The 57,671-nt window shown below is 36.6% G+C and carries 55 protein-coding genes, 2 riboswitches and 1 other annotated feature (1 of these 58 only partly in view); of the genes, 44 read left to right on the top strand and 11 right to left on the bottom strand.

Features of this window, described 5'->3' with window-relative positions; all coding sequences use genetic code 11:
- Positions 1–94 precede the first annotated feature (94 nt).
- On the top strand, positions 95–1,225 hold the full coding sequence (locus IGJ27_RS10660; RefSeq protein ID WP_063627518.1) for a cysteine desulfurase family protein: 1,131 nt from the start codon (positions 95–97) through the stop codon (positions 1,223–1,225).
- A 75-nt stretch (positions 1,226–1,300) separates the two neighbouring features.
- Positions 1,301–1,642: a DUF1831 domain-containing protein gene (locus IGJ27_RS10655; RefSeq protein ID WP_010720816.1), complete on the top strand. Its 342-nt coding sequence runs from the start codon at positions 1,301–1,303 to the stop codon at positions 1,640–1,642.
- 124 nt (positions 1,643–1,766) lie between these two features.
- On the opposite strand, the gene IGJ27_RS10650 is transcribed toward IGJ27_RS10655, so the two are convergent.
- Entirely contained in the window at positions 1,767–2,543 is a 777-nt protein-coding gene (locus tag IGJ27_RS10650) for a hypothetical protein (protein WP_178305716.1), read from the bottom strand.
- 206 nt (positions 2,544–2,749) lie between these two features.
- Between IGJ27_RS10650 and IGJ27_RS10645 the strand changes: the two genes are divergently transcribed.
- Positions 2,750–3,361 carry a metallophosphoesterase gene (locus tag IGJ27_RS10645; protein ID WP_088745620.1) on the top strand — a complete coding sequence of 204 codons (612 nt, stop codon included), beginning with the start codon at positions 2,750–2,752 and terminating at the stop codon, positions 3,359–3,361.
- A gap of 155 nt (positions 3,362–3,516) precedes the next feature.
- Here the strand turns inward: IGJ27_RS10645 and IGJ27_RS10640 are convergent, their stop codons facing one another.
- On the bottom strand, positions 3,517–3,810 hold the full coding sequence (locus IGJ27_RS10640; RefSeq protein ID WP_178305717.1) for a hypothetical protein: 294 nt from the start codon (positions 3,808–3,810) through the stop codon (positions 3,517–3,519).
- Between the two features lie 570 nt (positions 3,811–4,380).
- Between IGJ27_RS10640 and IGJ27_RS10635 the strand changes: the two genes are divergently transcribed.
- The 9 genes from IGJ27_RS10635 (at position 4,381) to IGJ27_RS10595 (ending at position 13,889) form a co-directional block, all read left to right on the top strand.
- On the top strand, positions 4,381–5,019 hold the full coding sequence (locus IGJ27_RS10635) for a hypothetical protein (RefSeq protein ID WP_178305718.1): 639 nt from the start codon (positions 4,381–4,383) through the stop codon (positions 5,017–5,019).
- Positions 5,020–5,451: 432 nt separating this feature from the next.
- Positions 5,452–6,072, top strand: a complete 621-nt coding sequence (locus IGJ27_RS10630) for a hypothetical protein (protein WP_178305719.1) — start codon at positions 5,452–5,454, stop codon at positions 6,070–6,072.
- A gap of 230 nt (positions 6,073–6,302) precedes the next feature.
- On the top strand, positions 6,303–7,082 hold the full coding sequence (locus tag IGJ27_RS10625) for a hypothetical protein (RefSeq protein WP_256733904.1): 780 nt from the start codon (positions 6,303–6,305) through the stop codon (positions 7,080–7,082).
- A gap of 98 nt (positions 7,083–7,180) precedes the next feature.
- Positions 7,181–7,465, top strand: coding sequence for a hypothetical protein (locus IGJ27_RS10620; protein WP_178305721.1), 285 nt, complete (start codon positions 7,181–7,183; stop codon positions 7,463–7,465).
- Between the two features lie 38 nt (positions 7,466–7,503).
- Positions 7,504–7,815: a hypothetical protein gene (locus tag IGJ27_RS10615; protein ID WP_240273605.1), complete on the top strand. Its 312-nt coding sequence runs from the start codon at positions 7,504–7,506 to the stop codon at positions 7,813–7,815.
- Between the two features lie 78 nt (positions 7,816–7,893).
- Complete coding sequence (locus tag IGJ27_RS10610; protein ID WP_178305722.1) at positions 7,894–8,505, top strand: hypothetical protein; 612 nt, start codon at positions 7,894–7,896, stop codon at positions 8,503–8,505.
- Between the two features lie 1,614 nt (positions 8,506–10,119).
- On the top strand, positions 10,120–11,241 hold the full coding sequence (mnmA, locus tag IGJ27_RS10605) for a tRNA 2-thiouridine(34) synthase MnmA (RefSeq protein ID WP_010720804.1): 1,122 nt from the start codon (positions 10,120–10,122) through the stop codon (positions 11,239–11,241).
- Positions 11,242–11,679: 438 nt separating this feature from the next.
- Positions 11,680–12,807, top strand: a complete 1,128-nt coding sequence (locus IGJ27_RS10600; protein ID WP_034700652.1) for an aminotransferase — start codon at positions 11,680–11,682, stop codon at positions 12,805–12,807.
- Between the two features lie 380 nt (positions 12,808–13,187).
- Entirely contained in the window at positions 13,188–13,889 is a 702-nt protein-coding gene (locus tag IGJ27_RS10595; protein WP_225792577.1) for a hypothetical protein, read from the top strand.
- A gap of 301 nt (positions 13,890–14,190) precedes the next feature.
- Here IGJ27_RS10595 and IGJ27_RS10590 read toward each other — a convergent pair whose 3' ends face one another.
- Entirely contained in the window at positions 14,191–15,492 is a 1,302-nt protein-coding gene (locus tag IGJ27_RS10590; protein WP_081128488.1) for a multidrug efflux MFS transporter, read from the bottom strand.
- A 149-nt stretch (positions 15,493–15,641) separates the two neighbouring features.
- Between IGJ27_RS10590 and IGJ27_RS10585 the strand changes: the two genes are divergently transcribed.
- From IGJ27_RS10585 to IGJ27_RS10575, 3 genes are all read left to right on the top strand, one after another.
- Positions 15,642–16,208, top strand: a complete 567-nt coding sequence (locus IGJ27_RS10585; RefSeq protein ID WP_010720801.1) for a TetR/AcrR family transcriptional regulator — start codon at positions 15,642–15,644, stop codon at positions 16,206–16,208.
- Between the two features lie 123 nt (positions 16,209–16,331).
- A complete protein-coding gene (locus tag IGJ27_RS10580) occupies positions 16,332–16,709 on the top strand; it encodes a DUF1033 family protein (protein ID WP_010720800.1) in 378 nt (125 codons plus the stop codon).
- Entirely contained in the window at positions 16,642–18,714 is a 2,073-nt protein-coding gene (locus IGJ27_RS10575; RefSeq protein ID WP_178305723.1) for a DNA topoisomerase III, read from the top strand. The genes IGJ27_RS10580 and IGJ27_RS10575 overlap by 68 nt, the downstream gene beginning before the upstream one ends.
- A gap of 230 nt (positions 18,715–18,944) precedes the next feature.
- Here IGJ27_RS10575 and IGJ27_RS10570 read toward each other — a convergent pair whose 3' ends face one another.
- Positions 18,945–19,430 (bottom strand): prolyl-tRNA synthetase associated domain-containing protein, encoded by a 486-nt coding sequence (locus IGJ27_RS10570; protein ID WP_178305724.1) that lies wholly within the window; start codon positions 19,428–19,430, stop codon positions 18,945–18,947.
- 92 nt (positions 19,431–19,522) lie between these two features.
- Positions 19,523–19,753 (top strand) — a binding site (T-box leader).
- Between the two features lie 200 nt (positions 19,754–19,953).
- On the opposite strand from IGJ27_RS10570, the gene IGJ27_RS10565 reads away from it, so the two are divergent.
- The 6 genes from IGJ27_RS10565 to rlmN all read left to right on the top strand — a co-directional run bounded on the left by IGJ27_RS10565 (position 19,954) and on the right by rlmN (position 27,898).
- The gene (locus IGJ27_RS10565; protein WP_010720797.1) at positions 19,954–20,595 is read left to right on the top strand and encodes an amino acid ABC transporter permease; all 642 of its coding nucleotides are present in this window, start codon (positions 19,954–19,956) and stop codon (positions 20,593–20,595) included.
- 11 nt (positions 20,596–20,606) lie between these two features.
- The gene (locus tag IGJ27_RS10560) at positions 20,607–21,242 is read left to right on the top strand and encodes an amino acid ABC transporter ATP-binding protein (RefSeq protein ID WP_010720796.1); all 636 of its coding nucleotides are present in this window, start codon (positions 20,607–20,609) and stop codon (positions 21,240–21,242) included.
- Between the two features lie 16 nt (positions 21,243–21,258).
- A complete protein-coding gene (locus IGJ27_RS10555) occupies positions 21,259–22,077 on the top strand; it encodes an amino acid ABC transporter substrate-binding protein (protein WP_178305725.1) in 819 nt (272 codons plus the stop codon).
- 272 nt (positions 22,078–22,349) lie between these two features.
- Positions 22,350–23,786, top strand: a complete 1,437-nt coding sequence (locus IGJ27_RS10550) for a glycoside hydrolase family 1 protein (RefSeq protein ID WP_010720794.1) — start codon at positions 22,350–22,352, stop codon at positions 23,784–23,786.
- A gap of 346 nt (positions 23,787–24,132) precedes the next feature.
- A complete protein-coding gene (locus IGJ27_RS10545; RefSeq protein ID WP_034700630.1) occupies positions 24,133–26,574 on the top strand; it encodes a DNA translocase FtsK in 2,442 nt (813 codons plus the stop codon).
- A gap of 250 nt (positions 26,575–26,824) precedes the next feature.
- Positions 26,825–27,898, top strand: coding sequence for a 23S rRNA (adenine(2503)-C(2))-methyltransferase RlmN (rlmN, locus tag IGJ27_RS10540; RefSeq protein WP_010737151.1), 1,074 nt, complete (start codon positions 26,825–26,827; stop codon positions 27,896–27,898).
- A 251-nt stretch (positions 27,899–28,149) separates the two neighbouring features.
- Here rlmN and IGJ27_RS10535 read toward each other — a convergent pair whose 3' ends face one another.
- Entirely contained in the window at positions 28,150–28,761 is a 612-nt protein-coding gene (locus tag IGJ27_RS10535; protein ID WP_178305726.1) for a hypothetical protein, read from the bottom strand.
- A gap of 550 nt (positions 28,762–29,311) precedes the next feature.
- Here IGJ27_RS10535 and aac(6') point away from each other — a divergent pair.
- Complete coding sequence (aac(6'), locus tag IGJ27_RS10530; RefSeq protein WP_081128496.1) at positions 29,312–29,860, top strand: aminoglycoside N-acetyltransferase AAC(6')-Ii; 549 nt, start codon at positions 29,312–29,314, stop codon at positions 29,858–29,860.
- Between the two features lie 353 nt (positions 29,861–30,213).
- The gene (locus IGJ27_RS10525; RefSeq protein ID WP_010720789.1) at positions 30,214–31,878 is read left to right on the top strand and encodes a peptide ABC transporter substrate-binding protein; all 1,665 of its coding nucleotides are present in this window, start codon (positions 30,214–30,216) and stop codon (positions 31,876–31,878) included.
- 79 nt (positions 31,879–31,957) lie between these two features.
- Here IGJ27_RS10525 and IGJ27_RS10520 read toward each other — a convergent pair whose 3' ends face one another.
- The gene (locus IGJ27_RS10520) at positions 31,958–32,302 is read right to left on the bottom strand and encodes a DUF3899 domain-containing protein (RefSeq protein ID WP_010720788.1); all 345 of its coding nucleotides are present in this window, start codon (positions 32,300–32,302) and stop codon (positions 31,958–31,960) included.
- A gap of 83 nt (positions 32,303–32,385) precedes the next feature.
- On the opposite strand from IGJ27_RS10520, the gene opp3b reads away from it, so the two are divergent.
- Genes opp3b through IGJ27_RS10495 form a run of 5 tightly spaced genes read left to right on the top strand, consistent with a single transcriptional unit; the run spans position 32,386 to position 37,405 of the window.
- Positions 32,386–33,327 (top strand): oligopeptide ABC transporter permease, encoded by a 942-nt coding sequence (gene opp3b / locus IGJ27_RS10515; RefSeq protein ID WP_010720787.1) that lies wholly within the window; start codon positions 32,386–32,388, stop codon positions 33,325–33,327.
- Positions 33,328–34,371 (top strand): ABC transporter permease, encoded by a 1,044-nt coding sequence (locus tag IGJ27_RS10510; RefSeq protein ID WP_010737155.1) that lies wholly within the window; start codon positions 33,328–33,330, stop codon positions 34,369–34,371.
- A 5-nt stretch (positions 34,372–34,376) separates the two neighbouring features.
- Positions 34,377–35,453: an ABC transporter ATP-binding protein gene (locus IGJ27_RS10505; protein WP_010720785.1), complete on the top strand. Its 1,077-nt coding sequence runs from the start codon at positions 34,377–34,379 to the stop codon at positions 35,451–35,453.
- Positions 35,428–36,384 carry an ABC transporter ATP-binding protein gene (locus IGJ27_RS10500; protein ID WP_010720784.1) on the top strand — a complete coding sequence of 319 codons (957 nt, stop codon included), beginning with the start codon at positions 35,428–35,430 and terminating at the stop codon, positions 36,382–36,384. The genes IGJ27_RS10505 and IGJ27_RS10500 overlap by 26 nt, the downstream gene beginning before the upstream one ends.
- 13 nt (positions 36,385–36,397) lie before the next feature.
- On the top strand, positions 36,398–37,405 hold the full coding sequence (locus IGJ27_RS10495; RefSeq protein ID WP_178305727.1) for an RNA-guided endonuclease TnpB family protein: 1,008 nt from the start codon (positions 36,398–36,400) through the stop codon (positions 37,403–37,405).
- Positions 37,406–37,716: 311 nt separating this feature from the next.
- Here the strand turns inward: IGJ27_RS10495 and IGJ27_RS10490 are convergent, their stop codons facing one another.
- Both IGJ27_RS10490 and IGJ27_RS10485 read right to left on the bottom strand, forming a co-directional pair.
- Positions 37,717–38,538, bottom strand: a complete 822-nt coding sequence (locus tag IGJ27_RS10490) for an NUDIX domain-containing protein (protein ID WP_010737158.1) — start codon at positions 38,536–38,538, stop codon at positions 37,717–37,719.
- Between the two features lie 102 nt (positions 38,539–38,640).
- A complete protein-coding gene (locus IGJ27_RS10485; protein ID WP_081128502.1) occupies positions 38,641–38,919 on the bottom strand; it encodes a hypothetical protein in 279 nt (92 codons plus the stop codon).
- 431 nt (positions 38,920–39,350) lie between these two features.
- Here IGJ27_RS10485 and metG point away from each other — a divergent pair, with 431 nt between their 5' ends.
- The 4 genes from metG (at position 39,351) to IGJ27_RS10465 (ending at position 43,857) form a co-directional block, all read left to right on the top strand.
- Entirely contained in the window at positions 39,351–41,360 is a 2,010-nt protein-coding gene (metG, locus tag IGJ27_RS10480; protein ID WP_010720780.1) for a methionine--tRNA ligase, read from the top strand.
- Positions 41,361–41,932: 572 nt separating this feature from the next.
- Positions 41,933–42,526: a type IV toxin-antitoxin system AbiEi family antitoxin domain-containing protein gene (locus IGJ27_RS10475; RefSeq protein WP_010737159.1), complete on the top strand. Its 594-nt coding sequence runs from the start codon at positions 41,933–41,935 to the stop codon at positions 42,524–42,526.
- A gap of 12 nt (positions 42,527–42,538) precedes the next feature.
- A complete protein-coding gene (locus IGJ27_RS10470; protein WP_034700623.1) occupies positions 42,539–43,381 on the top strand; it encodes a nucleotidyl transferase AbiEii/AbiGii toxin family protein in 843 nt (280 codons plus the stop codon).
- 278 nt (positions 43,382–43,659) lie between these two features.
- Positions 43,660–43,857: a P-loop NTPase fold protein gene (locus IGJ27_RS10465; protein WP_025480301.1), complete on the top strand. Its 198-nt coding sequence runs from the start codon at positions 43,660–43,662 to the stop codon at positions 43,855–43,857.
- A 72-nt stretch (positions 43,858–43,929) separates the two neighbouring features.
- Here IGJ27_RS10465 and IGJ27_RS10460 read toward each other — a convergent pair whose 3' ends face one another.
- Complete coding sequence (locus IGJ27_RS10460) at positions 43,930–44,556, bottom strand: helix-turn-helix domain-containing protein (RefSeq protein WP_256733906.1); 627 nt, start codon at positions 44,554–44,556, stop codon at positions 43,930–43,932.
- 344 nt (positions 44,557–44,900) lie between these two features.
- Positions 44,901–45,034, top strand: a riboswitch (FMN riboswitch).
- 109 nt (positions 45,035–45,143) lie between these two features.
- Between IGJ27_RS10460 and ribD the strand changes: the two genes are divergently transcribed.
- From ribD to ribH, 4 genes are read left to right on the top strand one after another with little or no spacing between them, the layout of a single operon-like run.
- Complete coding sequence (gene ribD, locus IGJ27_RS10455) at positions 45,144–46,217, top strand: bifunctional diaminohydroxyphosphoribosylaminopyrimidine deaminase/5-amino-6-(5-phosphoribosylamino)uracil reductase RibD (protein ID WP_178305728.1); 1,074 nt, start codon at positions 45,144–45,146, stop codon at positions 46,215–46,217.
- Entirely contained in the window at positions 46,202–46,822 is a 621-nt protein-coding gene (gene ribE, locus IGJ27_RS10450) for a riboflavin synthase (protein WP_088762121.1), read from the top strand. The genes ribD and ribE overlap by 16 nt, the downstream gene beginning before the upstream one ends.
- A complete protein-coding gene (gene ribA / locus IGJ27_RS10445) occupies positions 46,819–47,994 on the top strand; it encodes a GTP cyclohydrolase II (protein ID WP_178305729.1) in 1,176 nt (391 codons plus the stop codon). Before ribE ends, ribA begins: the two co-directional genes overlap by 4 nt.
- A gap of 18 nt (positions 47,995–48,012) precedes the next feature.
- Positions 48,013–48,474 carry a 6,7-dimethyl-8-ribityllumazine synthase gene (gene ribH / locus IGJ27_RS10440; protein WP_010720773.1) on the top strand — a complete coding sequence of 154 codons (462 nt, stop codon included), beginning with the start codon at positions 48,013–48,015 and terminating at the stop codon, positions 48,472–48,474.
- 179 nt (positions 48,475–48,653) lie between these two features.
- Here the strand turns inward: ribH and IGJ27_RS10435 are convergent, their stop codons facing one another.
- A complete protein-coding gene (locus tag IGJ27_RS10435) occupies positions 48,654–49,241 on the bottom strand; it encodes a hypothetical protein (protein WP_178305730.1) in 588 nt (195 codons plus the stop codon).
- Between the two features lie 172 nt (positions 49,242–49,413).
- On the opposite strand from IGJ27_RS10435, the gene IGJ27_RS10430 reads away from it, so the two are divergent.
- From IGJ27_RS10430 to IGJ27_RS10405, 6 genes are all read left to right on the top strand, one after another.
- Positions 49,414–50,733 carry an APC family permease gene (locus IGJ27_RS10430; protein WP_178305731.1) on the top strand — a complete coding sequence of 440 codons (1,320 nt, stop codon included), beginning with the start codon at positions 49,414–49,416 and terminating at the stop codon, positions 50,731–50,733.
- Positions 50,734–51,205: 472 nt separating this feature from the next.
- A complete protein-coding gene (locus tag IGJ27_RS10425; RefSeq protein ID WP_010720770.1) occupies positions 51,206–51,982 on the top strand; it encodes a TatD family hydrolase in 777 nt (258 codons plus the stop codon).
- On the top strand, positions 51,975–52,541 hold the full coding sequence (gene rnmV / locus IGJ27_RS10420; protein ID WP_010720769.1) for a ribonuclease M5: 567 nt from the start codon (positions 51,975–51,977) through the stop codon (positions 52,539–52,541). Before IGJ27_RS10425 ends, rnmV begins: the two co-directional genes overlap by 8 nt.
- Positions 52,534–53,424 (top strand): 16S rRNA (adenine(1518)-N(6)/adenine(1519)-N(6))-dimethyltransferase RsmA, encoded by an 891-nt coding sequence (rsmA, locus tag IGJ27_RS10415; RefSeq protein WP_178305732.1) that lies wholly within the window; start codon positions 52,534–52,536, stop codon positions 53,422–53,424. The genes rnmV and rsmA overlap by 8 nt, the downstream gene beginning before the upstream one ends.
- A 328-nt stretch (positions 53,425–53,752) precedes the next feature.
- Positions 53,753–54,217, top strand: coding sequence for a hypothetical protein (locus IGJ27_RS10410; protein ID WP_034700608.1), 465 nt, complete (start codon positions 53,753–53,755; stop codon positions 54,215–54,217).
- A 535-nt stretch (positions 54,218–54,752) separates the two neighbouring features.
- A complete protein-coding gene (locus IGJ27_RS10405; protein ID WP_010720766.1) occupies positions 54,753–55,379 on the top strand; it encodes a hypothetical protein in 627 nt (208 codons plus the stop codon).
- Positions 55,380–55,550: 171 nt separating this feature from the next.
- On the opposite strand, the gene IGJ27_RS10400 is transcribed toward IGJ27_RS10405, so the two are convergent.
- On the bottom strand, positions 55,551–56,660 hold the full coding sequence (locus IGJ27_RS10400; RefSeq protein ID WP_010720765.1) for an ABC transporter ATP-binding protein: 1,110 nt from the start codon (positions 56,658–56,660) through the stop codon (positions 55,551–55,553).
- A gap of 175 nt (positions 56,661–56,835) precedes the next feature.
- On the opposite strand from IGJ27_RS10400, the gene mgsA reads away from it, so the two are divergent.
- Entirely contained in the window at positions 56,836–57,261 is a 426-nt protein-coding gene (gene mgsA / locus IGJ27_RS10395; RefSeq protein WP_014834468.1) for a methylglyoxal synthase, read from the top strand.
- Between the two features lie 155 nt (positions 57,262–57,416).
- Positions 57,417–57,515, top strand: a riboswitch (THF riboswitch).
- Between the two features lie 37 nt (positions 57,516–57,552).
- Positions 57,553–57,671, top strand: partial view of a folate family ECF transporter S component gene (locus IGJ27_RS10390; protein WP_010720763.1) — the 5' end (the start) only. 418 nt of this gene lie beyond the right edge of the window; the window shows 119 of its 537 coding nt (coding positions 1–119); its start codon is at positions 57,553–57,555; its stop codon lies beyond the right edge, outside the window.

The raw sequence follows: 57,671 nt of genomic DNA, 5'->3' as shown, positions 1-57,671 counted from the left end.
TGGGAAACTATCCTGGTTTAGCGATTGTTTCTTTGGTAACTTTCTTATTTTATGCTAGAATGTGCCTAGTTCTATTTGGAAGGGATGAAAGAAGTTGGAAAAAATCTATTTGGATCATGCAGCGACGACGCCCATGCATCCCTACGTCATTCAAGAAATGACCACAATGATGCAAGAAACCTTTGGGAATCCTTCGAGTATCCATGGCTTCGGCCGAATTGCCCATGAAAAGTTAGAAACAGCAAGACAACTTATTGCTGATAGTTTACAAGTCAATGATCATGAAATCATTTTTAATAGTGGAGGGACAGAAGGCGATAATACAGCGATCCTTGAAACGGCTTTTTCACGAAAAAAAGACGGGAATCATTTGATCACTACCGCTATCGAACATCCTGCTGTCTTGAATACAATGAAATATCTGGAAACACAAGGCTTTGAAGTCACGTATTTACCAGTAGATGAAAAAGGCAATATTTCACTAACTGACTTTGATGAAGCATTAAGCGATGAAACGATTTTAGTCTCGATCATGTTTGGGAATAATGAAATCGGGAATTTGATGCCAATCAAAGAAATCGGCGAACGGTTGCGGGAACATCCTGCTTATTTTCATACCGATGCAGTTCAAGCTTATGGGAATCAGACGATTCATCCAAGGGAGTTAGGTGTGGATTTACTTAGCATCTCTGCCCATAAAATCAATGGACCAAAAGGCGTAGGATTTTTATATAAAAAAGATGGCATAAATATTCCTTCACTACTTTTAGGTGGAGAACAGGAAGAAAAGCGGCGAGCAGGTACTGAAAATCTCGCAGGTATTTGGGGAATGGCGCAAGCGGTCAAACTTTTAACTGCCGAAGAACGTGAAGCTCGAAGTGAAAAATATGCTGGATTCCAAGAATTGATTTTGAATACCTTGGAAAAAGAAGGAATTTCTTATCAAGTCAATGGTGATTTAAACAACAAATTACCACATGTGTTAAACCTTCGATTACCTGGTGTTGCGAATGACTTACTTTTGATGAAGTTGGATCTTAATGGGATTGCGATATCTACTGGGTCAGCATGTACAGCTGGTAATATCGAACCTTCGCATGTGCTGGAGGCAATGTATGGGAAAGATACACCAATCCTTAAAGAATCCATACGAATCAGTTTTGGTTACGGCAATACCAAAGAAGAAGTCCAACGTTTTCTTGATGTATTGATCCAATCAATCTAAGTTGGAAAAAACCTAGTAAATGATGCAAGAAACTTTTATAATAAAAGTAGAAATCAATTTACCGAGGTGAAAATCATGGCATTTGAAAAAACAGCCACAGTTTTAGGAGCAAAAACAAGTTATCGTTTACATCCAGATGCAAAACGTTACACTTTGAGAGACAATGGATTTACCGAAACAAATGGCGGCAATTATCAGTTGATCCGTCCGCTAGATGCAACCCCACAAAGCAAAGAAGGGTTTAAACTAAAAATCACTGTTTCAAAGGATATCCAAACACTAAAAATGTCTATTACGACAGCTAACGGATTGAAAGCAGTCAATATTTTTAAAGACGACCGACAAAAAATGAGTCAAGATAAATTTTATTTTTTGATGGATGGTATGATCAGCCGAGGATTATTTGAAAAAGTCTAAGGAAGTCGAACGTATCTATCATTGTTGCCAGTAAAAAAAGCAAAGAGAACAGCTAGTAAAGCTGATTTCTTTGCTTTTTTACTATCTATTGAAACGGGACAATCGCTAGAGAATAACCATTCCTCTATTCTACTTTTGTCCACTCATCTAAGGATTTACCATTTTCATCAATGATTTCTAACCAGCTGTTTGTTCCACCGAAGTAGAGTAACAGACTTGCTTCATTGACGCTTTTGACGATAATATCTTTGCTCGTTTTATTTTCTACAATGCTATCTTTATAATCATCACGTAATTTATCCCCATATTTTGCCGCATAACTGACGGAACCGTCTTTATTTAAAGGAGCTTTCGCTAATAGTATAGCCCCCTTTTTGATCAATAATTCATTTCGACTGATCCAATAAAGTGTTGCCTGACTGTTTCTAAAATTAACGGTAAAAGGGATCTCACTAACTTCTTTCGTCCAACGATGTCTTGCTTTTGCCGGCTTTTTCTTTTGAGGACTGCTTTTTTCTAAAGAGTAACCAAATACTGCCAAGATTTTTGTGATTTCTTCGACTGGTTCTGCTAACTTTTTGACTTGTACTTGAGGGATCGTTTCTTTTGCGGAATCATCGATTTCTACTGTCAATCCTGTTGATTCTGCCTGTTCTTGAAGTAGGTAGCTTAGATGACTGGCTTCAAGATCCCAAGGAAGTTGAACCAATACGATGTGATCCCAACTTTTAGGTACCACGGTTTGACCGATTGCGATACATTGTTTGTTTTTGAAAAATAGATAAAGTGAATGATCAGGTAGAGCTGGTTTTTCTTTTGTGATAGTCATCTTCCCATGTTCATTTGGTAACGTAATCTCGATTGCTGAAGGAGTCAGAGTAGTATGAAAGCTGATAGGCATAATCAATACCTCCTGTTTTTCCTTAAGTTTACCATGATTTACTTGTGATTACTTTTTTCTAGCATTGTACACAATGGGCAATGAGAACAATGAACAACCGCTTTTTAGTTAAACAGACAATCACTTTTGCTAGAAAAAGAGCTAATATTTGTTTAATTCTTTGATGTTGTTTACCCTAAAAGAAAAGGAAGTAAGAAGGGGTCCATATGAATTTTTTTATTAGTGATATGCACTTTTTTCATAAAAACTTGTTAGGCAAAAATGATTTTGCCCCTCGTTTATTTGCTAGTGTGGAAGAAATGAATCAGCAGCTAATAGATAGTTGGAATAAAGTTGTCAAAGAAACCGATCACGTGTATCACTTAGGCGATCTGGCGATGCATCCACAATATGAAAAAGGTAGCCAAGACATACTGGAGTTGGTGCAACAACTCAATGGGACAATCCATTTGATCAAGGGGAACCATGACAGCCGTGCTTTTTTCAGGTATTTAGAAAAACATGATCCAGGAAACAAGGTTGGTTCAAAAAAGTTTTATTTTTATGATGTCGGAACTATCATCAAATTCAATCATCAGCAATACTATTTGACTCATTATCCAATGTTGCTGGGATCAAACGATAGTATCCGTAATCTTCATGGACATATCCATCATTATAGTGTACCGATCGGTAATGATGTGAATGTCGGTGTAGATGCGCCAGAAAGAGAACTGTTGAAAGTGCAACAACCCTTTGGCACACCGTTGTCAGAAGATGACATTGAAGAAATTTACGAAGCCAAACAACAAGAATTAGCACGTCTGAAACAAAAATAAGAGCATGAAATACTTCTGCTAGTCTATAAAAAATAGGCCTCTTAAGTTCGTCTGATAAGGCGAACTTAAGAGCCTTTTTTAATTCCTTTGTATATTACTTTGATTGTTTGAATGTAACGAAAGGTTTTTCTTTGTCGTTAATCAGATGAATCTCTTCATAAATTTATTTCACGATAATGACATAATGTAGAGAAACTATATCTGGAAAAAAACGCTCGTTCTCTCCCAAAAATAATATTTCTGGGCTGAGCGGTATTCAATAAATCATAGATATCGTAATTTGGCTTTTGTTCAAAGGTTTGACTAAAGGGAGCGTATTTATTTTTGGGAAAATCATCGTATTCAGTCAGCTGATCATTAGTCGTTGTATCTACATGGTCATTAGTGACAGAGACAGCAAACAAAAGTGTCCATAAACAGGTAACGATATAAAAGAATTCAAATTCCACGGGTATTTCACTTAAGTTTTTATGGTAAAATAATAACAAATGAAAAATAATTGTATATCTTTAAATTTATATTATATATGTTTTTTTATTAAGATGTAAAACAAGGGGTAACAGCTAGGACGAAATAAATTAAAGCATAATTGTGAGCGGTATTGTTTTTCTTTTACAATAATATCATAGATTATTATAAATTTCATTTAGAGGGTTATAGAAAGGGGAATAAACTTAGTCAATAATTATAATATTTATATGTTATTAAATTTTAGTTTTTATTTAATTTAAAATAACGTTTTTTTGGAAAAAATTAACTTTTTTGCTGAATCTAGATTTTGTAATCGATTATTTCTAGAAAAAATGGTAAAAGGGTAGTTTTTTTTATAAATGTTTTTTTCACAGATTATGATAATTCTATTTTACTTTGTTCATTAATATAAAAGGAGAAGATGAGAATGAAGGCTTATCTAGTTGGTTTGGTGCTATCCATGTCAGTGTCTATATGGTTTGGGATAGAGGTGTTTAGAACAGTCAATCAAAAATACATAAACAGATGAACTTTTAAGGAGTGAGGCAATGTTACCATTAACAAGTAAGACATGTACGAAGCTTTCGAAGATTTTCTTGGCTTGTAGTATTTTGCCGTTGGTTTTACTAGTAATAGCTTTTTACGGCAACGGCATGTTTAATCAATTATTTGTAGGTATCAAAAATGTAGCATACATATATTATCCTGGTTGTTTACTAAGTGGGCTTAGTTTGTTTTTTTCTACAAGATCCTATTCAAAAACGTTAAAAAGAAATGCTACTTTCATTCATTTTAGCTATGTTTACTGTATTGTTCTCGTTTTTATCGGTTTTGTAGGTATCAAAAGATATGATTTTTTCATTGTACTAATTGCTTATTTACTGCTATCTATCCGATTATTGAAAAAAAACACAAACAATCAGAAAAAGATAGCAATCGTTTGCTTGGGAATACCGATGTTATTTTCAACAGGATTCTTTCTCAAAATCAATTACGAGCTACTAACTTCGGGGACTAGCTGGGAATTGATTGGTTATGTGATTCTACTGAGTTGGTCTGGGTTAATTGGACTTATTCTCTCATTAAACATCAATAACGAGAACAGAAAAGTCAAATGGATGCTCTTAGGGTTGAATTATATATTTGCTGCTTATTTCCATATCGTCATTCTGATTATTGGTCTATAACTACAATCAGATAGTCGATAAAGGCAAGTGATTGAAAGATGAAATGTTTTTTTAGATAATCAGTTGGCACCTAAAAAAGGGGAGTTATTGTATTTTTTCACTAAAAAGTAAGGATTATACGAAAGTCCCATTAATTTTATTAACTATTTCGATTGTTTTCATAAGTTTTTATTTTATTCCTGACAAGAAGGCAAATCCAGCATTTTTTTCGTTTACATATATGAGTGTTAGATTAGTGGCGGGATCAATTTGATTATTCCACCAAAATATAAAGAACTGAAAGGAATCATTATATTCCTTAATTTGTTCTGTATTATCTTGGTTTTAGAATGTTGGTTTCGTTCTTTCTTATCATGGTGTCAGGATTGATCGGTTTATTTTCTGTTACATTTTTAAAAAATTAGTTAGAAAAATAAAAAAGGAGTGGTACAAATGCTATCGCTAGACAGTAAAACGTGTATAAAGGTTTCAAGAAATTTCTTAATCGGTAGTTTTTTCTTAATGATGTTGATGATTGTTGGTTTGCTTGGTAAAGTTTATGGATTTATTCCGTTAAGTGATCTTCCAGAAGGAAGTCTGATGATTTTCTATTATCTTAGCTGTTTGCTCAGTGGTCTCAGTTTGATTTTTTCTACAGGTACGCATTCAAAAATTTTGAAACGGACAGCGGCGATTATTCATTTTAGTAGTGTTTATTGGTTTTCTCTTTTTATTTTTGCTTTTCTTTTCTATGTACTTTTTTTAATCGTTCTTTATTTGTTCTTAGCTATCGTTTTACTGACAGCAAGCAAGCAGAAATGGCTAGCGATCACTTTCTTCGGGATACCGATGATTATTTCAACTGGCTTTTTTATCAAGCTCAATTACGAACTAATCCTTTATGGGGGACGATGGTCATGGGACACCATTGGATACATAGTCATTCTTCATTTATCAGGTTTAAGTGGTCTGATTCTTTCAGCGCAGCTCGATAAGGGAAAAGCCAAGTGGATACTTTTGGGTATTAATTATTTATTTGCAACTTATTACCATATCTACATCTTTCTTCATTGAGACGTCTTACATACATATCGATTACTGGAAAGGAAAGTAGCTTGTTAGAATATAAAAAGGTTTTTTGTTAGAAAGGAGTAGTATGGATGTTGTCGCTAACAAGTAAGACCTGTACGAAGTATTCAATGATTTTCTTCGTCTGTAGCATTTTTCTAGGTACATTATTGGTAATGAGGGGCTCTGTTGGGATAATTGTGAAATCTTTTCACAACCTTTCAGAAGTAAGTTTAGTGTTAATCTATTGTCTTTGCTTTTTACTCAGTGGACTTAGTTTGTTGTTTTCTACCGGAGTGTATGCCACCCCTTTAAAAAAATGGACAGCTATCGTTCATTTTGGCTGTCTTTATTGGGTTTTATATATTTTTATCGGTTTTATTGGTATTCAAAGAAATGATTTAATTGCCTATTTGCTACTAACAATTTGGCTACTGAAAAAAAAGGATCAGAAACGCGAGGCGATCATTTGTTTGGGATTGCCAATGGCTTTGTCAGTCGGACTTTTTATAGAGATCAGTCTAGTGTTCATCTATTATCTTTGTTGTTTACTCAGTGGACTCAGTTTGCTTTTTTCTACTGGTGTACATTCAAAACTTTTAAAAAGATGGGCAGCTTTCATTCATTTTGCTTGTATTTTTGGAGTCGTATTTATTTTTATCGGCTTTGTTAGTATTGCAAGATTTGATTGGCTTATTGCGCTAATTGCTTATTTGCTACTATCTATCTGGTTAGTGAAAACAAAAGATCAGAAACGAGTAGCGATCATTTGTTTAGGATTACCAATGATCTTGTCAGCTGGCTTTTTTATCAGGGTCCACTACAGTTACCTTACCTCTGGGGATTATTTGCGTACGCTTGGATTTTTGATTTTACTAAGTTTGTCTGGGTTGGTTGGTCTTATTCTTGCGGCGAACCTCAAGAACGAGAATAGAAAAGTCAAGTGGGTTCTCTTAGGGATCAATTATTTTTTTGCAACCTATTTCCATATCGTCGTTTTGATTTTTGGTCTATAACTATCAGGTATTTGACAAAGGCAAGTGTTTAGGAGAGATGAGTATTCTTATTAAAAATACTAAAAAATGTGTTTGAAGAATGAAAAGGAGAGAAGAAAATGATCCCATTAAAAAGTAAAACCTGTACCATCATTTCATTTGTTTTGTTAGCGTTATCTCTTAGTGTTGCTTATGTTGGCTATATCCAAACAGATGAGCTTAAGTTTCTATTGTTAGTGAGGATTACGTGTTGGTTATTAGGTGGCGCTAGCCTTTTCTTTGCTACCAAGATCAAATCTAATTATCTAAAAATAGTAGTGATCCTTCTAAATTTTATCAGTCTCTATAATTGGCTGTATAGCTGGCTTGATAATTGGTTTGATATTTGGCGACGATTTAATTGAATCGGTTTGGCATTTTTTAAATTATTGAAGGAGAAAAGATGAAAAAAATAGTTGACCATAAAGGGCTATGTCTTGCTATGATTCTATCGATTAGTTGTTTCCTAACGCTGTACTATATTTATGATTTTTACTTAGATATCGAAGGGTTATTTTTAGAATTATTGATGATTATTCTTGGTATTACAGGAATTTACTTATCAATGAAGATCCGACAGACACGTTGGCGATGGTTCTTATTAGGGATCAATTATTTTTTTTGCTACCCATTTGCAAATACTTGTCGTTTTCAATACCTTTGTGAAATTTTTTTGGCAATGAGCGTAAAAATAAGAGCAAACGAACTTAAATGAGTAAGAACCAAGCAATGAACGGTGAGAGAAATGTTTCTATTGAAATTAGATCCAGTCTATAAAAAAGGAGCTGTGTGGATGATTTCAAAAAATAGTAAAACCTGTACGATTGTTTCGTTGGGGTTGTTAGGTAGTTGTATCGCTTTAGGTGTTTTGCCATTCGTTATAAAGGAACAAGCAGCGTGGTTGCTCTTATCCTATTATTCTTGTTGCGTGTTGAGTGGAGTCAGCTTGATTTTTTCGAGAGGTAGCCGGTCTAAGTTCTTAAGAGGATTCGTCGTGATTGTCCATTTTCTTTGTGTCCATGGACTTGCCATTTTTATCGTTTTAGGACTTTTTATTTTTGAACCCTCTGGTTGGTTAATAATTATGGTAGGATTGTGCTATTTATTTGTATCAACGATGCTATTTTTTAGTTCACAAAAAAAATGGGGAAAAATGGTTATAGTTAGTTTACCATTGCTATTTTCACTTGCCTGTTTTATTTGGGGGAATTACTTATTAGCTGGACATTTTTCTTGGGAGATAATTGGGGCGTTGATTTTACTGACTTACTTTGGCTTGATTGGACTTATTCTTTCCGCACAACTCGAGGATGGAAAAATCAAGTGGGTATTACTAGGGATCGATTACTTCTTTGCTACTTATTTTCACGTGGTCTTTCTGCTCTACATAATTTTTGATTTATAAGGATAAATTGACGAATGAAAACGGTTGAAATGGATCAACGGTTTGTATAAAAAGTGAGAAAAATAAATGTAAACGAAAAAAGTCTAGACGATAAAAAAGGAGATGTATGAATGTTTCTAGAAAAAGTAAAACCTGTGTGATTGTTTCGTTAAGTTTATTAAGCATTTGTATTATTTTAATTGCTATGCCCGTCGTTATAAAAGAACAAGCAATATGGTTGGTCTTATTCTTGTTGCACAACTCGAGGATGGAAAAATTAAGTGGGTATTACTAGGGATCAATTACTTCTTTGCTACTTATTTTCACGTGGTTCTTTTGATTAACGAAATTTCTTGGCTATAAAGAATAAGTTAAGAGTGAGGGAAAAGCAAAAAATTAATTGGCTAACAGGTAGTAATTAGTTCTTCACCACCTACTTTAAGCAATTTATTTATTAATAGAAGGCTATATTTTTTAGGAATATCCCTTGGTTTTATTATGCTTATTGTACAAGATACAACGTTGATTTTCTTATGCGATCGATTGTTTCTTGTTGGAGATGCAGTAGAGGGAGCTTGCTTTTTTTGAAAGTATTGCTTCTCAAGGATTAAAAAGATTAGTGATTATACTTAATCTTATTTGTATCTATGGTTGGATTTGGCTTTATTGTCATAGCGGATGAAAGGAGGGAAAAAGTGAATAAAAAATTTTATTTAATATGTCTAGGTTTGTCTATGTTTTGGTCAATTAGTAGCTTAGTATGTGTGCATTTTTATTATGGAGTAAATAGCCCCCAAGGACTGTTTTTAATCATGAGTATGATTATACCTGGAATAATTGGGCTCTACTGCTCCACCAAGGTTAGCCATCAAAAAATAAGAGGGATCTTACTTTTTACCAACTATCTATTTTTTACATATTTCAATTTTATGCAACTTAGGGAAATTATAGGTTATTTACTTAACTTTTTACAAAACAAATAAACAAAAAACATCACTTTTATTTCAAAGGAGAAAAAAGATGCCATCATTAAAATTAAAAAAAGCTACAATGCTAACATCGTTTTTGTTACTTAGTCCGATTGTTTTGACTAGTTTGTACTTCATTCCACGTATCAACAACTATCATTACGTCTTTTTTATATTCGTGATGATGAGTTGTTGGATCATCAGAGGGGTTAACTTGTTTTTATCCACAAAAATTGAATCCAAATTCTTAAAAAGAATCATTATTTTCCTTAACCTAATCTGTATTTTGGGCTGGCTTTTTTTTGGGGGGTGAAAAAAATGATACAAATTGAAAAGAAGAAAAATCATTTTATTTAACGTATCAGGTATATCTTTTAACAAAGATGGTGCTATTAATCCTCAATTATTTGTTTGCTACTTATATTCTTTCCTTACGCTTATTTTCTTCATGTGGATAGTCTTTAACTATGATCAATCGACTGAACAAAAGCAAATGATAAAAAGACGATTCCAATTTTTTTGAAAGTCATTAAAAGGCTCTACTGATACTTTGATAAATAAGGGATGAAATTTTCAAAAATATATCGTATAATGTAAAGCACTGAAAAGTTGCGACCTTCAACTCGTAGATGATTTCAGAAAATCTAATTGAAATGATGGTGATACCATGAAAGACAACAGCAAGACACGTGTTGTCGTTGGGATGAGTGGCGGTGTCGACTCATCTGTAACAGCACTTTTACTAAAGGAACAAGGCTACGACGTCATTGGGATCTTTATGAAAAACTGGGATGACACGGATGAAAATGGTGTATGTACAGCTACGGAAGATTATAAGGATGTAGCGAAAGTTGCTTCACAAATCGGGATTCCTTATTATTCTGTCAATTTTGAAAAAGAATATTGGGATCGTGTATTTGAATATTTCTTAGCTGAATACCGAGCAGGACGGACACCTAATCCAGATGTGATGTGTAATAAAGAAATCAAATTTAAAGCATTTTTAGATTATGCGATGGATTTAGGTGCTGAATACGTAGCGACTGGGCATTATGCGCAAGTAGTGCGTGACGAAAATGGCGTAGCACATATGCTTCGTGGTGTAGATAACAACAAAGATCAAACTTATTTCTTAAGCCAATTGTCACAAGAACAATTAGCGAAAACAATGTTCCCACTAGGTGGTATGGAAAAAACACAAGTACGTGAAATTGCGGAACGTGCAGGTTTAGCAACTGCTAAAAAGAAAGATTCCACTGGGATTTGTTTTATAGGCGAAAAGAATTTTAAACAATTTTTAAGTAATTATTTACCAGCTAAAAAAGGAAATATGGTGACACTTGATGGTGAAGTCAAAGGTCAACATGCTGGATTGATGTATTACACGATCGGTCAAAGACAAGGCCTAGGGATTGGTGGTGGCGGTGCATCACAAGAACCTTGGTTTGTAGTCGGAAAAGATCTTGCAACGAATACGTTATATGTAGGACAAGGATTTCATCATCCTGCCTTATATGCAACAAGCCTTGATGCGAGCGAAATCCATTTTACAACGAATGAACCAATGCCAAAGGAATTTAAATGTACAGCTAAATTCCGCTACCGCCAACAAGATGTGCCGGTAACGGTTCGGTTATTAGAAGGTGATCGTGCCGAAGTAATTTTTGATGAACCTGTACGGGCGATCACACCAGGTCAAGCTGTCGTCTTTTATGATGGAATGGAGTGCCTTGGTGGTGGCTTGATTGATCATGCCTACAATAAAGAAAAAGTCTTGCAATATGTGTAAATCTTGCTTGCGAACAGCTCTTTGAACAACTTTCTTTTGTTAGAAGAACAAGAAAAGAGTTAAGACAAGTTTAGTTCTGAGAAATAAGCCGAAGAATCCGAAAATAGTTTCGCCTATTTTTGGTATTCCTCGGCTTTTTTTGCTAGAGTGTCTTCTGAAATATCAGTAAGGGGTTTTTGAAGCAAAGAGATTTCAGATTTTTGTCTAATAATTTTTTCTGAAGAAAACAGTGTCAGGCGACTTTTTCAACAGGCGGTTCTATCTATTTGAAAGCGTTATTTTTAAAAAGAGAGTATAATAAAAAAGGAAACCTACCGTTTATCTCATTTACATGGCATCTAGGATTAGGAGAGACGAATGGTTCTTGGTTTGTTTGAGTATCAACGAATAGAAAGTAGTGAATCAAAAATATTGAAGAAAGCAAAAGGAGCGAAAAAGATGGAAATCACACATTTTGGACTGGAAGAATGGTTGAATAAGTGGGAAAAAGAAGCAGTATATGACCTTGCACAAAGTTCCATCGAAGCACTGACGTTAGAAGAACTGATTGGGTTAGACGGAACGACAGTTACTGATTTTTTTCAATCTTTGAGTAAAACGTCGTTGGATTATGGGTGGAGCGAGGGGACGGCAACTTTCAAAAAAGAAGTCGCTTCTTTGTATCAATCGCTTTCTTCAGAAAACATTATTCAAACCAATGGGGCGACTGGGGCGAACCTTTTGGCGCTGTATGGATTGATTGAACCAGGAGATCATGTGGTCTCCATGTTGCCAACCTATCAGCAATTGTATGACTTACCCAAATCTTTAGGTGCAACTGTTGATTTCGTACCACTCACAGAAGAAGAGGAATGGCGTTTTGATAGTGTGAAATTAGTTGATGTGATCCAACCAAATACTAAAATGATTTGTTTAAACAGTGCCAATAATCCAACAGGTACATTGTTGGATCGCCAAACATTGGAAGAAATTATCGAAATTGCCGAAAAAGTCGATGCGTATATTTTGATGGATGAGGTGTATGCCCCATTAGCAGGGGGAGATTTTGTCTCAATCGTGGATCTGTATGACAAGGGGATTACGACTAATTCATTGTCAAAGACTTATTCTGTTCCTGGTATACGCATCGGCTGGGTAGCAGCGAATCAAGAAATCATTGAGCGTTTAAGAAAATACCATACCTATTTAGTACTTAGCGGTGGTGTTTTGTCAGATGCATTAGCGGTTCACGCACTGAGGAATAAAGAAAAGATCCTTGCACGAAATAAAAAAATCGTTTCGGAGAATTTAGCCATCGTTGAAAAATGGCTGGCTGATGAACCAAATGTCCAATTAGTGTTGCCGAATCACGTGTCAACGTCATTCATTCGCTTGAACATAACAGAAGATGATGAGCAATTTTGTATTGATCTTCTGAGAGAAACTGGTGTCTTACTGGTCCCAGGTAGTGCCTATGGGGTGCCTCAACATGCGCGCTTAGGGTATTGTTGCAGGAAAGAAACATTAGAAAAAGGGTTAGCCTTACTTTCAGAATATCTAAAAGAACGTGGAAATAACAAAGCTTGAGAAATTGAAGAAATCTCCAAATGTTAGATTTTTTGGTCTATCTTTTGGAGGTCTCTTTAATTTAAGGTGTGTTTTTATCAATTTTGTTAGGAATAAAATAATTATTTTTGATGTTGCCAAACACGCTCTTTTTTATTTTTTGTTCTTCAAATTTTTTATAATATAAGTGATAGAGAGGACTACTAAAATAATAACTAAAAATGTAAAAATAAGTCTAAAAGATAACACTAGTTTTATAATTAAATTCCCCATTTTAATTATTCTCCTTTTTATAAAAAAGCTTTATTTTAATACAAGATAGCGTTTTCTTTGTATATTTTTTAATAAGTGTTATTATAACCTTGTGGAAAATAATATCATATACTATAGGAGGAATGCAAATGTTTTTTAGGAAGATGGTTGGATTAGGAATATTAAGTGTTACAGCTTTAACATGTTTTAATGGTGTTACTAATGTTCATGCTTCAGATATAATTTCATCACAAGCCAATGAACCATTAGAATTAAGTCTTGATAATGTTTATAATTTGGAACAAAAAACTTCAAGAATAAGCAAATATGTGTTTGAAACAAAAAATTATACTAATAACAGAACGACAAGCACATTTGAAAAGATTCAGGTAGATTTTACGGATGCAGTATTTTATGATGAAGAGGGAAATATAGTCAATAAAAATAGTGTAATAGAAAATATCGCAAAGGATATTGAAGACTCTCAAAATACAAATCAAAAACGTAGTACTTGGAGAGAAGGTGGAAGTTGGACTAGCGGATCTGGGTATTCTATTTGTAAAGGGACAGCTATTCATGGATTTTCATTTGGGTTTGAATTAGTTTTTAAAGCTGATTATACAAGTGTGCAAGGTGGATATGATCAAATTGATAGAATCTATGGTGTAAACTTTGCTGGTTTTGGCTCTTGGTCTCCGATTTCTAGTGGGATATTTAGAAAAAAAGAACAAGCAGGTTATTCAGCATATGGTGGAGTAAAAGGTGCCTTGTCTAGCAATGGGCTCACTAAGTCAATGTACCTTTATCTTCGAGTAGGTAATGATACTGCTTGGATTGACAGTAATATGTAAAATGATCATTCATTTATAACTTAGAAAATATAAAATTTATGAGTGTGGAACAATAATCCTTTCTCAAAAAGAAGATAAGTCTAATTTTGATTTATAACATCAAAATTAGACTTATCTTTCCTATTATTGACACCTTGTCCTTTATTTTCCAAATTTTATCAATCTAAATCGATATCAATCGTTGCTCCTTGTTTCCAAATGTAAATAAAAGCAATGGAACGCCAATTGAGCTTTTGGGGGTCTCTTCAATCTGGAATATGACTATTGTTCTTGTTTATCCAGATTGACTATTAGTAAGCAATCAATGTCCATGAGGTTGTGTGTGTTTGTCTGAAGAAAGGACAGGTGTATCGGATGTTTCTGATGAGTCAACAAGCTCATTGTCATGGATTTCTTGTGTGTTACGACGTACTAGTAAGAAGTTCACTAAAACAAGTAAAGAAGTGGAAAGAAAGACTCCTCGGTAACCAAACACGCTTGAAACGCTCGAACCAATCATTGGACCAACGACATTCCCAGTTGCTTGGAAGGATTGATTGTAGCTAAAAATCCGACCGGCGGCGTGATGTGGGGAATATTTGGTGATCAAAGCTTGGACAGCTGGAAGCAAACAAGCATCTGAAATACCGATCAAAAAACGCAACGCAGCCAGTTCCCAGACATTCGTCACAAAGGCCATTGGGATATAAACTAAAATTGCAAATCCTAAGCCAATGGCTAAAATACGTTCACTCCCGATTTTATCTCCTAAGCGACCAAAACGAGGAGCGGCGATCAATGTGGCAATTCCTGGGATCGAAGCAATGATCCCACTAATCAGCGTGACACTGCCATGTCCATTTAGTAATTGACGAATATATAAACTAATGATTGGGCTAATAGAATTATTCGAAGCTTGAATAATCATTGTTGTGACGAACATACCAATCACGACATGGGGATACTTCAATTCTTTGAATATTTGTTTGGCAGAAGCCATATTTTCTTTTTTAATAGGTACAAATGTTTCATGAACAAAGAAGAGACTCAATAAAAAGACGAGAAATAAAATGATTCCTGTGATGAAGAAAGTTGGACGATAACCAAATGCTGAGGCTGAAATCCCCCCAAGTAAAGGACCAAGCAACGTTCCTGTGACGGAACCAGTAGCCAATGTTCCTAGGACTTGACCACTTTTTTCTTTCGGCGTACCAGTAGCGACAAGGGCAGTAGCATTACTGATGTAACCAGAAAAGATCCCTTGTAACAACCGAAGTGCAACGAGTTGATACACACTGGTCACACAACCCATCAAGGCAATAACGACAGCCATCCCTAAGGAAGCACGCAAGAGCATCAATTTTCTGCCTTTCTGATCGGCTAATTTGCCCCACCAAGGAGAAATCAATGTGGTGACGAAAAACGTAGAAGAAAAGGTCAACCCACTCCAAAAATTCAATTGCGACGTACTATAGTTACCTAACGTATCTATGTATAGTGACATAAACGGCATAACTAAGCTAAACCCAATCCCTGCCATAAAAGTCCCAAACCATAAGACAAATAAGTTTTGTTCCCAAGTTTCTCTTTTCCTAAATAATTTTTCTTTGATGCGTGTGGTCACTGTTATGTCCTTCTTTCTGAAAATTTTCATTTACATTCGTTTATTATAAACTACAATGTGTAGTTTATCAATGGAAGCCTCTTTTTTAAGTTCGTTTTTCATGGTAAACTAAAGTTGTTAAGTAGTTAACATACGAGAGGAACAACGAAATGAAAAAAAGAAATCTATCTCAAGAAAAAATCATCGCTTGCTTTCGTGGACTAGCGGAAGAGATGGATGTTCAACAAGTCACTTTTCAACACCTGGCTAAGGCGCTAGACGTCAAGTCTCCTTCCCTCTATAATCATTTTAAAAATATGCGTGATGTAAAGACCGCATTGACTGCAAAATTATTACAAGAGTTAAACGAAGCGTTGCGTCGTTCTTTGGTTGGAAAAAGCGGAGCAGAGGCGCTGCGTGTCTATGCACAAGTCTATCAGTCTTTTGCTTTTGCGAACCAGGCCGTTTACGAGTTGCTGATCAGTGTCCCTCACACCAATGAGGAGATTTTGTTAGAAGGAATCTATGAAACGAACCAGATCATTCTACAATTATTTGATGCCTTTGACTTGACCCGAAAAGAAAAAACGCATCGCAGCAGAGAATTGCGAAGTATCATCCATGGCTATTTGTCTTTACGATTTTTAGGCTATTTCACAAAGGAAGCAACTGTGTCTCCTGAAGAGAGTTATTCTTGGATGATCAATGACTTTATTGCCACTTTACCAAGTAAATAAGTAGTACGTTTCTTTAAAATAGACAAATTCATAAAATGTCCCTTTTATAAGAGAAATTTCTTGCAACTTTCTTGAAAAGTGTCTAAGATGAGTCTAGTAAAATCGTAGAGAAGGAGCACGAGTATGTATCAAGTAGTGACAATGTTCGGAGATAATGAGCCTTGGTGGTTCTTTGAGAATTGGGAAGAGGATATCGAAGTAGAAGAAACATTTGATTCTTTTGAAGAAGCACAGGTTAATTATGAACAAAAATGGCTTGCAATCAAAAATAAATACGAATATATCCATGCAAAAAGCAACTTTCTAAGTGCCTTCTGGAATGACGGAGACGAGCGCTGGTGTGAAGAATGTGATGATGATCTTCAACAATATAAAGGGTTAGCCTTATTGAAAAATCATCAGCCAATCACTTTAGAAAGCAGAAAGGAATTTTATGAAACAACTAATTCTAGCGGAAAAACCAAGCGTTGCGAAAGACCTAAGCAAGGTGCTTGGTGCTAATCAAAAACACAAAAATTATTACGAAGGACCCAAGGTGATCGTTACTTGGGCCCTTGGTCATTTGTTAGGGCTGAAAATGCCTGAAGACCTCAATAAAGAATGGCAAAGTTGGCAAATGGAAACGTTGCCGATGATTCCTAAAAATTTAGGAATCAAACCACTGCCTAAAACAGGTCACCAATTAAAAACAATCAAGCAATTGGCGCAACGTAAAGATGTGTCAGAGGCTGTGATCGCTACAGATGCCGGAAGAGAAGGGGAATTGGTTGCTCGGTGGATCTTGGAGTACGTCCGTTTTAATAAACCAGTGAAACGTCTTTGGATTTCTTCCCAAACAGATAAAGCAATCAAGACAGGATTCAAACAATTGAAGCCCGCAAAAGACTATGATGCACTTTACTATTCGGCGCTAGCTAGGGCAAAAGCTGACTGGTTAGTAGGATTGAACGTAACACGGGCGCTGACTGTGAAGTATCAAGATAATCTATCTGCTGGTCGAGTTCAAACTCCAACACTCGCATTGGTTAGAACACAAGAACGGAAAATTGAAACATTTAGACCACAAACCTATTTTTCAATTTTATTAGATGTGCAAAAACAACAAGCAAAGATGGTTCAAAAAAATCAATTCGCATTGAAATCTCATGAAGAAGCTCAATCGTTAGTGAAAGAGTTAGCTAAAAATAAAGGGACTGTGACAGCCATCCAAGAAAAAGTAAAAGTGGAGCCGGCACCATTACCTTATGATCTAACGGAGATCCAGCGAGAAGCAAACCAACGTTATGGCTACTCTGCTAAAAAAACTTTGGGACTGGTCCAAAGTTTATATGAAACGCATAAAATCGTGACGTACCCTCGTACAGATAGCAAATATCTGACGAGTGATATGAAAAGTACGATGAAAGAGCGTTTACAGGCGGTCAGCGATTTTTCACCAGAAGTGAAACAGTATTTAAAAAATGGGGCAGTTGTTCGACAAACAAAAGTCTTTCAAGACAGTAAAGTCACTGATCACCATGCGTTATTACCAACTGAAAATCGTCCACGCTATGAGAAACTTAGCAACGAAGAACAAAAAATCTATCAGATGATTGTTACTCGATTCTTAGGATTATTCGCTGAACCACACAAAATCAGTCAAACAAAAGTGACTGTGACATTTGGCAAAGAACAATTTGTGTTCCATCAAAATCAAGTCCTTCAAGCTGGCTGGAAAGATGTCAGTCAAAAGGACAGCAATGAAGTGGACTGGGTGGAGGGAATGCGTATCCAACCAGAATTTACGATCAAGAAAGAACTATCGGCACCGCCTAAGCCTTTGACAGAGGCGAGTTTACTAGGACTTATGGAAAAACATAGTTTAGGAACACCGGCAACTCGTGCTGAAATCATTGAAAAGTTGATCAAATCGGAATTGATGGAACGAACACCGCAAGGCTTGCAAGTCTCACCAAAAGGAAAGCAATTATTGGAATTAGTCAATCCTTCCTTAGTGACCCCTGATTTAACAGAAAGCTGGGAGAAAGACTTAGAAGCAATTGCAGCGGGGCAAAAACAAGCCAGCCAATTTTTAAAGGGCATTGAAAAAGAAACGAAACGATTGGTACAAGAAATCAAAACAAGTAAACAATCTTACCAAGATTTCTCGATCACACAGAAAAAATGTCCAGACTGCGGTTCCAATCTTAGAGAAAAAAATACTCGAGATGGCAAAATCTATGTCTGCACGAATCAAGATTGTCATTACCGTAGAAGAAAAGATCCAAAAGTCTCGAACCACCGTTGTCCGCAATGTCATCGGAAAATGGAGATCATCGAAGGCAAAAATGGCGCTTATTTCCGTTGTAAATATGATGGGACGACCGAAAAAATGTTAGATAAAAAAGAACAAAAGAAAAAAATGACGAAGCACGAAGAACGTCGTTTATTGAAAAAGTACACGCAAGCAGAAGAACCGGAAGAAAGCCCACTTGCTGCAGCTTTAAAAGCTGCAATGAAGAAGTAATGTGTCATTCGGTGAAAATCAGTAATGGTTTTTGAGACCACTATTGTATGTTAAAAATGGTGATTGGTTTCAAGTGATTGCTGTTTATGTAACATGGTTTAGAGTGTGAAAGAAGCTTAGTCTGAGACATAAGTCATGAGGTTCCTCTTATAAATTGTTGTTTTTACGTACAATTTTTAGGAGGAACCTCATTTTTTGTATGTTGGGCTTTTTATCACAAATAGCCGTGCTTATAAATCTTCGTAGATAGGTGGATGTTCAAGGTATTCTAAAATCTTGATGAAATCTAAAAACGATACGATCAATGTTGTCGTGTTGACATTTGGATGAAATCCTACGGTAGAAGTTTGATCAATGGCTGAGTCAATCACTACTTGAATCGCTTTTTCTTGATCATGCATCAATGCAAAAGGTGTAACAGTACCGGGAGCTACCCCTAATAAATCAAGGAGCTGTTCTTCTGAAAGAAAAGACAAACGCTTCTCATTCAGCTGTTCTGCAAGTTGTTTCAAATTTGCCTGCTTTTCATCAGGTAAGATAACAAGATAAATTTGTTTCCCTTTTTTTGCTTTTAACACGAGATTCTTCACTTGAGGTCCTGGTAGTGTAAATGGCAGATTTTTGACAGAAGTAATCGGTGGATGATCCACCTTTTGATAGGGAATGCCTAGTAAATCAAGTAATTGATAGGCTTCTTTTTCAGTAGCAAAAACCATTGATTGATCGCTTCCTTTCTTTTTCTTTCATTCATTATAAAAAAATAATTGACAAAAGAAAAATAATCGTGTAAATTACACGTAAGTTAAAATCAACGACATCGAAAAGAAGAGTAGCGATTAAATGTTTGAAGAGAGTCTCTGGCAGGTGGAAAGAGATAGCAGTTAATGGTGAAACACATCTTGGAGTCGATTTTCTGAAATACAGTAGGAAAATCCGGGAAGCCCGTTACAGCTGCGGTCATTGTTTGATGACCAGATAAGGTTAGTTTCCGTGAGGGACTAACAAAAAAAGGTGGAACCACGTAATTTACGTCCTTTGGTCATTTGACCGAAGGACGTTTTTTTATTTTCGTGTGAAGTAAATGTCCAACAACAATTACTTTTGTTTTACCTCATTTTCTGGAATGACTGCGTGAGGTTTCTTTTGTGAAAAAGAAACAAACAGAGGTGGGAACACGTGTGATGCGTCCTCTTGACGAGAGTCAAGGGGATTTTTTTATTTAAAAGGAGGAAGAAAGAAATGAATTATTTGCTGGAAGTCATGCCACAACTATTAGTAGGGGCTCTTACAACGTTGAAATTATTTATTTTCACCTTGATTGGTTCATTGCCATTAGGGATCATTTTAGCATTAGGATTGTCTTTACATTTTAAACCAATTCGTTATATCTTGCAGACCTATGTCTGGGTCATGCGTGGTACACCGTTATTACTACAATTGATTTTTGTTTTTTATGGATTGCCAACGATCGGGATCGTCTTTGACCGTTTTGAGGCAGCATTATTGGCTTTTGTTTTAAATTATGCCGCTTATTTTGCTGAGATTTTTCGTGGGGGGATTCAATCGATTCCCCAAGGACAATATGAAGCTGCGCAAGTGTTACAGTTGAGTCCTTTTCAAACCGTCACAAAAATCATTATCCCACAAGTGACAAAAATCGTTTTACCATCGGTTGGGAACGAAGTAATCAACTTAGTGAAAGACTCTTCATTGATCTATATCTTAGGACTAGGAGACGTTATGCGAGCAGGGAAGATTGCGATGGAACGTGATGCAACATTGCTACCATTACTAGGGGTGGCTTTCATCTATCTAGCACTAACCGGTATCTTAACGATCATCATGAAACAAGTAGAAGGAAAATTAAACTATTATCGCTAGGAGGAATGGACATGATTGAATTAAAGAAAGTAAGTAAAGCATTTGGAGAAAAGAAAGTAATCAACGCGTTAGATCTAGTCATTCCAGATGGTCAAACCATGGCAATCGTCGGTCCTTCTGGTGGAGGGAAAACGACACTTTTGAGAATCTTAGCAGGATTGGAAAAAGCAGACAGTGGGGAATTTTATCTGGATGGTGTAGCCTTTGACCCATTTGAATTGAAAACGAAAGAGCAAGTCGTAGGTGTTGTTTTCCAAGATTTTCAACTGTTCCCACACTTAAGTATTTTCGACAATATCACTTTAGCACCTAAAATGGTGTTGAAGCAATCGAAAGAAACGTATACGAAAAAAGCACAGGAATTAGCCGATTCACTTGGCATCAGTGATTTACTTAACAATTATCCTTATCAATTATCTGGCGGTCAAAAACAACGGGTAGCGATCGCACGTGCCTTGGCAATGAATCCTCGAGTTCTTGCTTATGATGAACCGACAAGTGCCTTAGACCCTGAGCTGCGACAACAAGTAGAAAACTTGATCGTCTCATTGAAGGCAGAAGGTGTGACACAAATCATCGTAACCCATGATTTAGTGTTTGCGGAAAATGTGGGAGATCAACTCGTGAAGGTCATCCCAAACAAGTAAGAAGGAGGGACACTTGATGAAAAAAATCAGTTTGCTACTTGCGATAGTTGTAGGGATCGTCTTTCTTTCTGGTTGTAGGAATGAGAAGACAGATAAAGACAATTGGTCAACGATTCAATCAGAAAAAAAGATCATCATCGGGTTAGATGACACCTTTGTACCGATGGGGTTTCGTGATAAAGAAGGAAAACTAACAGGTTTTGATATTGACCTTGCTAGAGCAGTTTTTAGAGAATATGACATCAAAGTCGTTTTCCAACCCATTGACTGGTCCATGAAAGAGTTTGAATTGAATAATGGGACGATTGATCTCATTTGGAATGGGTATACTAAAACAGCTGAAAGAGCAAAAAAAGTCCAATTTTCAAAACCTTATATGCAAAACGAACAAGTCCTGATCACTACGAAAAAATCAGGGATCACCAGCTTTGCTCAAATGAAGGACAAAATCCTAGGAGCTCAAAATGGTTCTTCTGGTTATGATGCCTTTATCAAACAACCAAAAATATTAAAAGATATTGTAAAAAATCAGGATGCTGTTTTATATGATAGCTTTAATGAAGCATTGATCGATTTGAAGAGTGGACGGATCGATGGGTTATTGATGGATAAAGTATATGCTGGTTATTACTTGAAGCAAAAAAATGAGTTGGATCAGTTCAATATGATCAAAGGGGATTATCAAAGCGAAGATTTTGTCGTGGGTGCCCGAAAGAAAGACAAGGAATTAGTGAAGAAAATCAATGAAGGGATTGCGGAATTAGAAAAAACAGGAGAATTCCAACAAATCTCAGACAAATGGTTTGGTGAAGATGTGACACCCGTTCAGAAGTAAACAGGCAATCTAACATCATTGAGTGTCTTAAAAAGAAGCGTGGTAATTTGAGTGTCTCTTAGTTCACACGATAAAACCTATGAAATTAACCTGCGCCAAATGAATAAGCAAGAATTTTTGAAACACATATTTTAAAAAATTCTTGCTTATTTTTTGTCTGAAAAATTCCAATGATCATAAAATTGTTCAATGATTGATTTCTCCTTTTGTATTGAAAGGGGTTTCGTGTTATCCTTTTTTAGTAAGGATTGAAGCAAGAAAGGAAGAGATTGATGGAACACCAAAAATTAACTGAATTTCCCCAAGACTTTCTTTGGGGATCAGCCTCAGCGGCTTATCAAGTTGAAGGAGCCTGGCAAGAAGACGGCAAAGGAGAATCGGTCTGGGATCGTTTTGTCCGTATTCCAGGGAAAACTTTTAAAGGAACAAACGGCGATCTAGCGGTTGATCACTATCATCGCTTTAAAGAAGATATTGCTTTAATGAAAGAACAAGGATTGAAAGCGTATCGTTTTTCAGTTGCTTGGACTCGCATTTTTCCTAATGGTCGTGGGGAAATCAATCAAGCAGGGTTAGCTTTTTATGAAGAGCTGATCGACGAGTTGATTGAAAACGGGATTGAACCAATGTTGACATTGTATCATTGGGATCTTCCACAAGCCTTGCAAGATGAGTATGCAGGTTGGGAATCACGCCAAATCATTGAAGATTTCACTAATTATGCTGAAACATTATTTAATGCTTTTCGAGGAAAAGTCCATTATTGGATCAGCTTGAATGAACAAAATATTTTTACTTCACTAGGCTATTTATTAGCTGCTCATCCACCAGGTGTTACTGATCCAAAACGGATGTATCAAGTGAACCATATTGCTAACTTAGCAAATGCAGCAGTGATCAATAAGTTTCATGAATTAGGAATGCCAGGTAAAATCGGTCCAAGTTTTGCTTACACACCTAATTATCCGATCAACAGCGATCCTAAAAATATTTTAGCTGCAGAAAATGCGGAAGATTTGATGGCTCATTACTGGATGGATGTCTACATGTGGGGCAAGTACCCGATCGCCGCTATGAAATTTTTAGAAGAACGTGGCTGGGCACCTGAGATGGTTGAAGGAGACGCAGAACTGCTTGAATCGGCTAAACCAGACTTCTTGGGGATCAACTATTATCAAACAGCGACTAATGCCTTTAATCCGTTGGATGGTGTAGGAGCTGGCAAAATGAATACCACTGGGAAAAAAGGATCTTCTGAAGAAACAGGCGTCCCAGGGATGTACAAAAAAGTCGACAATCCTTTCGTTGAACGTACGAATTGGGATTGGGAGATCGACCCAGAAGGATTGAGAATCGCTTTAAGAAGGATTACGAGTCGCTACCGGATGCCTGTATTGATTACTGAAAATGGTTTAGGGGAATACGATGAATTGACAGAGGACAAAAAGATCCACGATGAGTATCGTATCGCTTACCTTTCAAGTCATGTCAAAGCGATTAAAGAAGCGATCTCAGATGGTGCTGAAGTCCTTGGCTATTGTACGTGGTCTTACACTGATCTGTTAAGTTGGTTGAATGGCTACCAAAAACGTTATGGATTTGTTTATGTCGATCAAGATGAAACTCAAGCAGGATCATTGGATCGCTACAAGAAAGATAGTTATTATTGGTACCAACAAGTGATCAAAGAAAATGGCTCAACGATCTGACCTTTTTGATAGTAAACGTTCAGGGAAATAAAGCGTGATCGCTTTTTTCTAAAAATAGAAGCAGTGAGGATAAAACTTTCCAGCTTCATTGAGTTCACTGAATGAACCAAATGAATTGAATGAACCGAAATTCCCAAAAACTTTCTTGATTTTTGTGGAATTTCGGTTTTTTTATCATAGTTTCTCGCTAGGGGTGCAGGATCTAGCCATTGGTTATTTGAAAAAGTTTCTTAAAGTATTTGGTATAAATACAGGGTTCGAAAAGAAAAACTTTAAACTTAGAAACAAAACTTTTGTTCCCTCGCTTTTTTTTGTATAATGGAACTTGATGAAATGAGGGATAAAAATGGCAAAGAAAAAACGTCCTGCAAAGAAAAAGAAAAAGACGAAAAAGCAACAACAGCAGCAGGAACAACTTCTTGCGATCAGTATCGGATTTGCATTGATCTTATTTGCCGTATTTGGCTTTTTAAAACTAGGTTTTTTAGGTATTTTAGTGGCAAATGGTTTTCGGATCATTGCAGGGAACACTTATCAGCTTCTCTGTATATTATTAGCTATTTTAGGTTTTTGGGTCGTTGTAAAAAATACCGATTTTAAAATCGGAAAAAGCCGTCGGTGGTTTGGAGGCATTCTTTTTTACTTAGGAATTCTTCTCTTTTTACATGCCCATCTATTCGGAAAACTCCATAGTGGCGAACCAAACATTCTAGGAACCACTTGGGATCTGTTAGCAAGTGACATCCAGCATGCTCGAGTCAGCAGTAATGTTGGTGGTGGGATGGTTGGAGCAGCACTCTATAATTTTACGTATTTCTTGATTGCTCAACCTGGTAGTTACTTTGTTGCCATTTTATTATTAATAAGTGGTGCAATTTTATTTAGCAATATCGAAGGCTATCAATTAGTCAATAGCTTGCAAGTGATGGGAGAACGAATGCAAGAACTGCTGGAAGGAGATCCTGCAAAGCAAGCGAAGAAACAAGCGGCGAAAGAAGAACGGCAAAAGCAACGAGCGAAAGCACGAGAAGAGAAAAAATTAGCAGCAAAAGAAGCGGCAGAAGCTGAGATTGCTGAGCTGGAAAAACGTCGTTCCGCTGAACAACAAGCAAAGTCTGCGCCTTCTTATGAAAAAATTGCAGATGATGAACCCGAACAACTCAGTTTTGTACCGATCGATAGTTTTCAAGGAACTGTCCCATCTGCGACAATGGATATGCCAAAAGCAGAGCCAACGGTCACAACGCCTACTGCATCTGAACCGTTAGAAGCAGAGAGCTTAGAAGATGATGGGACAGCATTAGAATTTGAAATCGAAGCAGAGCAGGAAAATCAAGATTATGAGTTACCGTCAATCGATTTACTCGATTCAGTAAAAACGACGGATCAAAGTGACGAGTATAAAAAAATCGAGAAAAATATCGGAGTCTTGGAACAAACTTTTCAAAGTTTTGGCGTAGATGCGAAAGTCGTCAAAGCAAGTTTAGGACCCTCTGTGACAAAATTTGAAGTCCAACCAGCAGTGGGTGTCAAAGTAAGTAAAATCGTCAGTTTAACGGATGACATTGCATTAGCATTAGCGGCTAAAGATGTTCGGATGGAAGCACCGATCCCAGGTAAATCATTGATCGGAATCGAAGTACCGAATAGCAAGATCAGCATGGTGTCATTTAGAGAAATCATCGAAGCGCAACCCAATCATCCAGATAAGCTGTTAGAAGTGCCATTAGGAAGAGATGTTTCTGGGCGAGTCCAAACCGCAGATCTTTCTAAAATGCCTCACTTATTAGTAGCCGGATCGACAGGTAGTGGGAAATCGGTAGCAATCAATGGGATCATTACCAGCATTTTGATGAGAGCAAAACCCCATGAAGTCAAATTGATGATGATCGACCCCAAAATGGTGGAGTTGAACATGTACAATGGGATTCCTCATCTTTTGACGCCAGTTGTGACAAATCCGAGAAAAGCTGCTCAAGCGTTGCAGAAAGTCGTTCAAGAAATGGAAGAACGTTATGAAAAATTCGCTGCTACTGGTGTTAGAAATATTACTGGTTATAATGAATTTGTCCAACAAAAAAACTTGGAAAATGGAACGAAACATCCTACCTTGCCATTTATCGTGGTGATCGTGGATGAATTAGCTGACTTGATGATGGTTGCCAGCAATGAAGTCGAAGATGCTATTATTCGTTTGGCACAAATGGCACGGGCAGCGGGAATCCATATGATTTTAGCGACCCAACGTCCAAGTGTGGATGTTATCACAGGGATCATCAAAGCAAATGTTCCTTCTCGTATGGCATTTGCAGTCTCTAGTGGAACGGACTCACGTACGATCATTGACTCCAATGGTGCGGAAAAGCTTCTCGGACGTGGGGATATGCTCTTCTTGCCAATGGGTGAAAACAAACCGATACGGGTTCAAGGTGCGTTTATTTCTGACCACGAAGTAGAACGAGTGGTCAACTTTGTAACAGATCAACAAGAAGCACATTATGAAGAAAAAATGATGCCTTCTGATGAAGTAGAATCAGGCGGTACCGCAGAACAACCACAAGATGAATTATTTGAAGAAGCTAAAGCACTTGTCATTGAAATGCAGACAGCAAGTATTTCATTATTGCAAAGAAGATTTAGAATTGGTTATAATCGGGCAGCACGCTTAGTCGATGAATTAGAAGCACATGGCGTAGTAGGACCTTCAGAAGGAAGTAAGCCAAGAAAAGTCTTCATTGAGCAAGTCGAAGAACCAATGGATATGATGCCAACGGATCACGAAACATAGAAAAAGTGCGTATGTGCTTGTCAGTTCTAACAATGAAACCGAAGAAACGCCAAAAGTAATTTTGGGTGTTCTTCGGTTTTTTTATGAGATTGATCACTTATTCATAAAAATCAAAAAAACGATAGTTAAAAAAGGAGGAGCATTCATAAACAGCCTAAGATTTGGTATCTTTGTTTTGTGAACTATTGCATTAGTTGTGAGAATCAGTTATAGTATGTAGCGATACTTTGAAAAAAAGAGGGAAACGATTTTGGAAAAACAATCCATTTATGGTTTAACAATCGAAGAATTAACCAATTGGTTTTTAGAAAACGGCGAAAAAAAATTCCGTGCCGCCCAAGTGTGGGAATGGCTTTATCAAAAGCGTGTCAAAGACTTCTCCGAAATGACCAACTTGTCAAAAAACTTGATAACAAAGTTAACGGATCAGTTTGTGATCAATCCGTTAAAACAAATAGTGGTTCAAGAAGCAACGGATGGCACAGTCAAATATCTATTTGAATTACCAGATAAAAATATGATCGAAACAGTCTTGATGAGACAAGAATATGGATTATCTGTATGTGTGACGACACAAGTCGGCTGTAATATTGGTTGTACTTTTTGTGCAAGTGGTCTGTTAAAAAAGAATCGAGATTTGACAGCTGGAGAAATCGTGGCACAGATCATGATGGTTCAACACTATTTTGATGAACGACAAGAAGGAGAAAGAGTGTCCCATGTGGTTGTGATGGGCATTGGCGAACCGTTCGACAATTATGATAATGTCATGAACTTCTTACACATCATCAATGATGCCAAAGGGTTGGCAATTGGCGCACGACACATTACTGTTTCAACAAGTGGTTTGGCAAATAAGATCAAAGAATTTGCTGATAATGGGTTGCAAGTCAATTTAGCGATCTCATTACATGCACCAAATAACGAGATTCGGACCTCCATCATGCGGATCAATCGGAGTTTCCCAATTGAGAAATTGATGGCTGCAGTAGATGAATATCTTGAAAAAACCAATCGACGAATCACGTTTGAATACATCATGTTGAATCAAGTCAATGATCGTCCGGAGCATGCACAACAATTAGCGGATCTATTAAAAGACAAAAAGAAATTAACGTATGTGAATTTGATCCCTTATAATCCAGTCAGTGAACATGACCAATACTCTCGCAGTCCTAAAGCAGATGTGCTGAAATTTTATGATGTATTGAAAAAGAATGGCATCAATTGCGTGATCCGTAAAGAACACGGTACAGATATCGACGCTGCGTGTGGTCAATTACGGAGTAAACAAATGAAAAAAGAAAAAGCAACGACTAAATAGCATTAGCTAATATCCAGCATCCATGGAGAAGAAACAACAAAGACGACAAAGCCTTATGCTTTGTCGTCTTTTGCTGAGTTTTCTTAGAACCTCAAATTACTGTTTGTTCTTGCGGTTCATCCCAATGCCATACAATATCCATGAGAGAACGAAACAGGATAATGCATACAGAATATCTTTTGTCACGTTCAAGACAGCGAGACTTGAGATGATTGATAATGATAAAAATATCAGAAACTTTCTATTATTCATTATACCAAACATTTGATACTCATTAAGCCTAAAGCAGCAACTACTACTGGGATGGTAAATTCGGCACCAGCTACTTCAAAAACAAGAGCAGCTATTTCTTGCCATGCTTTTTTCTGGATCAATGCCCATAATCCACCAGCAGTTAGACTCATATAGATCGTATCTCCTACATACTCTTTAATACTCTTGCCCATACAATCGGTAAAGCCTCTTCCATTTATAGAATCGATTTCATGCATGGAGCGTTCATTTTCGAAAAATTGCTTAAATAGATAATATGAATTTGAGTTAATTTGTTCAGGAAATTGTGATTCAATTCTAGTGAAATTAATTCCGATAACTTCACCAACACTATTTTTTATTGGTGCTTTTTCAAGCATAAACGCTAGCTCTTTAGCAATTTTGTTGATTTCTATTTGCTTTTGATCCTCAGATAATAGGGGTAATCGATTATTTTTGATATCCATACTCAATTGTTTTTGAAATTCTTCAGGGGAAGTACTCTCGTTGGCATAAACAACTGTACCTGTACTAATCAGTAGACTTAAAACCATCAAAAATGACATTGCCAAACAAAAAAATTTTGAATTTCTTGATACATGTAATTCCATCTATAATCACTCTCCTATTTTTTTGGTAACAAGCACTTGTTGTAATAATCTTAATAGAATATACATATTTATACATTAAATCAGTATTTAATTTTTATTAAAATATAATATTTATATCATTTGTTTTTTAAATTTTTTTATTTTTAAATTAAATTTTTGTCAACTTTTATATACAATATTTCTTTATTATAATTATAAAAAATAACGAAATGTATTGAAATATTGGGTCTGGTATTTATTTATTATAAGATGCTTATATGTATTTTTATTTATTTCGAGAGAGTTAAACATAAAAATTGATATTTCGTTTTCTATTATCTATTTAAAAAAGCAAAATTTTAAAGTAAATCGTTTCTGTTATGACCTCCTTCACGGCGTTCAAGAAGCAACTCCTCAGCAATAAGCGATGATTTTCTAAAATATGAGAAGCTATTTTAAAAAATCCTCTCTTATTTGCTCGGAGCTGAACGCTTCTTTCACGACCTTAAGCATAAACTTTTCTTTTTTCTTTCTAGTACTGCTAAAATAGGCAGAAAAGGGAGGGATAGCGATGATTATCAGTGAGTTTGATCGTGAGAATATTGTCTTGCGAGATCAGCTTGCAGATCTTTTAAGATTGACTTGGCCTGATGAGTATGGGACAGAGCCGATGAAAGAAGTCGAACAGTTGATGGTTCCAGAACGGATTGCTGTATCGGCGATTGAAGGGGAGGAATTGGTCGGTTTTGTTGGAGCGATCCCTCAATATGGCAAAACAGGGTGGGAGTTACATCCTTTGGTAGTAGCAAGCGCGCATCGCAAACAACAAATCGGGACACGATTGGTTTCCTATCTGGAAAAAGAAGTCGCTTCATATGGTGGCCTGGTCATCTATCTAGGGACAGATGATGTTGAAGGACAAACAAATTTAGTTGAAACGGATTTATTTGAAGATACCTTTGCAAAGTTACAAGAAATCAAAAATATCAATCATCATCCCTATACATTTTATGAGAAACTTGGCTATCAGATCATCGGTGTGATCCCAGATGCGAATGGGTGGAACCAGCCTGATATTTGGTTAGCAAAACGAGTGGCCAAAAGAGAGCCAACGGAATAAATTAAGACACTAATATTAGAGAAATGAACGATCCATTTTGTTCTCTAGTATTAGTGTTTTTTTGTTAGAATAAAAAATTATAATCTTTTTATGAGCTAAATCCGAACATTATAGCTGTTTTTACGATTTATTTTTTTTTGATGAAAATTATTTTATTTTTTTATCAAGTAGAAATAAAACCTTATAAAATAAGTGTATTTTCAGAAAAGAACAATAAATATTTCACTATAATGACATTATTTAAAAAAAAACCGAGAAAAAAGTATTGCTTTTTTAATAATTATTCATTAAACTCTTAAACAACTCAGAAAAAACTAATTATTCTGAAAATTTCGACAAAAGGGGTACGGGAAATGAAAAAGAAATGGGCATTTAGTGTTGTAGCCTTGAGTGGGCTGGTACTTGCAGGCTGTTATGGCGGAAGTGCAAATACAAAAAGTAGTAATTCAGCGAGTGGCAACTCTACAGATGGAGGCGGAGTATTCAATTTAGTCGTACCTCAAGAAATGCCAACAGCAGATTTATCTTTAGCAACGGATACAATTAGTTTCACTGCATTAAATAATGTGTATGAGGGAATCTATCGTTTAGATAAGGATAGTAAACCACAACCAGCAGGAGCGAGTGAACTGGCAGAAGTTAGTGAAGATGGGTTGACTTACAAGATCAAATTGCGTGAAGACGCTAAATGGTCCAATGGTGATCCAGTAGTTGCGGCTGATTATGTTTATGGTTGGCAACGTACAGTGGATGCTGCCACAGCTTCTGAATATGCGTATCTTTTTGCTCCAGTAGCGAATGCAGAAGAAATCACAGCAGGCAAAAAAGATAAATCAGAATTAGGAATCAAAGCAGTAGGCGATCATGAATTAGAAATCACATTAACGAAACAAACGCCATACTTCCAATATTTACTTGCTTTCCCATCATTCTTCCCGCAAAAACAATCAGTGGTGGAAGAAAACGGTGATGCTTACGCTTCAGCAAGCGATAAAGCAGTATACAATGGACCGTTTACCTTAACAGATTTTGACGGACCAGGGACAGATACTGAATGGTCATACAAGAAAAATGATAATTATTGGGATAAAGATGCAGTGAAGTTATCTGAAATCAAAGTTAGCGTGGTCAAAGAATCTTCTACAGCGTTGAATCTCTTTAAAGACGGACAAGCAGATGACGTCATCCTTTCAGGGGAACTCGCTCAACAAAATGCGAATGATCCAGCATATACGTCAGTCAAAGAAGCACGTACGAGCTATATTGAGTTGAACCAACGTGAAGCTGATTCACCATTTAAAAATGTCAACTTAAGAAAAGCTATTTCATACTCAATCAATCGTGATGCGTTAGTGAAACAAGTTCTAGGAGATGGCTCGGTTGTGTCAACTGGCTTGATCCCAGCGGACATGTCTAAAAATCCAGAAACAAATGAAGATTTTGCGAAAGAAGCAGGCAAACTTGTTTCTTACGATAAAGACAAAGCAAAAGAATATTGGGAAAAAGCGAAAAAAGAACTTGGCATTGATTCCCTTGAATTCAATTTGATGGCTTCAGATGATGATGCATCGAAAAAAGTGATCGAGTATATCCAAAACTCAATCCAAGAAAATTTAGATGGCGTAAAAGTTAAACCAACACCAGTCCCATTCTCCGTTCGTTTAGACCGTTCATCTTCAGGTGATTTTGATACTGTATTAGGCGGTTGGGCAGCAGACTATGCTGATCCAAGCAGCTTTACGGACCTATTTGTTGCAGGTAACTCTTATAACCGTGGGCAATGGAGTAATGCGGACTACGACAAAGTAGTAGATGACTCAGGGAATAAAGATGCGGGCGATGAGCAAGCACGTTGGGCGGATCTACAAGAAGCAACTAAAATCATGTCAGACGATATGGGTGTGATCCCAGTTTACCAAAAAGCAGAAGGACACTTAGTCAATGAAAAAGTCAAAGGAATTGTCCACCACGCTGCAGGAGCTTCATGGGATTACAAATGGACTTATGTAGAAGAATAGGCAAACATTAAGACAAAAAAAGCGGACTAGAGATTAAGGCAGTTGTCTTAATCTCTCTCCACTTTTTAAAGGTTACGTATCATAGAAACGAAAAAATCACCAGCACGATAGAAAGAGCAAGCAAGATTCCGGCAATGATCAGCCAAAAGGTATACATACCATAGCTGGCAGACGAGAGTGAAGAAAATTCTGGTTTTTTCTTGCGGTTTCTTGTTCGGGCTAAATAGATCGATCGTTGAAAATGATCAAAGAAACCCGAGGAAAAAACCCATAAAAATCCGCCGATAATCAAAAACGGCATCGCACATAAAAATAAATCATTTGATAATTGAGTGAGTGTTAGTTGATGATTCAAACTATTTTTTACAATAATCAGGAGAATCAAGACACCAGCAATCAGGTAGGGAAGAGACTTCTTTTTCATCAGTTTGCTCCTTTATCTTTGGTTCATTCATTAATAATGTAGCGAAACATTTGTCAGAAGTCAAAAGCTAGGGGGAAACATTAGTGAATAGTTATCTAAAATATGTATTGAAACGTGTCTTCTTTATGGCCATTACGCTTTGGTTGATTGCCACAATCACGTTCTTCTTAATGCAATTATTACCAGGAACACCTTATACCAACCAAGAGCGCTTGAGTCCTGAAACGATCGCTATGTTGAATCAACAAGTTGGACTGGATAAACCTGTGATCGTCCAATATGGTATTTACTTGTCAAATTTACTTCAAGGAGATTTCGGTATCTCTTTCCAATTTAAAAATCAGCCTGTTGCTCATTTATTAGCTGGTAGAGTAGGACCTTCATTACAACTAGGACTACAAGCGATTATTTTTGGAACAGTGATCGGTACGATCTTAGGAACGATTTCAGCAATGAAGCAAAACACTTGGGCAGACACTTCTTCCACGTTGGTTGCTATTTTGGGTCGCTCGATCCCTAACTTTGTTTTTGCAGTCTTATTACAATATATTTTTGCGATCCGCTTGCATGTACTGCCGATTGCTAAATGGGACGGCTTCATTTATACGATCCTTCCAACCATTGCATTGGCTATGTCACCTTTAGCCGATTCAGCTCGTTTTATCCGAACAGAAATGGTCGAAGTATTACACAGCGATTATGTGGAATTAGCGAGAGCCAAAGGATTAAGCCGTTGGGAGATCGCCTTTAAACATGGTCTTCGTAATAGTTTGATCCCGTTAATGACATTGTTAGGACCGTTAGCAGTTGCTTTGATGACTGGTTCGTTAGTAGTTGAAAATATTTTTGCCATCCCCGGTATTGGTGAGCAATTCGTTAAATCGATCACGACGAATGATTATCCAACGATCATGGCAGTAACGATCCTTTACTCATTTATGTTGATCTTTGTGATTTTAGTCGTTGACCTGCTGTATGGTTTAGTTGATCCAAGAATCCGTGTTTCAGAAGGGAGTCGAAGCTAGATGGAACTGATACCAAAACGTTATGAAACAATAGCAGATATTCCTGCAGATAAATTTCTTCCGCTACAAAAAAACACTGAAGAAGAACGAGAACAAATTGCAGCTCCATCGCTAAATTTCATTCAAGATTCTTGGCGACGTTTAAAGAAAAACAAAGCTGCAGTCGTTTCGATGATTTTACTATCAGTGATCATTTTGATCTCGATCGTTACGATCTTTGTTTCGCCACACAACCCAACAGCACAAAATATTGATTACATCAATCTACCCCCACGTATTCCAGGGTTAAATATCGATGGATTGAATGGAAAAGCGATGGTTGGTGGTGAGTTAGTCGATAAATATGCCCAAGCAAATGTCCCAGCAAATGTGAATTTCTTTTTAGGAACGGATGGTCTAGGACGTGATGTATTAAGTCGTCTATTCATGGGAACACGAATTTCCTTACTGATCGCTTTTATTGCTGCATTATTAGATGTGACGATCGGTGTTGCTTATGGGCTGATTTCTGGTCTGCTAGGTGGACGAATCGACAACGGAATGCAACGTTTCTTAGAGATCTTATCTGGGATTCCTAATCTGGTAGTCATGATTTTAATGTTGGTTGTTTTTGAACCAGGTATTTTTTCCATCGTGGCAGCAATGGCGATCACGAACTGGATTCCGATGGCTCGTATCGTTCGAGCGCAAACCCTGAAACTGAAAGATCAAGAATATGTGTTAGCTGGTATGACATTAGGTGAATCGAAATTGAAAATTGCCTTCAAACATATTTTACCGAACATTTCCAGTGTAATCATTATTCAAATGATGTTTAGTATTCCATCGGCAATTTTCTTTGAAGCCTTTTTAAGTTTCATTGGATTGGGGCTAACGCCACCATCTGCTTCATTGGGAACAATGCTGAGTGATGGCTATAAAACTTTCTTGTACCTGCCATATCTATTATGGATCCCTGCGGCAACGTTATCTGTTATCATGATCGGCTTCAATTTACTAGCGGACGGATTACGTGATGCCTTTGACCCTAAAATGAAAGAGTGAGGAATATGACAAAAGTTCTTGAAGTTAAAAATTTGCAAATCTCATTTGATACGTACGCTGGGAAAGTCCGAGCGATCCGTGGTGTCAATTTTCATTTAAACAAAGGCGAGACTCTAGCAATTGTTGGAGAATCTGGTAGTGGGAAATCAGTCACTACCAGAAGTATCATGAGATTGTTATCAAGTAATGCTACGATCGATTCGGGCGAGATTTTATTCAAAGGAAAAAATATTGTCGATCAATCAGAAAAAGCCATGCAAAAAATTCGTGGGAAAGAAATCGCAATGATTTTCCAAGATCCAATGACTTCTCTCGATCCTACGATGACGATTGGTAAACAAGTGGCTGAATCCTTGCGAAAACACAATAAAGTTTCGAAAAAAGAAGGACAAAAAGCAGCATTGGAATTACTAAACTTAGTCGGGATTCCTGAGGCTGAAAAACGGATCAACAGTTATCCTCACCAATTTTCAGGAGGACAACGGCAACGGATCGTTATTGCGATTGCGTTGATCTGCTACCCGGAGATTTTGATCGCTGATGAACCAACAACTGCATTAGATGTTACGATTCAAGCCCAGATTTTAGAACTGCTAAAAGAAATCCAAACGAAAATCGATACCTCGATTATCTTCATCACACATGACTTAGGTGTAGTAGCAAATGTAGCGGATCGGGTAGCGGTGATGTATGGCGGAAAGATCATTGAAGTCGGTACCTCGGAAGAAATTTTTTATCATCCGCAACATCCTTACACTTGGGGCTTGTTAGGTTCGATGCCGACCTTAGATAGTGCAAATGAACGGCTTTATGCGATCCCGGGTTCACCACCTGATTTATTGAACCCACCTAAAGGCGATGCCTTTTATCCACGGAATGAATATGCCTTGCAGATTGATGCAGAAGAAGAACCACCATTTTTTGAATTATCAAAAACACATCAAGCAGCAACTTGGCTTTTAGCACCTCAAGCACCAAAAGTAGAGCCACCTGAAGAAATCAAACGTCGTTGGGCGATTTTTGAAGAAAAGCAAAAAGCGAATGGAGGGATGACGAATGCCAAAAAAACTGCTAGAGGTTAATGGTTTAAAACAATATTTCAATATTGGGAAGAAAAATGAAGTTCACGCAGTCAATGATATTAGCTTTCATATTTATGAAGGGGAAACCTTTGGCTTAGTTGGTGAATCAGGTAGTGGTAAATCAACCACTGGGCGGACAGTCATTCGCTTAAATGAACCGACCGATGGCGAGATTTTCTTTGATGGAAAAGATGTCACCAAGCTAAAAGGAAAACAAGAAATGGCTAAGTTTCGCCGTGAGGTTCAGATGATCTTCCAAGACCCTTATGCATCATTGAATCCCCGAATGAAAGTTCGTGACATCATTGCAGAAGGGATCGATGTCAATGGATTGGTCAAGTCTCCTGAAGAACGTTCAGAAAAAGTAGATGAGCTTCTTCGAACGGTAGGATTGAATCCGAGCCATGGTACACGTTACCCTCATGAATTTTCAGGAGGACAACGACAACGGATCGGTATTGCACGTGCCTTAGCAGTTAATCCTCGTTTTATTATTTGTGATGAGCCGATTTCGGCTTTAGACGTATCGATTCAAGCGCAAGTGGTCAATTTATTACAGGATCTGCAAAAACAACAACAACTAACGTACTTATTCATTGCTCATGATTTATCTATGGTCAAACATATCAGTGATCGGATCGGTGTCATGCACAACGGTCGTTTATTGGAAATGGGAACAAGTGATGAGATTTACCATCATGGCGTTCATCCTTATACGGAAAGTTTATTATCTGCAATTCCACTACCAGATCCCGATCATGAAAGACAGCGGAAAAGAATCAAGTATCAACCAGAACCAGAAGATGGGCAAAAACGGACATTAAGAGAAATTGCCCCAGAGCATTTTGTCTATGCGACAGAGCAAGAAGTGGCTTATTACGCAAAAAAATTGAAACGGCAAAAAGAAGCGAGCTTACTTGTGACGTCTTAGGAGGTAAGTGCTGATGCTAAAAGCCTTTAAATTCCGAATTTATCCCACGGCTTCACAAAAGCAATGGTTTGTTCAAAATTTTGGCTGTGTTCGTTTTACGTATAACCACTTACTAAAAGCCCGTCAGGAAAGCTACGCTAAAACAGGTGTCATCGATTATACACTGACTCCTGCTTCTTTAAAAAAGCAATATGATTTTTTAAAAAAAGCAGACAGCTTAGCGCTTGCGAATGCACAACTAAATCTAGATCGTGCGTTTCGTAATTATTTTAAAAAACGTGCCAGTTTTCCAAAATTGAAAAATAAAAAAAGTATGTGGCAGTCTTATACAACAAATAATCAAAAAGGCACAATTTATTTGAAAGATAAGTATCTAAAACTGCCAAAACAGAAAGAACTCATTCAGGTAAACCTCCATCGACCAATCGAAGGAGAGATTCGTTCAGCGACGATCTCCTCACGTTATAATGAAGCTTTTTATGTTTCTTTACTCTGTGAGATTTCAGCGAAAGAAATAACAGAGTCTCGTCGTTGGATCGGTGTGGCTTATGATCCGCAAAAACTAATCGAGACATCCTCTCCAGTTGATGTACCATTACCATTGTTGAAAAAAACTGAAAAAGAAATGCAGCTGGCTAAGAGAAAATTAGGGATTAAGGGACGGGCAGCTCAGAAACGAAAAGCTCGTTTGGAACGATCGAAGAACTATCAAAAACAAAAGCGTAAAGTAATGGATCTTTATTTAAAACAAAAATTTCAAAAAGAAAATTATTTGGAACAGTTATCTGGCAAATTGATTCGTTATTATGACTATTTGTTTGTAGAAGCTGTCCCTAATGAAACTTTCTTGTCAGACTTCTCACTTCAAGATTGGTATAAATTAGTGACTAAGCTGAGGTATAAAGCAAACTGGTATAATAAAACGTTGATTTTGATCAATATGAATGAACAAACCGATCCTTTAGTGATTAATAAAAGTCTAGAACTAGAAAAAATCGGGAAACAAGTGATTTTTGAATAAATGAACTGGTAGGAGCGCTAGGGATCGCCTTGTTGATAAAAAACACTTGCTGTTTTTGTTTCTAGGAATTTTCTTCTCAAGAAAAGCTCACTAATTATGATAAACCAAACATAGAGGTAATGACCTTTCTGGCTAACCTCTAAAATAAGCCGAAGAATACCAAAAGCATTGCTTTTGTGTAATTCTTCGGCTTATTTATGAGAAGTATTTATCCATCAGATGGTCATTAATGGGTGACTGATCAGGTATTTGCTGATTGCAGAAAAATCGAATAAAAATCTTTGGTATTTCAGCTTTCTGAAATCTTCACCTTATTCATAGTTTCCAGGCTTCAACTGATAAATCTTGGATGGACGACCAATTCCTACTGGTCGTTCACCAATTTCATCAAAATATTGCAGCATCGCTTTTTTGAAATTTGAATGATCAATCATTTTAAAATCGATCCCTAAAAATTTTGCAAATACTTTTCGGGCTTCTGTGATCGTAAAATCTTTACCTAATACTTGTAAGACTTGTGGTTCATGTTCCATTTTATTTGTCACTCGATTAAATGCTTTCGTAATGATCTCACTATGGTCAAATGCTAAAGTATCTTTGCCAGAAGATTCACTTGTCAGTAAATCTAAAGAAATAGCAACTTCATCACTCGTTAGATGGATTTTGTTTCCTTGGCGTGTCAAGGTAAACCATCGGACTTCTTCTGCATCGTCACCAGCAATCAACGGTTCTTCACCAATAAAAGCCAAGTAACTGACAGTCACGACCCAGCCTCGAGGGTCTCGGTTCGGTGTGCTGAAGGTGTGTAGCTGCTCAATATTTTCCTGAGAAATCACGACACCCGTTTCCTCTTTGGTTTCACGTAAGACACTTTCACCAGTGGATTCATTCTTTTGGACAAAACCACCTGGTAAAGCCCATGAATTTCGGTAGGGATGCCCTTTTCTTTGGATCAGTAAAATTTTTAACTGGTCTTCTTCCTTGTTGTAACACATCAACACGATATCAACAGTCAAAGAAGGTTTGTCATATTCTGGGCGTTCTTGCTTTTGATACCAGTCAAGAAAATCAGCTTCACTTGCTTCATGTTCATAATATAACTTTTCCTCTTCTTTAGAAGCAAATTGTTTCATCTTTTAACCTCCTGATGACGTTCTTGTTTAAATATACTTTTATCTTATTTTAGCAGACTCCAAAAAAAAACCAAAGTTTTCCTTGGAGAAAGACTTCTATACTTAGATAGGGAATAAAAACGGTAGGAGTAAATTGAAGAAGAAGAAAAGTAAATAGATTAGTAACAGTTTTCTATTTTCTTCACGAAGCGTTACATACCCACAAAAAATGATATAAAAATTGAGAACAAAACGAAAAACTTGGGTAAATAAAAGAAACTGATTCAAGCTTCCTTGGAGGTTAAAATAACCATATAATCGTATATAAAAATAGCTGAACAGCCAGTGTAACACTGAAAGCAGTGCAATACTGATTGTAAAATAAAGATGTTTTTTTTGCATAAAATTTCAGCCTTTCTTGGACAATGAACTGTCTATTAGTCGTAAACATAAACAGCCTATTTCAGATCCACTTGCTTTTGGGTTGTTATAAAAAGGTTTATTTAGAAGGGAGAACGATGTTTTCTTCCTATAAGCAACTATTAAGTCGAAGCTATGTTTCGTCAAAATAAAACAACGGGACTGCTACAAGATTCCGTGACATTGTGAGAGATAACCTACATGTAAACGTGCTGCTTACTAAAAACGAAACTTACTGATTCCTAGGTTTCTTTTCACACACTATTAATTATTATAGCATGTTTTACTAGGAAAATAATAAAGAGGAAAGGCATTTGTTAGAGGGTAGCGAAAAAATCGTCGCAGTCTTTTTGATTTATGGTATACTAGCAAGGAAATGAATTCGCATCATGCGATAAAGGAGGAAGAGCCCCATGGCAGAAAAGGAAACTTTTTATATTACGACGCCAATCTATTATCCAAGTGGCAAACTGCATATTGGTAATTCGTATACAACGATTGCCTGTGATGCAGTTGCACGTTATAAGCGATTGATGGGCTTTGATGTGTTTTATCTAACTGGGGTGGATGAACACGGTCAAAAAATAGAAAAAAAAGCAGCAGAATTAGGTGTTGAACCACAAGCCTATGTCGATAAGATGGCTGCGGATGTGAAAAAACTTTGGAAAACGCTGGATATCAGTTATGACAAATTCATTCGAACAACGGATGATTATCATAAAGCGGCTGTTCAAAAAATCTTTGATCGTCTAGTTGAACAAGGCGATATTTATCTTGGCGAATATGAAGGCTGGTATTCTGTTTCGGATGAAGAATTTTTCACTGAAACACAATTAGCAGAAGTTTATAAAGACGAAGAAGGAAATGTAATCGGTGGGAAAGCTCCAAGTGGGCATGAAGTCGAATTAGTCAAAGAAGAATCTTATTTCTTCCGTATGAGCAAATATGCTGATCGTCTTTTAGAGTATTACCAAGAGCATCCTGAATTTATCCAACCAGAATCTCGTAAGAAAGAAATGATCAATAACTTTATCAAACCAGGGTTAGAAGATCTTGCTGTTTCCAGAACGACATTTAGTTGGGGAATCCCTGTGAAAGACGACCCTAAACATGTCGTTTATGTTTGGATCGATGCGTTATCCAACTATATTACTGCATTAGGTTACGGCTCTGATGATGATAGCTTATTCCAAAAATATTGGCCGGCAGATGTCCATATGGTTGGAAAAGAAATTGTCCGTTTCCATACGATCTATTGGCCAATCATGTTGATGGCATTAGATTTACCGTTACCGAAAAAAGTCTTTGGTCACGGTTGGTTGTTGATGAAAGACGGAAAAATGTCTAAGTCAAAAGGAAACGTGGTTTATCCAGAGATGCTAGTTGAACGTTATGGTCTCGATGCGTTACGTTACTATTTACTTCGTGCTGTTCCATTTGGTTCAGATGGCGTATTTACACCAGAAGATTTTGTTTCTCGGGTCAACTATGACTTGGCGAACGATCTTGGAAACCTATTGAATCGTACCGTTGCAATGATCAATAAATATTGTGATGGGATCGTTCCTGACTATGCTTCTTTAGTGACGCCTTTTGATAGTGAATTATCAACAACAGCTGCAAATGTCGTTGGACGATATCATGATGCGATGGAAAAAATGGAGTTCAATACGGCATTAGCTGAAATTTGGGTCTTGATTTCTCGTGCAAATAAATATATCGATGAAACAGAGCCATGGGTTTTAGTCAAAGACGAGGACAAGAAAAAAGAATTAGCGAGTGTAATGATCCATCTAGCAGAATCATTACGGATCACTGCGATCTTATTGCAACCGATCATGACAGAAACGCCAATTAAAATCTTTAATCAATTAGGACTAGACCCAGAAACGATGAATCTTCAAGGCTTGCACTTTGGCGAATTTCCTTCTGGAACAAAAGTAGTTGCTAAAGGTACGCCAATTTTCCCACGGTTGGACATGGAAGAAGAAATCAGCTATATCCAAGCGAAAATGTCTGAAGGAACCCAAACGAATGAAGAATCAGTGAAATGGGACCCAGAAGAAACTGAGCTTGTTTCAACTAAAGACAAACAAATCAAATTTGATGTATTTGAAAAAGTGGAATTAAAAGTAGCTGAAGTCATCAACTGTCAAAAAGTTGAAGGAGCAGATAAGCTATTGCAATTCCGTTTAGATGCGGGAGATAACCAAGACCGCCAAATTTTATCAGGTATCGCTGAATTTTATCCTGATCCAAGTGAATTGATCGGCAAAAAACTAGTGATCGTAGCGAATTTGAAACCACGTAAGATGCGTGGACAAATCAGTCAAGGGATGATTCTTTCTGCAGAAGCACCAGATGGCACGTTACAAGTAGTCGAAGCGCCAAAATCAATGCCAAATGGTTCAGAAATTGGGTAAGATGAACATCCATATGATTTAGGTCAATAATCAGTAAGCGTGAATGGTGAGCCAATCATCATAAAAAGTAGTGTAGTCAAATGATGTTGGTAAAGAATAATCTTAGAATAATTTGGACAGAAAGAAGAAATATTTCTTTCTGTCTTTTTTATTTGGTTGGTTTTAACACGACGAATCATAAAACGTCGCAATAACTGGACTTCTAACAAAAGATCCTAGAGGGGACGACAAATGACAATGTGGATATTCTTCGGGCGTGTATTGAAGAGTATCTTTGCCAATCAATTAAATTTACCATTATATTTTTTGGGGTTAAATTATTTTCCTCAAAATAGATAATTAGGTTTAGAATATTTAAAGTCCTTCGATAAGCTGAGTATAAGCCATTTTGAGTCCTCCTATGAATTGATTCGTCAAATTAATTCTAAAGGATTCCAGGTGTCTTTTTTACCCTTTTACATCATAAAAAAGATGTTGGCGAATTTCATCGACATCAAAGTTCATCTTGTTACAATTAAACTACCATGATATAATTTAAGTAGTGTATTTGTAACGAAAGAAGAGGTAAGTAAATGCAAGATAAATTGAAAGAATTGTTGGCTATTCGCGATGGAAATTTATCTATGAAGGAAGCCAGAAAATTTGGAATCGCAGCAACTACTGTACAAAGATTGGTGAATAAAGGAAAATTGATCAAAGTTGATCGTGGTTATTATGTAGAGGATGGTCATGGAATAGATGATTTATTTTGGCTTCAGCAACGATTTTCCAGGGGAATCTTTTCTCATGAAACGACTTTAGATATTTACCAGCTTTCTACGAATATGCCGAAATTCATTCATTTAACTTTTCCCCATGGATACAATGTTGATCGTTCAATTACAAAAGAGCAGCAGTTACAATTTCATTTCGTGAAGAAAGAAGTTTATGAGCTAGGAAAAGTAGAGGGAACTTCCTTCCAAGGGAATCCTATTACTATGTATGATAAAGAGCGTACACTTTGTGATATTTGGAATCCGAGATATGAAATTGAATACGAAATGAAATTAGCAGCATTAAAAGAGTACATGGAAGATCCATTGAGAGATCCGAGCAAATTAAGAGATTATATGACAAAACTACATGTAGAAAAAGAAATGAAATACCACATGCAAAGCTTATATTAATGGAGGGAAAAGATGACACCGACACAATTTGCATCAAAAACCAGAAATTTAGCAAAGAGTACAGGGCTAAATGCACAGTTAGTACAACGGCATTTTATGATGGATCGTTTAATTGAACAAATTTCTGAATCAAAGTACAAAAATGACTTCATTTTGAAAGGTGGCTTTTTATTAGGATCAAAATATGGAATCGATAGAAGGACAACAATTGATATCGACACGACATTTAGAAATAGCAAATTAACTGAAGAAAAATTGAAGAATATTTTTAATGATTTGATTAGGAAGCCCACGAAAGAAGGTATTGTTTTCTCTATTCAAGGAATGAAGGAAACAAGAGAAGCCGATTTTTATCCTGGATTTCAAATTAAATTGGTGGCTAATTTAGAGAAAGTGCGTGTGCCGTTTAAAATGGACGTGACAACAGGAGATTCTATTTATCCTGAAGTAGATACACACTATCACCAATTAATGTTTGAAGATAAAAAAGTGGAGATTCCAGCTTATCCAACAGAACAAATTATTGCAGAAAAGCTAAGTGCTACGTTCAGCTTTGGTACAGATAATTCGAGAGTAAAAGATTACTATGACTTATTTACCATACCAAAATTAGAAAATATTGATACGAAAGAGTTATATAAAAGTGTTCGAAATACATTCACAAAACGTGGAGATACCGAATCTTTGTCTTTTTATTATGAAAGAGAAATGGAAAAGATCAGAGGAAACGACTACTTGGAAGAACAGTGGGAAAAATATCGTTCAGTTAACACGTTTGCGAAATCCATTTCATTTACAGATACAGTCAACGAAATTGAGCACCTAATGAAAAGCATGATTAAAATTGAAAATTGAGAAACGAAGAGATTAAGCTGATAAATAATGTAACTTTAGAACGTATAGTACCATAACTAAGTTGAGCAATAGGAAATAAATCGCTAGTTAGTATTAGTACCAAATTGTGCTAAATTCTTATTTGGCAGCTATGTGAATCGCAAACTATTTTTACTATATATAATTCTAATGAACTGAAATATATTAAAAAAGATACACTTGGGAAATTTATTTCTTAGGAGGGGATTGTCATAAAGCAAATAGAGTTAGAAAGAATTGATACTACAGAAGCAGTAAAAATGTTTTCAAAATTAATTAAAGAAAAAAAGACATTTTTTTTAAATGGAACTTGGGGATCTGGAAAAACTGAATGTTTAAATATGGTAAGCAATCAAGCAGAAGAAAAAAATTTTATATTTTTAAAATTGTGGGAGTTGAAAGATGAGATTGTCGATAGTCATTCAAGAATGTCGTTTTGGACACACCGACATTTTTGAATGACTATTGACAGTCTTTATCAAAATTAGGACTTATTAACTTGATTTTAAACTGACGAAATTAATAATAAATTAATTAGGAGAATAAGCGATATAAATATTTTTTAAGCGAGGGTATTCGATTAAATCGATAGTAAACACTCCATCGTATGGGATAAGTTTATTTGATTTCAAAGATTTATTTTTTGTTTTATAGAGGCTAACTGTCATTTCGTCAGCACCACTTTCTACATAATACCCAGCTTGATTTCCTGTGATATGTAAAATAATTTTTAATTGATGGTCTTCAAGAAAAACTTCCTTTATTTCATGTTTCTTTAAGGTGGAAATTTCAGAATTTTTTGGAAGAACATCCTTAACAAAAATTATCGTAGGTTTTTTTGGATATAAAAGAAAAATGATAGTCCCAATAGCCACTAATAGTAATCCAGCCAAAATAACAGAGATCTTTTTTATCTTTTTTTTCTTTGTTAAATCATTATCCACGGCTTCCATTATTTTTTGATCTTCATTCAAAAGATAATCAAGAGATACACCTAAAACATTAGATATATCAATAATTGTTTGAATATCGGGATAATTTCTACCAATTTCCCAATTTGAAATCGCTGAACGACTTACATTTAATTGTTCAGCCAAATCCGCTTGGGTCAAATTCATTTTCTTCCTTTCTTGTTTTAACAGTTTTCCAAATTCCATAAAAACCTCCTATATTTCTTTTTCCTTTTTAATTATATTTAAACATAAAAAGAGGTACAATTAGTCAGAAATTGTGGAATATGACCATTATCATGATGTCACAGATTGTGACTTCATACAATCGAGATAACCAAGTTTTTGTAAACGATTTTAAAAGACGGAAAATAACAAAGCTGATATTTATGTAAAATGAATCAATTTTTAGGAGACTATTTTATAAATATGTAATACTTGTTCTAATCATATGATTAGCATTAAATAAACGAGGACGTCCATACGCCATTTTCTCTCTATTTTTTAGGTTGACACAATTAAGTTTTAAGAATATACTCTAAACGAATTGAATATTTCTTCGGGGCAGGGTGTAATTCCCGACCGACGGTGACGAGTTTACTCGAAGTCCGTGACCCACATTTTTGTGGTTGAGCCAGTGAGAATCTGGCACCGACAGTTAAAGTCTGGATGGGAGAAGAAAAATCGACTGAAGATCGGTTTTATTTGTATTAAAATCGATTATCTTTAGGTTTATTTAGTTATGCCCTGTGATTAATTTCGCAGGGCTTTTTTTGTTGAAAGGGGGAATTGATATGCACCAGTCTTTCATGATGGCTGCGATTGAAGAGGCAAAAAAAGGAAAGGGAAATACCTTTACCAATCCATTAGTTGGAGCAGCGATTGTAAAAGAAGGAAAGCTACTCTCACTAGGTGCCCATTTACAATATGGCGAGTCCCACGCTGAAGTAAATGCTATTCAAAATTGTGATTCCCCCGAAGAACTGTTTAATTCAACTCTATATGTTACCTTAGAACCTTGTAACCACCAAGGGAAACAGCCGCCTTGTACGCAAGCTATTATTCAGTCTGGTATCTCAACGGTAGTCATAGGTCAACTTGACCCAAATCCTTTAGTAGCAGGAAAAGGGAAAGAATTTTTACAAAATCATGGGATCAAAGTAATTGTAGGTGTGGAAGAAGAGAAATGTAGAGCACTGAACCCTTTTTATAACCATTTTTTTGAAAGGGATCGTCCCTATATCACATTAAAACAAGCTATTACACTAGATGGAAAGATTTCTTTAAAGGAAGGTTCGCGGTACTCAATAACAGGTACAGAGGCAATCTCAAGAGTACGGAAAGAGCGAGGAGAACATCAAGGAATCGTAGTGGGAAGCGAAACCGTTCTAGTTGATAACCCTATTTTGTTGCCTGATATCGTAACTAACTTTCCACCAGTGCGCATTGTTTTGGATCGTAGAGGGCGGATTCTTAAAAATCCTAAACTCAATCTTTTTCAAACGACAACAAATCCAGTCTGGATATTTACGGAAAACCCTAAGCTAAAGGAACTGTTTCCCCATGTAACTATTTTTTATACGCCTAAGTTTTCTTTTACCTTCTTTATTGAGACCATGAGAAAAAGAGGTGTTCAGTCGCTGTATATAGAAGGTGGAGCGAAAATTCATGATGCTTTTTTAGCAGAAAATCTCTGGGATGAAGTCATCAGTTATATTGCGCCCAAACTTTTTGGTGGAAACAGTCCGATGTCCTTTCATAGTAAACGTTTAGTTTCTAAAGAACAACAACTAGTATTTTTGGAAGTTGAACAGCTTGGAAAAGACATTCGAGTTAGGGGGAAACGAAAGCAATGTTCACAGGATTAATCGCCGAGCAAGGAAAAGTCAAAGAAATTAGACGAAACCAACAAATGATCCAACTCACTTTCCAAGCTTCAAACAGTATACTAAGTGATTACAAAATTGGAGATAGCATGGCAGTCAATGGCGTGTGTTTAACTGCTATTGAGGTTTCAAGCACATTTTTTAAAGCTGAAATAATGCCTGAAACTTTTAAACGGACTACTTTCTCCACTGTAAAAGTTGGAGAGAGGGTAAATCTAGAACGAGCAGTTTTGATGACACAACGCTTTGAAGGACATTTTATTTCGGGACATATTGATACTGTTACAAGATTGATCAAGAAAATAGAGAATCAAAACGCATTAATTTTGACGTTTGCTTATCCAACCAAATATGCAGGTGAAATCATTCCGCAAGGATCAATTGCAATTAATGGAGTAAGTTTAACGGTTACGGAAACAACAACAGCAAGCTTTTCTGTTAGCCTGATTCCACATTCTAAATCCTTAACAAATCTGGGGAATTTAGGTGTAGGACATCTTGTGAATATAGAAACGGATATCGTTGGGAAATATGTAAAGGCACAGAGAAATAAATTTGAGATGTACAAGGAGAAGGACTTATTATGAGGAATATTACTGAAGCAATAAAGACCTTGAAAAAGGGCAGATTAATCATTGTAGCTGATGATGAAGATAGAGAATCAGAAGGAGATTTGGTTGGTTTAGCCGAATATGTGACACCTGAGGCAGTAAATTTCATGACCAAATTTGGTCGAGGATTAATCTGTGTGCCGATTTCTAATGACATTGCGCAACGCTTATCTTTAGGAGAAATGACAACTCATAATACTGATGCGTTTGGTACAGCTTTTACGATTAGTGTGGATCATAAACATACGAAGACTGGTATTTCAGTATTTGATCGAGCTACTTCCATTAAAGCATTGGCTGATCCTCATTCGAAATCAAGTGATTTTCTTAGACCAGGACATATTTTTCCTTTGATTAGTGTAGATGGCGGAACGCTTATACGTCGAGGACACACCGAAGCTGCAATTGATTTAGCCAAATTAGCTAATAGTGTAGAGGCTGCTTATATTTGTGAGATTCTGAAAGAAGATGGAACGATGGCAAGAATGAAAGATCTGACCCGTTTATCTGAAGAATGGCAATTACCCTTAATTACGATTGATGAGTTGGTAAATTATTTAGAAGAAAATAGTCATATAACCGTAAATTTACCGACAGATTATGGTGATTTCAAATTGACTATTTATGAAGATGGAGAAAAACGGGAGCATCTATTGTTAACAAAGGGAGATATTCAAAATAGTCAGTTTCCTACATTAGTCCGAGTTCATTCGGAATGTCTAACTGGTGATGTCTTCGGGTCTCAGCGTTGCGATTGTGGGGAACAGTTACATGAAGCGATGAGAATGATCGAGGAAGAGGGGACTGGAGCTATTCTTTATCTTCGTCAAGAAGGCCGCGGAATCGGATTGAGGAATAAGTTAAAAGCGTATCAATTGCAGGAAAAAGGATTGGATACTTATGAAGCAAATACTGAATTGGGCTTTGCTCCGGATGAACGGGATTATCACTTTGCAGCAGAAATTTTAAAATCAATTGGTGTAACGTCCATTCGTTTACTTACAAACAATCCCGATAAAGTAATAGAGTTACAACAAGATGGAATTACGATTGTCGATAGGGTACCAATTGAAACCGTTCCGAAAAAGGAAAACCAAGCCTATTTAAAAACAAAAAAAGATAAGTTTCACCATTACTTATCAGTATAAAAATAAAGGAGCAAGAAAATGACAATTTTTGAAGGAAATTATTCTCCAAAGGATCTTCGAATCGGAATTGTAGTCGCGCGTTTTAATGAATTTATCAATCAAAAATTATTACAAGGAGCTTTGGATAATTTAAAAAGGCACGGTGTGAAAGAAGAACAAATTGATATTTATTGGGTACCAGGAGCTTTTGAAATTCCTTTTATTACCAAAAAGCTCAGCAAAAAGGACAGTTACGATGGGTTGATTACGTTGGGGACAGTTATCAGAGGTGCAACTACTCATTATGAATTGGTTTCCAATGAGGTAGCCAAAGGAGTCGCACATATTAACCTGGAGTCCAATATTCCAGTGATGTTCGGGGTATTAACCACGGAATCCATTGAACAAGCAATTGAACGAGCAGGGACGAAAGCAGGGAATAAAGGCAGTGAAGCTGCGCAAGGGTTAATTGAGATGATTTCTCTTTCACAACAAATTTAAGAATTCCTATTTTTTAGAGTATGATGAGTTTACTGTGTAAATAGCATTCTTCAGTTTACTAAATGTAACAAACGTAAATATTAATCTTAGTATGTTTTGCTTGAAATAGATACATTAAAGCGACCACCTAAAGTTAGACCAAAAAATCTAACTTTAGGTGGTCGCTATACAAATTGACACTATTTTTTTGAGGGGATTTTTTTGAATCGCTCTTTTAAACGAGTTGGTAACAAGAAACTTAAAAGAGTAAAAGGTATCGATACAATGTACCAAAAAATCGTTCGGCCAATCCCATAGCGTTGGTAAAGTTTTTGCAACATCAAATGGAGTAGCACTAACCCAGCGAATAAACTGCTATAAAGGAACCAAGGATTATCGAGCTGTGAGAGCGTTCTTAACGACATGATCGTTGCAGGGTAAAAATAAAAGAAACCAGCAACTAAAGTGACTCGCCAATTTTTGGTGAAAGTACTGAGATTCAATAGAAAGAAAAGCGCAGATAAAATGATACCTAGAGGAGGAAAAAGGCTGATTAAAAAAGCATAAATGGCTCCCCATAGAATCATTCCGGGACCTTTGATCAGTGCAACGAGCAGAATCAAGCTAAACAACAAAAGCAACTGTTGAGTGAAAGTAGCAAGAATGAATGTCCCGAACAAAATCAGCGTGAACCAATGCCAAAGTGATTGTTGTTGTGATTTTCTGGAAATGGCAAAATGATCCTTTAGGAAAGATGCCAGTTTTGGGTAAGAACGATTAAATTCCATAATTGGTCCTCCTTTATCTAACCTACATTAATTATAATTGAGGCGAATGGAGGATTCATAGGTCTAAGGTGGTATCTTTCAATAAATTTACTGAAAAAAATGATGGTAAAACAAAATATTCTCCGTTATACTGAAAATTATATTAAAAACTGCGGGGAAAAGGGGAATGTGAATGAAAGGCAAGTTAAAACGAGAGATCAACTTATTTGGCGCATTAGCAACTGTTATGGGAACTGTAATTGGGGCAGGAGTTTTCTTTAAAACAGCGGCTGTTACGGCAAGTACACAATCGACTAGTTTGACCTTATTGGCATGGCTATTAGGAGGATTTTTAACGATCTGTGCTGGTCTAACGGTAGCTGAGTTGGCAACTGCGATCCCAGAAACGGGTGGTGCAGTCAAATATATTGAAGCCGCTTATGGAAAATTACCGAGCTTTTTACTGGGTTGGTCCCAAAGCTTGATTTATTTTCCAGCGAATATTGCGGCGCTTTCGATTATTTTTGCGACACAAATGACGAACTTATTACAAATATCTACGGATTATCTTCTATTAATTGCGATTATTACTGCTATTTCTGTTACTGGTTTGAATTTACTAGGAACAAAAGTGGGTACGACTGTCCAGTCTGCGACACTGATTATCAAATTGATTCCATTAGCTGTCATCGTTATTTGGGGACTGTTGACACCAGGTAGTGGAACGATCCAACTATTCCCATTTGAAGCAGGGAAAGATGTGTCGTTTGCAGAAGGCTTAAGTAGTGCTTTACTAGCAACTTTATTCGCTTATGATGGCTGGCTTGGTGTCGGCGCAATGGCGGGGGAAATGAAACGTCCCGAAAAAGATTTACCTAAAGCAATTATTTTAGGGTTAAGTTTTGTAACAGTGGTTTACTTATTGATCAACTTTGTTTTCTTAAAAACTCTGCCAATTGATCAGATTGCAGGTAACCTTAATGCAGCATCTGATGCATCAGCGGTTATTTTTGGAAATATCGGTGGAAAGATCGTGACGATCGGTATCTTGATTTCTGTTTATGGGGCACTGAATGGGTACACGTTGACCGGCATTCGTATTCCTTATGCGATGGCTTTGGAAGGTGAGTTACCTTTTAGTAAACAGTTAACGAAATTATCAAAAAAATTCACAGTGCCATATGTTCCAGCACTTTTTCAATTAGTGATTGCGTGCATTATGATGAGTTTAGGTTCATTCGACTTTTTAACTGATATGCTAATTTTTGTTATGTGGCTGTTTAGCTTATTGATATTTATCGGTGTATTTGTTTTAAGAAAAAAACAACCAGACTTACCAAGACCATACAAAGTACCTTTGTATCCCATGATTCCATTGATTGCAATCTTTGGCGCTGTCTTTATTTTAGGGATGACTTTATTTACTCAAACAGCTTTGGCAATGATCGGGATTGTTGTCACATTACTAGGTATCCCAGTGTATTATTACAAGAAAAAACAAGACGAGCGTTAATTTAATAGTCATGTAAAAGGGACTGGGACAAAAGTTGTCTCAGTCTCTTCTAGTATCTCTAAAAACGGATAAACGGTGTTCAAAGAGCTGACCTTCGGCGATAAGTCAAAAAATCTCAAAACATGGGAAGCTGTTTCGAGATTTCCATCCTTAACGCTCAGGTCAAAACACTCTTTTCACGACCTCTTGTTCACGGTGAGACAAAAGTAGCATCTTCGGAAATAAGCCGAAATTTACCAAAAATTTGAGAAGCACCAAGTAGGTAACAATCAACATCAAAAACTAGTTTTTGTGTTTCTTGTCAATTTTCGGAAATTCCTTCTTATTTCTTGATGCTGAACACTTTTGTCTCAACCTCTTTTATTTACAACTAGAAATTTGCATTTCAATAAATTTGACCTGATTTTCGTCTTTCCTACTTCTGCCATAGCAACTTATATGCTAAAGTAATGAAGAAAAGGAGCGATAAAAAATGATATTTGATTCTCATACCCATTTGAATGCGGAACAATTTAATGATGATATTCCTGAAACTATTGAACGGGCCAAAGAGTTGGGCGTGACAAAAATGGCGGTAGTAGGTTTCGATACCCCAACGATCGAAAAATCATTACAGCTTAGTCACGATTATTCAAACATATATAGTATTATTGGTTGGCATCCTACTGAAGCAGGAAGTTATACTAAAGACGTTGAGAAAAAATTACAAGAGCAATTAACGATGCCGAAAGTGGTAGCGTTAGGTGAAATCGGCTTAGATTATTACTGGATGGAAGATCCGAAAGAAGTGCAAGCTGAAGTTTTTCGTAGACAAATTGCGATTGCGAAAGAAATGAATCTGCCGATCAGTATCCATACCAGAGAAGCGTTAGCAGATACTTATCAAATTTTAAAAGAAGAAGATATTCGTGATATTGGTGGAATCATGCATAGTTTTAGTGGCGATTTTGAATGGGCCAAACGATTTCTTGATTTAGGAATGCACATTTCATTTAGTGGGGTCGTGACTTTCAAAAAAGCGCAAGATGTTCAAGAAGCAGCCACTCATGTTCCACTCGATCGATTGCTAGTAGAAACGGATGCGCCTTACTTAGCTCCAGTACCTTATCGTGGGAAACGAAACGAGCCAGGTTATACCCGTTATACAGTTGAAAAAATTGCCGAATTACGTAATCTTCCGGTAGAAGAAGTGGCGCTCCAAACTTGGAAAAATGCTCATCGTCTATTTAGGATCGCTGAAAATGACTAAATTAAAAATCCAAGAAATTGTAGTCGTTGAGGGAAAAGACGATACTAGAAGACTCCAAGAAGTAGTCGACGTCGACACGATCGAAACGATTGGTTCAGCGATCAATGATGAAATACTCATGCAGATTGAACATGCGCAGGAAACACGTGGTGTAATCATCTTTACTGATCCTGATTTTTCGGGTGAGAAAATCCGCAAGACGATCATGGAAGTCGTTCCTCAGGCAAAACATGCTTTCTTACCTCGTCAACAAGCACGTCCTAAAAAACAAGGAAGTCTTGGCGTTGAACATGCTAGTGATGAGGCCATCTTAGAAGCATTGAAAAAAGTAATCACCCCATCTTTTGAGGAAGACGAAACGGAAATTACTAGACAAGTGCTGATTTCTCATGGTTTAATAGCGGGAGCGCAAGCAAAAGAAAAACGTGAAAAATTAGGGGACGAATTAAGAATTGGTTATACCAATGGGAAACAACTGGAGAAGCGTTTAAAAATGTTTCGGATCACACCAGAGGAATTTGCCCAAGCAATGAAAAAAGTGGAGGAACAACATGAGTGAACAGCGTGATATTGCGACACCTTCTAGAACAAAAGAAATCTTATTGAAACATGGATTTTCATTTAAAAAAAGTTTAGGTCAAAATTTTTTGACTGAGCCAAATATCTTAAGAAAAATCGTGGAAACTGGCGAAATCGATCAACAAACAAATGTCATCGAAGTTGGTCCAGGTATTGGAGCGTTGACGGAACAACTAGCACGTAATGCCAACCAAGTCGTTGCCTTTGAAATCGATGATCGCTTGATTCCTGTGTTAAAAGATACGTTAGCTCCTTATCCTAATGTGACTGTTGTTCATCAAGATATTTTAAAAACTAATTTAGATCAGGCAGCAACAACCTATTTTGAACAAGCTTTACCGATCAAAGTTGTTGCAAATTTACCTTATTATATTACGACACCGATCATGATGCATTTCTTAGAATCAGATCTGCAAGTAGAAGAAATGGTTGTGATGATGCAAAAAGAAGTTGCTGATCGTATTTCTGCAAATCCCGGTACAAAAGCATATGGCTCATTATCAATCGCTGTACAGTATTATATGGAAGCATCTGTTGCTTTCATCGTACCTAAGACTGTTTTTGTTCCACAACCGAATGTCGATTCAGCTATCTTGAAACTAACCAGAAGAAAGCAACCAGCTGTAGCGGTTACGGATGAAAAGGCATTTTTCCGATTGACAAAAGCAGCGTTTCAGCAACGAAGAAAAACATTATGGAATAACTTACAATCTTCATATGGCAAAGATGAAGCAACGAAAGCTTGGTTAACGACTAGTTTAGAAAAAGCTAACATCGATCCTAAACGTCGTGGAGAAACCCTCTCATTAGCCGAATTTGCTGCATTAAGTAATGCAATGGAAGAGATGAGCGAGAAAAATTAAGTTCTAATCTAATTCAATAAAGAAAACAAAACGCCTAAAAGTCTAGCATGCTAGCTTTTAGGCGTTTTGTTTATCTAAGTCCAATAAAATGAGTTGGATGTTCATCACTAATTGAAAAATAAGTAAATGACTCCTGTAACCCGATTCCTGTAATCTCAGTTTAAGATCATAATCGTTCATGTATTTAAGAATGGCTAACGGTTTAGACCGAAAAATAGTTTCTTATGAAAATAAATTTTTTTAGAATAAAACGATACTATAATCATAAATGAACACGATGAATTTTTAGAACTTATTTTGATTACTAAGGAGAAAGAAGGGTGAGGTAATGAACAAAATGAACCAATCGATTGTTTTGGGGTTAACATTGATTACCGTTGGCGGATCAATTGCCCCTGTTACCAATGTATTTGCTTCAGAAAAAGCTACAAACTTTACCGCCACAAACGAATTTGACAAATACTACAACGATTTATCAAATGAAAAGAAAGCAGAATTTGAACGATTAGTATCCGGGGCTCACTTATCCCAAGTGGAGCAATTACAAATATTAAAAGAAAAATACGAGTCCGATAGACAACCAACTCCTCGCTGGAAAATTGCCGTCATTAAAAAGATAGCCAAATGGTTAGTAGCTAAAACGGGTGAAAAAACGGTAAGTGATGTTACTAATTACTTATTCGAGTGGCAAGATAATTTAGAACAAGGTGCAGAAAATTGGTTAGTGAATCATGGATGGAATAGAACCGCAGCTCATTGGACTGTTAAGACTGCTAGCTTCATTTTCTTATAGGATGAGTGTAAGAAAATGAAAGGAACAAAGAGACTGATTTTTTGGGGACTGACACTATTTTTTTGTGTATCTAATTTCATTAGATTATTCATTCATGATGATTTTGGAAAAACAGTAAGAGTTTATTTCAGGGATGTTCCTGCCTATCTAAAAGTAATTTTTTTTATCGTGTTCATACTGTTGTTTTGGTGGAGCTATCCTTATAAAAAAGAAAAAAATTTTTTTGATTGAAGTAAAACAACCAAAAATAAACCTGTCATAAACTTCAGTGAGGGTGGACGGGTTTATTTTTGTATTTATCTTTCATCTATATAGACAAAAATTGAAGGAGATGATGTAGCTAGCAGAGACTATAGTTTAAAACATATTTCTTGTATAAGCTTCATTCAAAATTTACTTTATCTGGTGTCGGATAATTGAATACATGAAAAAGGCTCATTCAACATTTTTCTGATTGATGTGTCTTGACACATCTTGTTGTTAAAGTTAAAATAAGACATCATAAAGGTGTCAAGACACATTAGGAGAGAAAAAAATGAAAAAAAAATCAGTACGATCCCTGACTATTTCTGCCTTGTTGATAGCTATGGGGGTTATTATTCCAATGGTCATGCCAAAAATCATGATTCCACCAGCTTCTTTTACTTTGGCTTCTCATGTACCCATATTTATTGCGATGTTTTTTTCACCAGGAATTGCGATTACCGTTGCTTTGGGTACAACATTTGGCTTCTTTTTGACCACACCAGTAATTATTGCGCTGCGTGCATTATCTCATTTGATTTTTGCAGTGATTGGTTCTTGGTATTTGCAAAAGAAACCAGAAATCGTTTTAAAAAATGGCCAATTTACTTTAGCCAACTGGCGCTTCCAAAGTTTCAATTTTGTGATAGGTATCATTCATTCGATTGCGGAAATGTTAGTGGTTAGTGTCTTTTTCTTTGTAGGGAACATGCCAGAAACTTATTATTCTGAAGGCTATTTTTATACAGTCTTTATCCTAATGGGAATTGGTGGATTGATCCATAGTTTAGTCGATTACAATATTGCTTATTTTGTAGCCGGAACATTGAGCAAATACTTTGATATTCCAGTTTTCACTAAAGCTAAGCAAGTAAGTCAGAAGACACCTTCAACGAAATCAATCAAGAAAATGGCTTGAAAAAAGTACCATTATCAATCAGTTTTTCCTCTTTAACTAGAGATAACTCCTTTAAAATGAATAAGCCGAAAGTGCTGTGTATGAACACAGCACTTTCGGCTTATTTGTTATAGTTCTAGCTTTTGGCATAGTTTCTGCTAAAACTTACATCAAAAGCTGATTTTTTAATTTTTATGGCAATCCGATCACTTCTTCAGTTGATTTGTCAAAGAAATGTCCTTTGCTGATATTGAATGCTAAGTCGACCATTTCCCCTGGTTTATGGAAGTCACGTGCATCGACTTTTGAAATAAATTCAGTTGTACCTGTTCGGGTATAAAGCATGGTTTCTGCACCTAACAATTCTGATACAACAACTTCTGAATGAACAACTGCTTCGGGTTGTGCTTCTAACACCACTTGTTCACTGTGGATATCTTCAGGGCGAATACCAAAAACAACTTCTTTCCCTTCATAGCCTTTTTCAACTAAGACTTTGTTTTTTCCTTCAGGGATTTTTAATTTTAAGCCATGACCGTCACTGATTACTCCATTGTTTAAAGTAACGTTGAAGAAGTTCATTGCAGGTGAACCGATAAAGCCTGCGACGAACATATTGACTGGTGTGTCATACACTTCTTTTGGCGTACCGATCTGTTGGATAAAGCCATCTTTCATGATAACGATACGATCTGCCATCGTCATTGCTTCTGTTTGGTCGTGGGTTACATAGATGGTTGTTGTTTCTAAACGTTGATGGAGTTTGGCGATCTCAGCACGCATCGCTACCCGTAATTTTGCATCTAAGTTTGATAATGGTTCATCCATCAAGAAAACTTTTGCGTCACGAACGATGGCACGTCCTAAAGCAACCCGTTGACGTTGGCCACCTGAGAGAGCAGCAGGTTTACGTTTCAAATATTCAGTAAGCCCTAAAATCTCAGCAGCATTTTCTACCCGTTTTTTGATGTCTGCTTTGTCATACTTTCTCAACTTCAACCCAAAAGCCATATTGTCAAATACAGTCATGTGTGGGTATAACGCATAGTTCTGGAATACCATAGCGATATCACGATCTTTTGGTGCTACATCGTTCATCACTTTACCGCCGATGCTTAATTCTCCTTCCGAGATATCTTCTAGCCCAGCAATCATTCTTAATGTAGTTGATTTTCCACAACCAGAAGGTCCAACAAAGACAATAAATTCACGATCATCGATTGCTAAGTTAAAATCCGTTACGGAATAATTTTCTGCGTTGTCATATTGTTTGTATACATGTTTCAGTGCCATTTCTACCATGATTCATTCCACGCTTTCTGTTTAGTTTTAATGTTGAATTAAGTATAAATGAAAGCGTTATCTATGCTCAATGGCAACTTGAACAAGAATTGATTGTCTTTTTGGGCAATATGCTACACCTTGAGGTAAAATAGAGAGTAGGAACAAGATGTTGAGAGAGGAAAGGATGATCAATATGAAAATTGCTTTAATAGCTCATGACCGCAAAAAGCCCTTGATGATCAAGTTGACAACCGCATATAAGGCAATCCTGGAAAAACATGAATTATTCGCAACTGGGACAACAGGTGGTAAAATCACCGAAGCAACTGGCTTAAAAGTCCATCGCTTTAAATCCGGTCCTTTAGGTGGTGACCAACAAATTGGTGCAATGATCTCAGAAGATCAATTAGACCTCGTGATTTTTCTGCGAGATCCGTTGGCTGCACAGCCTCATGAACCGGATGTGACTGCACTGATCCGCTTATCGGATGTTTACGAAATTCCTTTAGCGACCAATATTGGAACAGCAGAAGTACTGTTGCGAGGACTAGAAGCTGGCTTTCTGGATTTCCGTACTGTAGTTCATGAGTTAGAAAATCGACCGTTGTCTCTGGAATAAAATTCGTTATTTGCTATTGATCGTCCATTTATGTTCGTTGAATGTGTGATTTTTCACGAACATGAATTGCTTTTTATTCGGGAATGTATGTTTTTTTATTTACAGTCGTGTGTGATCTATGCTATAGTTTTGCTGGGAATGACTTCCCAAAAATAAACAGAGTAGAAAATAAAGCGTTAAGTGCTGAGAGGATGGGATGTTGCCTCTTTGACGAAGGACAAGTTGTTCGCGGTTTTATTTTCGCATTCGCTGCATGTAGGATGTAGCAGCTCTTAAAGGAGATGCTAAGAAATGAAGAAAAATCGGTTAGACGCACGCATGATCGCTATCATGGGTTTGTTGATTGCTTTGATGGTCACTTTATCCCGTTTGGTATCGATCGAAACCCCTTTTGTGAAGATCAGTGTCAC

Source organism: Enterococcus sp. DIV1726a (assembly GCF_051710985.1).
Taxonomy (GTDB): Bacteria; Bacillota; Bacilli; order Lactobacillales; family Enterococcaceae; genus Enterococcus_B; species Enterococcus_B hirae.
The sequence above is the reverse complement of the archived record's forward strand: the minus strand, read 5'-3'. Positions and strand labels throughout refer to the sequence as shown.

Excerpts from the sequence above, each read along its gene's own strand:
- IGJ27_RS10655 (WP_010720816.1), top strand. The coding sequence starts at position 1,301 with ATGGCATTTGAAAAAACAGCCACAGTTTTAGGAGCAAAAACAAGTTAT.
- IGJ27_RS10650 (WP_178305716.1), bottom strand. The coding sequence starts at position 2,543 with ATGCCTATCAGCTTTCATACTACTCTGACTCCTTCAGCAATCGAGATT.
- IGJ27_RS10645 (WP_088745620.1), top strand. The coding sequence starts at position 2,750 with ATGAATTTTTTTATTAGTGATATGCACTTTTTTCATAAAAACTTGTTA.
- IGJ27_RS10635 (WP_178305718.1), top strand. The coding sequence starts at position 4,381 with ATGTTACCATTAACAAGTAAGACATGTACGAAGCTTTCGAAGATTTTC.
- IGJ27_RS10630 (WP_178305719.1), top strand. The coding sequence starts at position 5,452 with ATGCTATCGCTAGACAGTAAAACGTGTATAAAGGTTTCAAGAAATTTC.
- IGJ27_RS10620 (WP_178305721.1), top strand. The coding sequence starts at position 7,181 with ATGATCCCATTAAAAAGTAAAACCTGTACCATCATTTCATTTGTTTTG.
- IGJ27_RS10615 (WP_240273605.1), top strand. The coding sequence starts at position 7,504 with ATGAAAAAAATAGTTGACCATAAAGGGCTATGTCTTGCTATGATTCTA.
- IGJ27_RS10610 (WP_178305722.1), top strand. The coding sequence starts at position 7,894 with ATGATTTCAAAAAATAGTAAAACCTGTACGATTGTTTCGTTGGGGTTG.
- mnmA (WP_010720804.1), top strand. The coding sequence starts at position 10,120 with ATGAAAGACAACAGCAAGACACGTGTTGTCGTTGGGATGAGTGGCGGT.
- IGJ27_RS10600 (WP_034700652.1), top strand. The coding sequence starts at position 11,680 with ATGGAAATCACACATTTTGGACTGGAAGAATGGTTGAATAAGTGGGAA.
- IGJ27_RS10595 (WP_225792577.1), top strand. The coding sequence starts at position 13,188 with ATGTTTTTTAGGAAGATGGTTGGATTAGGAATATTAAGTGTTACAGCT.
- IGJ27_RS10585 (WP_010720801.1), top strand. The coding sequence starts at position 15,642 with ATGAAAAAAAGAAATCTATCTCAAGAAAAAATCATCGCTTGCTTTCGT.
- IGJ27_RS10580 (WP_010720800.1), top strand. The coding sequence starts at position 16,332 with ATGTATCAAGTAGTGACAATGTTCGGAGATAATGAGCCTTGGTGGTTC.
- IGJ27_RS10575 (WP_178305723.1), top strand. The coding sequence starts at position 16,642 with ATGAAACAACTAATTCTAGCGGAAAAACCAAGCGTTGCGAAAGACCTA.
- IGJ27_RS10570 (WP_178305724.1), bottom strand. The coding sequence starts at position 19,430 with ATGGTTTTTGCTACTGAAAAAGAAGCCTATCAATTACTTGATTTACTA.
- IGJ27_RS10565 (WP_010720797.1), top strand. The coding sequence starts at position 19,954 with ATGAATTATTTGCTGGAAGTCATGCCACAACTATTAGTAGGGGCTCTT.
- IGJ27_RS10560 (WP_010720796.1), top strand. The coding sequence starts at position 20,607 with ATGATTGAATTAAAGAAAGTAAGTAAAGCATTTGGAGAAAAGAAAGTA.
- IGJ27_RS10555 (WP_178305725.1), top strand. The coding sequence starts at position 21,259 with ATGAAAAAAATCAGTTTGCTACTTGCGATAGTTGTAGGGATCGTCTTT.
- IGJ27_RS10550 (WP_010720794.1), top strand. The coding sequence starts at position 22,350 with ATGGAACACCAAAAATTAACTGAATTTCCCCAAGACTTTCTTTGGGGA.
- IGJ27_RS10545 (WP_034700630.1), top strand. The coding sequence starts at position 24,133 with ATGGCAAAGAAAAAACGTCCTGCAAAGAAAAAGAAAAAGACGAAAAAG.
- IGJ27_RS10535 (WP_178305726.1), bottom strand. The coding sequence starts at position 28,761 with ATGGAATTACATGTATCAAGAAATTCAAAATTTTTTTGTTTGGCAATG.
- IGJ27_RS10525 (WP_010720789.1), top strand. The coding sequence starts at position 30,214 with ATGAAAAAGAAATGGGCATTTAGTGTTGTAGCCTTGAGTGGGCTGGTA.
- IGJ27_RS10520 (WP_010720788.1), bottom strand. The coding sequence starts at position 32,302 with ATGAAAAAGAAGTCTCTTCCCTACCTGATTGCTGGTGTCTTGATTCTC.
- IGJ27_RS10510 (WP_010737155.1), top strand. The coding sequence starts at position 33,328 with ATGGAACTGATACCAAAACGTTATGAAACAATAGCAGATATTCCTGCA.
- IGJ27_RS10505 (WP_010720785.1), top strand. The coding sequence starts at position 34,377 with ATGACAAAAGTTCTTGAAGTTAAAAATTTGCAAATCTCATTTGATACG.
- IGJ27_RS10500 (WP_010720784.1), top strand. The coding sequence starts at position 35,428 with ATGCCAAAAAAACTGCTAGAGGTTAATGGTTTAAAACAATATTTCAAT.
- IGJ27_RS10495 (WP_178305727.1), top strand. The coding sequence starts at position 36,398 with ATGCTAAAAGCCTTTAAATTCCGAATTTATCCCACGGCTTCACAAAAG.
- IGJ27_RS10490 (WP_010737158.1), bottom strand. The coding sequence starts at position 38,538 with ATGAAACAATTTGCTTCTAAAGAAGAGGAAAAGTTATATTATGAACAT.
- IGJ27_RS10485 (WP_081128502.1), bottom strand. The coding sequence starts at position 38,919 with ATGCAAAAAAAACATCTTTATTTTACAATCAGTATTGCACTGCTTTCA.
- metG (WP_010720780.1), top strand. The coding sequence starts at position 39,351 with ATGGCAGAAAAGGAAACTTTTTATATTACGACGCCAATCTATTATCCA.
- IGJ27_RS10475 (WP_010737159.1), top strand. The coding sequence starts at position 41,933 with ATGCAAGATAAATTGAAAGAATTGTTGGCTATTCGCGATGGAAATTTA.
- IGJ27_RS10470 (WP_034700623.1), top strand. The coding sequence starts at position 42,539 with ATGACACCGACACAATTTGCATCAAAAACCAGAAATTTAGCAAAGAGT.
- IGJ27_RS10465 (WP_025480301.1), top strand. The coding sequence starts at position 43,660 with ATGTTTTCAAAATTAATTAAAGAAAAAAAGACATTTTTTTTAAATGGA.
- IGJ27_RS10460 (WP_256733906.1), bottom strand. The coding sequence starts at position 44,556 with ATGGAATTTGGAAAACTGTTAAAACAAGAAAGGAAGAAAATGAATTTG.
- ribD (WP_178305728.1), top strand. The coding sequence starts at position 45,144 with ATGCACCAGTCTTTCATGATGGCTGCGATTGAAGAGGCAAAAAAAGGA.
- ribE (WP_088762121.1), top strand. The coding sequence starts at position 46,202 with ATGTTCACAGGATTAATCGCCGAGCAAGGAAAAGTCAAAGAAATTAGA.
- ribA (WP_178305729.1), top strand. The coding sequence starts at position 46,819 with ATGAGGAATATTACTGAAGCAATAAAGACCTTGAAAAAGGGCAGATTA.
- ribH (WP_010720773.1), top strand. The coding sequence starts at position 48,013 with ATGACAATTTTTGAAGGAAATTATTCTCCAAAGGATCTTCGAATCGGA.
- IGJ27_RS10435 (WP_178305730.1), bottom strand. The coding sequence starts at position 49,241 with ATGGAATTTAATCGTTCTTACCCAAAACTGGCATCTTTCCTAAAGGAT.
- IGJ27_RS10430 (WP_178305731.1), top strand. The coding sequence starts at position 49,414 with ATGAAAGGCAAGTTAAAACGAGAGATCAACTTATTTGGCGCATTAGCA.
- IGJ27_RS10425 (WP_010720770.1), top strand. The coding sequence starts at position 51,206 with ATGATATTTGATTCTCATACCCATTTGAATGCGGAACAATTTAATGAT.
- rnmV (WP_010720769.1), top strand. The coding sequence starts at position 51,975 with ATGACTAAATTAAAAATCCAAGAAATTGTAGTCGTTGAGGGAAAAGAC.
- rsmA (WP_178305732.1), top strand. The coding sequence starts at position 52,534 with ATGAGTGAACAGCGTGATATTGCGACACCTTCTAGAACAAAAGAAATC.
- IGJ27_RS10410 (WP_034700608.1), top strand. The coding sequence starts at position 53,753 with ATGAACAAAATGAACCAATCGATTGTTTTGGGGTTAACATTGATTACC.
- IGJ27_RS10405 (WP_010720766.1), top strand. The coding sequence starts at position 54,753 with ATGAAAAAAAAATCAGTACGATCCCTGACTATTTCTGCCTTGTTGATA.
- IGJ27_RS10400 (WP_010720765.1), bottom strand. The coding sequence starts at position 56,660 with ATGGTAGAAATGGCACTGAAACATGTATACAAACAATATGACAACGCA.
- mgsA (WP_014834468.1), top strand. The coding sequence starts at position 56,836 with ATGAAAATTGCTTTAATAGCTCATGACCGCAAAAAGCCCTTGATGATC.